Origin of the sequence: Burkholderia sp. BDU5, from assembly GCF_001522845.1 — a bacterium.
Lineage (GTDB): Bacteria > Pseudomonadota > Gammaproteobacteria > Burkholderiales > Burkholderiaceae > Burkholderia > Burkholderia mayonis.
The window spans coordinates 57,672-114,354 of sequence record NZ_LOWC01000157.1 but is presented as its reverse complement, the minus strand read 5'-3'; the positions used below and the strand labels follow the sequence as shown (position 1 = coordinate 114,354).

Annotated in this window: 53 protein-coding genes, 3 pseudogenes and 1 riboswitch (2 of these 57 only partly in view); of the genes and pseudogenes, 26 read left to right on the top strand and 30 right to left on the bottom strand. The window is 68.3% G+C overall.

Annotated elements, in window-relative coordinates:
* Positions 1-125, bottom strand: partial view of a transglycosylase SLT domain-containing protein gene (locus WS69_RS24640; RefSeq protein ID WP_059473342.1) — the 5' end (the start) only. 1,465 nt of this gene lie to the left of the window's left edge; only the first 125 of its 1,590 coding nucleotides appear in the window; it begins with the start codon at positions 123-125; its stop codon lies off the left edge, out of view.
* A gap of 151 nt (positions 126-276) precedes the next feature.
* Positions 277-1,098: a hydroxyacylglutathione hydrolase gene (gene gloB, locus WS69_RS24635; protein ID WP_059473268.1), complete on the bottom strand. Its 822-nt coding sequence runs from the start codon at positions 1,096-1,098 to the stop codon at positions 277-279.
* 20 nt (positions 1,099-1,118) lie between these two features.
* Here gloB and WS69_RS24630 point away from each other — a divergent pair, with 20 nt between their 5' ends.
* The 3 genes from WS69_RS24630 to dnaQ are packed head-to-tail and all read left to right on the top strand — an operon-like array spanning position 1,119 to position 3,153.
* The gene (locus WS69_RS24630) at positions 1,119-1,931 is read left to right on the top strand and encodes a class I SAM-dependent methyltransferase (protein WP_059473267.1); all 813 of its coding nucleotides are present in this window, start codon (positions 1,119-1,121) and stop codon (positions 1,929-1,931) included.
* Complete coding sequence (gene rnhA / locus WS69_RS24625) at positions 1,928-2,374, top strand: ribonuclease HI (RefSeq protein ID WP_010102811.1); 447 nt, start codon at positions 1,928-1,930, stop codon at positions 2,372-2,374. Before WS69_RS24630 ends, rnhA begins: the two co-directional genes overlap by 4 nt.
* Before the next feature lie 56 nt (positions 2,375-2,430).
* A complete protein-coding gene (gene dnaQ, locus WS69_RS24620; RefSeq protein WP_059473266.1) occupies positions 2,431-3,153 on the top strand; it encodes a DNA polymerase III subunit epsilon in 723 nt (240 codons plus the stop codon).
* A 126-nt stretch (positions 3,154-3,279) separates the two neighbouring features.
* Here the strand turns inward: dnaQ and WS69_RS24615 are convergent, their stop codons facing one another.
* Positions 3,280-3,612 carry a YnfA family protein gene (locus WS69_RS24615; RefSeq protein ID WP_010121404.1) on the bottom strand — a complete coding sequence of 111 codons (333 nt, stop codon included), beginning with the start codon at positions 3,610-3,612 and terminating at the stop codon, positions 3,280-3,282.
* Positions 3,613-4,143: 531 nt separating this feature from the next.
* Between WS69_RS24615 and proP the strand changes: the two genes are divergently transcribed.
* Complete coding sequence (gene proP / locus WS69_RS24610; protein WP_059473265.1) at positions 4,144-5,625, top strand: glycine betaine/L-proline transporter ProP; 1,482 nt, start codon at positions 4,144-4,146, stop codon at positions 5,623-5,625.
* A gap of 236 nt (positions 5,626-5,861) precedes the next feature.
* Here proP and WS69_RS24605 read toward each other — a convergent pair whose 3' ends face one another.
* The 12 genes from WS69_RS24605 to madL all read right to left on the bottom strand — a co-directional run bounded on the left by WS69_RS24605 (position 5,862) and on the right by madL (position 16,481).
* Positions 5,862-6,491 (bottom strand): glutathione S-transferase family protein, encoded by a 630-nt coding sequence (locus WS69_RS24605; protein WP_059473264.1) that lies wholly within the window; start codon positions 6,489-6,491, stop codon positions 5,862-5,864.
* Positions 6,492-6,634: 143 nt separating this feature from the next.
* Positions 6,635-7,516 carry an alpha/beta hydrolase family protein gene (locus WS69_RS24600; protein WP_059473341.1) on the bottom strand — a complete coding sequence of 294 codons (882 nt, stop codon included), beginning with the start codon at positions 7,514-7,516 and terminating at the stop codon, positions 6,635-6,637.
* A 274-nt stretch (positions 7,517-7,790) separates the two neighbouring features.
* A complete protein-coding gene (locus WS69_RS24595) occupies positions 7,791-8,339 on the bottom strand; it encodes a phospholipase D-like domain-containing protein (RefSeq protein WP_059473263.1) in 549 nt (182 codons plus the stop codon).
* A gap of 93 nt (positions 8,340-8,432) precedes the next feature.
* The gene (gene mdcH, locus WS69_RS24590; RefSeq protein ID WP_059473262.1) at positions 8,433-9,371 is read right to left on the bottom strand and encodes a malonate decarboxylase subunit epsilon; all 939 of its coding nucleotides are present in this window, start codon (positions 9,369-9,371) and stop codon (positions 8,433-8,435) included.
* A complete protein-coding gene (mdcB, locus tag WS69_RS24585) occupies positions 9,368-10,465 on the bottom strand; it encodes a triphosphoribosyl-dephospho-CoA synthase MdcB (protein WP_156438379.1) in 1,098 nt (365 codons plus the stop codon). The genes mdcH and mdcB overlap by 4 nt, the downstream gene beginning before the upstream one ends.
* A complete protein-coding gene (gene mdcG / locus WS69_RS24580; protein ID WP_059473261.1) occupies positions 10,462-11,268 on the bottom strand; it encodes a malonate decarboxylase holo-[acyl-carrier-protein] synthase in 807 nt (268 codons plus the stop codon). The genes mdcB and mdcG overlap by 4 nt, the downstream gene beginning before the upstream one ends.
* Positions 11,243-11,968 (bottom strand): biotin-independent malonate decarboxylase subunit gamma, encoded by a 726-nt coding sequence (gene mdcE, locus WS69_RS24575; protein ID WP_059473260.1) that lies wholly within the window; start codon positions 11,966-11,968, stop codon positions 11,243-11,245. The genes mdcG and mdcE overlap by 26 nt, the downstream gene beginning before the upstream one ends.
* A complete protein-coding gene (locus WS69_RS24570; protein ID WP_059473259.1) occupies positions 11,955-12,902 on the bottom strand; it encodes a biotin-independent malonate decarboxylase subunit beta in 948 nt (315 codons plus the stop codon). Before WS69_RS24570 ends, mdcE begins: the two co-directional genes overlap by 14 nt.
* Entirely contained in the window at positions 12,899-13,216 is a 318-nt protein-coding gene (mdcC, locus tag WS69_RS24565) for a malonate decarboxylase acyl carrier protein (protein WP_059473258.1), read from the bottom strand. Before mdcC ends, WS69_RS24570 begins: the two co-directional genes overlap by 4 nt.
* A gap of 23 nt (positions 13,217-13,239) precedes the next feature.
* Entirely contained in the window at positions 13,240-14,886 is a 1,647-nt protein-coding gene (mdcA, locus tag WS69_RS24560) for a malonate decarboxylase subunit alpha (protein ID WP_059473257.1), read from the bottom strand.
* Between the two features lie 418 nt (positions 14,887-15,304).
* On the bottom strand, positions 15,305-16,072 hold the full coding sequence (madM, locus tag WS69_RS24555) for a malonate transporter subunit MadM (RefSeq protein ID WP_059473256.1): 768 nt from the start codon (positions 16,070-16,072) through the stop codon (positions 15,305-15,307).
* Between the two features lie 13 nt (positions 16,073-16,085).
* Entirely contained in the window at positions 16,086-16,481 is a 396-nt protein-coding gene (gene madL, locus WS69_RS24550) for a malonate transporter subunit MadL (protein ID WP_059473255.1), read from the bottom strand.
* A 255-nt stretch (positions 16,482-16,736) separates the two neighbouring features.
* Here madL and WS69_RS24545 point away from each other — a divergent pair, with 255 nt between their 5' ends.
* A complete protein-coding gene (locus WS69_RS24545) occupies positions 16,737-17,597 on the top strand; it encodes a LysR family transcriptional regulator (RefSeq protein ID WP_197419304.1) in 861 nt (286 codons plus the stop codon).
* Between the two features lie 534 nt (positions 17,598-18,131).
* Complete coding sequence (locus tag WS69_RS24540; RefSeq protein WP_059473253.1) at positions 18,132-18,389, top strand: DUF4148 domain-containing protein; 258 nt, start codon at positions 18,132-18,134, stop codon at positions 18,387-18,389.
* 84 nt (positions 18,390-18,473) lie between these two features.
* On the opposite strand, the gene WS69_RS24535 is transcribed toward WS69_RS24540, so the two are convergent.
* The gene (locus WS69_RS24535) at positions 18,474-19,391 is read right to left on the bottom strand and encodes a 3-hydroxyacyl-CoA dehydrogenase NAD-binding domain-containing protein (protein ID WP_059473252.1); all 918 of its coding nucleotides are present in this window, start codon (positions 19,389-19,391) and stop codon (positions 18,474-18,476) included.
* A gap of 585 nt (positions 19,392-19,976) precedes the next feature.
* Positions 19,977-21,842 carry a phosphoenolpyruvate carboxykinase (GTP) gene (locus WS69_RS24530; protein ID WP_059473251.1) on the bottom strand — a complete coding sequence of 622 codons (1,866 nt, stop codon included), beginning with the start codon at positions 21,840-21,842 and terminating at the stop codon, positions 19,977-19,979.
* Positions 21,843-21,854: 12 nt separating this feature from the next.
* On the opposite strand from WS69_RS24530, the gene WS69_RS34325 reads away from it, so the two are divergent.
* The 3 genes and pseudogenes from WS69_RS34325 (at position 21,855) to WS69_RS24510 (ending at position 24,521) form a co-directional block, all read left to right on the top strand.
* Positions 21,855-22,394, top strand: a complete 540-nt coding sequence (locus WS69_RS34325; protein WP_162498963.1) for a hypothetical protein — start codon at positions 21,855-21,857, stop codon at positions 22,392-22,394.
* Between the two features lie 209 nt (positions 22,395-22,603).
* Positions 22,604-23,124: pseudogene (locus tag WS69_RS24515) on the top strand (nitrite/sulfite reductase); the annotation flags it as partial.
* A gap of 272 nt (positions 23,125-23,396) precedes the next feature.
* The gene (locus WS69_RS24510; protein WP_059473247.1) at positions 23,397-24,521 is read left to right on the top strand and encodes a DUF2242 domain-containing protein; all 1,125 of its coding nucleotides are present in this window, start codon (positions 23,397-23,399) and stop codon (positions 24,519-24,521) included.
* An 83-nt stretch (positions 24,522-24,604) separates the two neighbouring features.
* Here WS69_RS24510 and WS69_RS24505 read toward each other — a convergent pair whose 3' ends face one another.
* Positions 24,605-25,378: an SDR family oxidoreductase gene (locus tag WS69_RS24505; protein WP_059473246.1), complete on the bottom strand. Its 774-nt coding sequence runs from the start codon at positions 25,376-25,378 to the stop codon at positions 24,605-24,607.
* Positions 25,379-25,623: 245 nt separating this feature from the next.
* Between WS69_RS24505 and WS69_RS24500 the strand changes: the two genes are divergently transcribed.
* From WS69_RS24500 to WS69_RS24490, 3 genes are all read left to right on the top strand, one after another.
* The gene (locus WS69_RS24500) at positions 25,624-26,523 is read left to right on the top strand and encodes a LysR family transcriptional regulator (protein ID WP_059473245.1); all 900 of its coding nucleotides are present in this window, start codon (positions 25,624-25,626) and stop codon (positions 26,521-26,523) included.
* Positions 26,524-26,757: 234 nt separating this feature from the next.
* On the top strand, positions 26,758-27,441 hold the full coding sequence (locus WS69_RS24495; RefSeq protein WP_059473244.1) for a DUF2239 family protein: 684 nt from the start codon (positions 26,758-26,760) through the stop codon (positions 27,439-27,441).
* A 16-nt stretch (positions 27,442-27,457) separates the two neighbouring features.
* On the top strand, positions 27,458-28,789 hold the full coding sequence (locus tag WS69_RS24490; protein WP_059473243.1) for a carotenoid oxygenase family protein: 1,332 nt from the start codon (positions 27,458-27,460) through the stop codon (positions 28,787-28,789).
* 378 nt (positions 28,790-29,167) lie between these two features.
* Here WS69_RS24490 and pdxR read toward each other — a convergent pair whose 3' ends face one another.
* On the bottom strand, positions 29,168-30,736 hold the full coding sequence (gene pdxR, locus WS69_RS24485; RefSeq protein WP_059473242.1) for a MocR-like pyridoxine biosynthesis transcription factor PdxR: 1,569 nt from the start codon (positions 30,734-30,736) through the stop codon (positions 29,168-29,170).
* A 120-nt stretch (positions 30,737-30,856) separates the two neighbouring features.
* Between pdxR and WS69_RS24480 the strand changes: the two genes are divergently transcribed.
* Complete coding sequence (locus WS69_RS24480) at positions 30,857-31,495, top strand: FMN-binding negative transcriptional regulator (RefSeq protein ID WP_059473241.1); 639 nt, start codon at positions 30,857-30,859, stop codon at positions 31,493-31,495.
* A 109-nt stretch (positions 31,496-31,604) separates the two neighbouring features.
* Here the strand turns inward: WS69_RS24480 and WS69_RS33750 are convergent.
* From WS69_RS33750 to WS69_RS24460, 3 genes and pseudogenes are all read right to left on the bottom strand, one after another.
* Positions 31,605-31,982 (bottom strand): annotated as a pseudogene (locus WS69_RS33750) (putative sulfate exporter family transporter); the annotation flags it as partial.
* A 3-nt stretch (positions 31,983-31,985) separates the two neighbouring features.
* Entirely contained in the window at positions 31,986-32,780 is a 795-nt protein-coding gene (locus WS69_RS24465; protein ID WP_059473238.1) for a DUF2182 domain-containing protein, read from the bottom strand.
* Positions 32,781-32,828: 48 nt separating this feature from the next.
* The gene (locus WS69_RS24460; protein ID WP_059473339.1) at positions 32,829-33,431 is read right to left on the bottom strand and encodes a DUF1326 domain-containing protein; all 603 of its coding nucleotides are present in this window, start codon (positions 33,429-33,431) and stop codon (positions 32,829-32,831) included.
* A 689-nt stretch (positions 33,432-34,120) separates the two neighbouring features.
* On the opposite strand from WS69_RS24460, the gene WS69_RS24455 reads away from it, so the two are divergent.
* The 4 genes from WS69_RS24455 (at position 34,121) to WS69_RS24440 (ending at position 39,659) form a co-directional block, all read left to right on the top strand.
* Positions 34,121-35,521: a sensor domain-containing diguanylate cyclase gene (locus WS69_RS24455; protein ID WP_059473237.1), complete on the top strand. Its 1,401-nt coding sequence runs from the start codon at positions 34,121-34,123 to the stop codon at positions 35,519-35,521.
* A 1,119-nt stretch (positions 35,522-36,640) separates the two neighbouring features.
* Entirely contained in the window at positions 36,641-37,666 is a 1,026-nt protein-coding gene (locus WS69_RS24450) for a LacI family DNA-binding transcriptional regulator (protein ID WP_059473236.1), read from the top strand.
* 47 nt (positions 37,667-37,713) lie between these two features.
* Positions 37,714-38,775, top strand: a complete 1,062-nt coding sequence (locus WS69_RS24445; RefSeq protein ID WP_059473235.1) for an ABC transporter substrate-binding protein — start codon at positions 37,714-37,716, stop codon at positions 38,773-38,775.
* Positions 38,776-38,834: 59 nt separating this feature from the next.
* Positions 38,835-39,659: an ABC transporter permease gene (locus WS69_RS24440; RefSeq protein WP_059473234.1), complete on the top strand. Its 825-nt coding sequence runs from the start codon at positions 38,835-38,837 to the stop codon at positions 39,657-39,659.
* 163 nt (positions 39,660-39,822) lie between these two features.
* Here WS69_RS24440 and WS69_RS34320 read toward each other — a convergent pair whose 3' ends face one another.
* Positions 39,823-40,026 (bottom strand): hypothetical protein, encoded by a 204-nt coding sequence (locus WS69_RS34320; protein ID WP_059473233.1) that lies wholly within the window; start codon positions 40,024-40,026, stop codon positions 39,823-39,825.
* Between the two features lie 462 nt (positions 40,027-40,488).
* On the opposite strand from WS69_RS34320, the pseudogene WS69_RS24430 reads away from it, so the two are divergent.
* From WS69_RS24430 to WS69_RS24420, 3 genes and pseudogenes are all read left to right on the top strand, one after another.
* Positions 40,489-41,459, top strand: a pseudogene (locus WS69_RS24430) (ABC transporter permease).
* A 74-nt stretch (positions 41,460-41,533) separates the two neighbouring features.
* Positions 41,534-42,562, top strand: coding sequence for an ABC transporter ATP-binding protein (locus WS69_RS24425; RefSeq protein WP_059473231.1), 1,029 nt, complete (start codon positions 41,534-41,536; stop codon positions 42,560-42,562).
* A 41-nt stretch (positions 42,563-42,603) separates the two neighbouring features.
* Complete coding sequence (locus WS69_RS24420; protein ID WP_059473230.1) at positions 42,604-43,428, top strand: phosphodiesterase; 825 nt, start codon at positions 42,604-42,606, stop codon at positions 43,426-43,428.
* Between the two features lie 347 nt (positions 43,429-43,775).
* On the opposite strand, the gene WS69_RS24415 is transcribed toward WS69_RS24420, so the two are convergent.
* Positions 43,776-44,186: a hypothetical protein gene (locus WS69_RS24415; protein WP_059473229.1), complete on the bottom strand. Its 411-nt coding sequence runs from the start codon at positions 44,184-44,186 to the stop codon at positions 43,776-43,778.
* A 64-nt stretch (positions 44,187-44,250) separates the two neighbouring features.
* Positions 44,251-45,009, bottom strand: a complete 759-nt coding sequence (locus WS69_RS24410) for a COG4705 family protein (RefSeq protein WP_059473228.1) — start codon at positions 45,007-45,009, stop codon at positions 44,251-44,253.
* A gap of 318 nt (positions 45,010-45,327) precedes the next feature.
* Here WS69_RS24410 and WS69_RS24405 point away from each other — a divergent pair, with 318 nt between their 5' ends.
* Positions 45,328-46,524, top strand: coding sequence for an MFS transporter (locus WS69_RS24405; protein WP_059473227.1), 1,197 nt, complete (start codon positions 45,328-45,330; stop codon positions 46,522-46,524).
* 404 nt (positions 46,525-46,928) lie between these two features.
* On the opposite strand, the gene WS69_RS24395 is transcribed toward WS69_RS24405, so the two are convergent.
* The 5 genes from WS69_RS24395 to WS69_RS24370 form a co-directional block, all read right to left on the bottom strand.
* Entirely contained in the window at positions 46,929-47,864 is a 936-nt protein-coding gene (locus WS69_RS24395) for an EamA family transporter (protein ID WP_059473225.1), read from the bottom strand.
* 399 nt (positions 47,865-48,263) lie between these two features.
* Positions 48,264-49,055: a molybdopterin-dependent oxidoreductase gene (locus WS69_RS24385; RefSeq protein WP_059473223.1), complete on the bottom strand. Its 792-nt coding sequence runs from the start codon at positions 49,053-49,055 to the stop codon at positions 48,264-48,266.
* Positions 49,056-49,070: 15 nt separating this feature from the next.
* Entirely contained in the window at positions 49,071-49,913 is an 843-nt protein-coding gene (locus tag WS69_RS24380) for a cytochrome b/b6 domain-containing protein (RefSeq protein WP_442854922.1), read from the bottom strand.
* Entirely contained in the window at positions 49,894-50,706 is an 813-nt protein-coding gene (locus tag WS69_RS24375) for a DUF1223 domain-containing protein (protein WP_059473222.1), read from the bottom strand. Before WS69_RS24375 ends, WS69_RS24380 begins: the two co-directional genes overlap by 20 nt.
* 166 nt (positions 50,707-50,872) lie before the next feature.
* The gene (locus WS69_RS24370; protein ID WP_059473221.1) at positions 50,873-51,148 is read right to left on the bottom strand and encodes a pentapeptide MXKDX repeat protein; all 276 of its coding nucleotides are present in this window, start codon (positions 51,146-51,148) and stop codon (positions 50,873-50,875) included.
* A gap of 322 nt (positions 51,149-51,470) precedes the next feature.
* Positions 51,471-51,588: riboswitch (TPP riboswitch) on the top strand.
* Between the two features lie 71 nt (positions 51,589-51,659).
* On the opposite strand from WS69_RS24370, the gene thiC reads away from it, so the two are divergent.
* The 5 genes from thiC to WS69_RS24345 form a co-directional block, all read left to right on the top strand.
* Complete coding sequence (gene thiC / locus WS69_RS24365) at positions 51,660-53,591, top strand: phosphomethylpyrimidine synthase ThiC (RefSeq protein WP_059473220.1); 1,932 nt, start codon at positions 51,660-51,662, stop codon at positions 53,589-53,591.
* A 214-nt stretch (positions 53,592-53,805) separates the two neighbouring features.
* Positions 53,806-54,018 carry a glycine zipper 2TM domain-containing protein gene (locus WS69_RS24360; protein WP_025989747.1) on the top strand — a complete coding sequence of 71 codons (213 nt, stop codon included), beginning with the start codon at positions 53,806-53,808 and terminating at the stop codon, positions 54,016-54,018.
* Between the two features lie 247 nt (positions 54,019-54,265).
* Entirely contained in the window at positions 54,266-54,505 is a 240-nt protein-coding gene (locus WS69_RS24355) for a hypothetical protein (protein WP_059473219.1), read from the top strand.
* Positions 54,506-54,707: 202 nt separating this feature from the next.
* Positions 54,708-55,640, top strand: coding sequence for a DMT family transporter (locus WS69_RS24350; RefSeq protein ID WP_059473218.1), 933 nt, complete (start codon positions 54,708-54,710; stop codon positions 55,638-55,640).
* A gap of 699 nt (positions 55,641-56,339) precedes the next feature.
* Positions 56,340-56,683, top strand: partial view of a sensor domain-containing phosphodiesterase gene (locus WS69_RS24345; protein WP_059473217.1) — the 5' end (the start) only. The gene runs 943 nt beyond the window's last position; the window shows 344 of its 1,287 coding nt (coding positions 1-344); its start codon is at positions 56,340-56,342; the stop codon falls past the right edge of the window.

Below are 56,683 nucleotides of genomic sequence, written 5' to 3'. Positions count from 1 at the left end.
GCGGACTTGCGCAGGAAGGTCGAAGCGGCTTGCGGGTCGGAGGCCGCGGGATTTTGGGCAGTCGGTCCCGCGCCCGCGCACGCGGCGAGCGTCAGGACCAATAGCGCACTGAGGAGGAATCGCATGAAAATCTCGGCTTCCAACGGCTGGAAATTGCAGGCGATAGTACGAAAGTGCGTGGTTCGCGTCAATAAAAACACCGAAAAACCTGCTAAATCGGGTATTTGGGGCCGATTCTCCAGATTCTGGTTGAGCTTGACCCGACAACCCTACGGGTTAACGAAAACGATTTTTCCACTCGCGCATCAGCGTGAACGCGGCGAGCCGGTCGGGCGCCGCCTCGTGCAGTTGCGTTTCGAGCGTCGCGCGGATCGACGGGCTGTCCGCGCGCAGGAACGGGTTCACCGCTCGCTCGTGCGCGATCGTCGTCGGCAGCGTCGGCTCGTTGCGCGCGCGACGCGCGCTCGCTTCGTCGCGCCATGCGGCGAGCGCCGCGTTGCCCGGCTCGCAAGCGAGCGCAAACTGGATGTTCGACAGCGTGTACTCGTGCGCGCAGTGCACGCGCGTGTCGCCCGGCAGCGCCGCGAGCGCGTCGAGCGACGCGAGCATTTGCGCGGGCGTGCCTTCGAAGAGGCGGCCGCAGCCGCACGAGAACAGCGTGTCGCCGCAAAAGAGATGCGGCGCGGCATGCGCCGGCCCCGCCGGGCCTGCGCCGGCCGCCTGGAAATACGCAATGTGGCCGCGCGTATGGCCGGGCACGTCGATCACGTCGAATTCGAGCGCGGGCGATCCGATGCGCACGCGCTCGCCGCCCGAGAGGCGGCGCGTCACGTGCTCGATCGCCTCGTGTGCTGGGCCGAACACCGCGAAGGAATCGCTGCCGCGCGAGGTCGCGAGCAGCTCGGCCACTCCACCGACATGGTCGCCATGATGGTGCGTGAGTAAAATAGCGGTCAGCCGCCAACCTCGCGCGTCGAGATAGCGGCGCACCGGGGCGGCCTCGCCCGGATCGACGGCAACCGCATCGCTGCCGTCCGACACGAGCCAGATGTAGTTGTCGTCGAATGCCGGCACCGGCACGTATTCCAGCTCGTTCATGGGCGCGCAACCACCGAGATATGTCTGACCGTTCGATTATAGACTGGCCCGCCTGGACCGACTCCCCGCCCGGGCGCTACGTGCTCGACTGGGAGCAGACGCAGCTCGACCGCACCGTGTCCGACGTGTTCGGCTTCCACGCGCTGCAGCTCGGGCTGCCGCAGCTCGATACGCTGCGCGAGAACCGCATGCCGTGCCGCGGCCTCGTGCTCGATCCGGCGAGCGGCGCGAGCGCGCCCTATCACTATCCGTGGGCGCGCGAGGCGCACAGCGCCGAGCATGCGCCCGCCGGACGCAGCACCGTCTGGTGCGACCTGCTCGATCTGCCGTTCGAGTCGCAGAGCGTCGACCTGATCGTGATGCCGCACACGCTCGAATTCACGTCCGATCCGCACCGGCTGCTGCGCGAAGCCGAGCGCGTGCTGATGCCGGAAGGCCAGCTCGTGATCACGGGCTTCAACTCGCTGAGCCTCTGGGGCGCGCGGCAGTCGGTCGGCAAGATGGCGAACCGGCCGTTCGTGCCCGCGACGCGCGACCAGATCACGTTCATCCGGCTGAAGGACTGGATCAAGCTGCTCGGCTTCGATCTCGAGCGCGGCCGCTTCGGCTGCTACCGGCCGCCCCTCGCCACCGACAAGTGGCTGTCCCGCTACGCGTTCATGGAGGCCGCCGGCGACCGCTGGTGGCCGATCTTCGGCGCCGTCTACATGGTGACGGCGATCAAGCGCGTGCGCGGAATGCGGCTCGTCGGCCCGATCAGGATGAAAAAGCCGGTGCTCGCGCCGGGCCTCACGCCTGCGGCCACCCCGACCACCCACCAAGAACACTCATGACGTTGCAAACCATCGACATCTATACCGACGGCGCCTGCAAGGGCAATCCGGGCCCCGGCGGCTGGGGCGCATTGCTGCGCTACGGCGCGCAGGAGAAGGAACTCTTCGGCGGCGAAGCCGGCACGACCAACAACCGGATGGAGCTCACCGCCGTGATCGCCGCGCTCGAGGTGCTGAAGCGCCCGTGCAAGGTGGTCGTCCACACCGATTCGCAATACGTGCAGAAAGGCATCAGCGAGTGGATCCACGGCTGGAAGAAGAAAGGCTGGGTCACCGCCGCGAAGACGCCCGTGAAGAACGCGGACCTCTGGCAGCGGCTCGACGCGCTCGTCGCGCAGCACGACATCGAATGGCGCTGGGTGAAGGGGCACGCCGGCCACCCGGAGAACGAGCGCGCGGACGCGCTCGCGAACCGTGGCGTCGAATCGCTCGATCGGGCATGAGCCCGCTTGCGCATCCCTTTTCGCTTCACGACTGACCCGAATCCTGTTTTTCAGACATGCGCCAGATCATTCTCGATACCGAAACCACCGGCCTCAACGCACGCGCGGGCGACCGCGTCATCGAAATCGGCTGCGTCGAGCTGCTGAACCGGCGGCTCACCGGCAGCAACCTGCACTTTTACGTGAACCCCGGGCGCGACAGCGATCCGGGCGCACTCGCGGTGCATGGGCTCACGACCGAGTTCCTGAGCGACAAGCCGAAGTTCGCCGAAATCGTCGACGAGCTGCGCGATTTCGTCCGCGACGCGGAGCTCATCATCCACAACGCGCCGTTCGACCTTGGATTTCTCGACGCCGAGTTCTCGCTGCTCGGCCTGCCGGCCTTCACCGACCACTGCGCGGGCGTGATCGACACGCTCGTGCAGGCGAAGCAGATGTTCCCCGGCAAGCGCAACTCGCTCGACGCGCTGTGCGACCGCTTCGACATCAGCAACGCGCACCGCACGCTGCACGGCGCGCTGCTCGACTCCGAGCTGCTCGCCGAGGTGTATCTCGCGATGACGCGCGGGCAGGAAAGCCTCGTCATCGACATGCTCGACGAAGGCGGCGACGCGCACCGCAACGGCGACGCGCCGCGGATGGCGTTCAGCGGGCTCGACCTGCCGGTGCTCGCCGCGACCGACGACGAGCTCGCCGCGCACGAGGCGCAGCTCGACGCGCTCGACAAGTCGGTCAAGGGCGCGTGCGTGTGGCGCAAGGAAGCGGGTAGCGAGGCTTGACGAGGTCGATGCCGCCGGAGGATCGGGAGCGAGCGCACGCATGCGAATGAGCGAATGAGCGAGTTCGCCCCGCCGCACGCGACGCATCGACACCACCCGGCACGCGCCGCGGCGTCGCTCTCGGCATCACCCGCGCGGCTGCAGCGCGATCACCGACATCCCGGCGAGCGCGAGCGCCGCGCCCGCCGCGTCCCAGCGCGACAGCGGCACGCCATCGACGACCCGCAGCCACGCGAGCGCGACCGCGATATAGACGCCGCCGTACGCCGCATAGGTGCGCGCGGCGGCGGCAGGATGCAGCGTCAAGAGCCACGCGAACAGCGCGAGCGACAGCGCCGCGGGCGCGAGCAGCCAGGCGGGCTTCCCCGCCTTCAGCACGAGCCACGGCAAATAGCAGCCGACGATTTCGGCGACGGCGGTCAATACGAAAAGCGCCGCAATCTTCGCGAGTGAAAGCATGTTCGGGGCGCGCGAAACGCACGTCGAAAACGCCGCGCAATCCCGCGGCAACGAGCGCGATCATACCCGAGCCGATGCCCGGAAAAGCGGCGCTCCCGCAGCAATTTGCGCGATCCTCCGCCATCGTGCTATCATGTCGCTTCTTTAAACAGCTTACGTCTGTCATTTATTTCGGTCACGAGATCGTTCGGCATTGCGCCGCAACGGGTCGCCCGAAATTTCGCTCACAAGAAAGCGCGCCTTCAGGCAGCTTTTTTCGTTTCAACGCCCTTGAAGGGCATCCAGCCGGCCGCGAACGCCACGCGATGCGCCGGTTCGTCGACCGCCCCGGTGCGGCGGCCTTTTCTCATGAGTGCGAGTGCGCGACGACCATCGGGTCCGCGCCGGATCGGCTTCCTTTTGGATTAAGCGTTTCATGCGCCCTTTCACGCTCGCGACCCTCGCTCGATCGCGAACCGCACTCTCCGGCAACCCGTGGCGAACCGCGCGTCCCCTCGCGCGATTCGGCCGCCGTCACAGGAGTTTTCGACCTTGACTGCAACACCCGCCCCTTCTACTTCGTCAATCGCGACCGCCGACGGCGCGTCTGCCGCCGCCCCGCACGACATCACCGTCGTCGACCAGGGCCTTCTGAAGCGCGCCGTCGGTGCGATGGCCCTCGGCAACGCAATGGAATGGTTCGACTTCGGCGTCTACAGCTACATCGCCGTCACGCTCGGCCAAGTGTTCTTCCCGTCGAGCAACCCGTCCGCGCAACTGCTCGCGACGTTCGGCACGTTCGCCGCCGCGTTCCTCGTGCGCCCCCTCGGTGGGATCGTGTTCGGCCCGCTCGGCGACCGCATCGGCCGCCAGCGCGTGCTCGCGATGACGATGATCATGATGGCGGCCGGCACGTTCGCGATCGGCCTCATCCCGAGCTACGGCTCGATCGGCATCCTGGCGCCCGTGCTGCTCCTCGTCGCGCGCCTCGTGCAGGGCTTCTCGACGGGCGGCGAATACGGCGGCGCGGCGACCTTCATCGCCGAGTTCTCGACGGACAAGCGCCGCGGCTTCATGGGCAGCTTCCTCGAGTTCGGCACGCTGATCGGCTATGTGATGGGCGCGGGCGTCGTCGCGCTGCTGACGGCGTCGCTGTCGCACGAGGCGCTCTTGTCGTGGGGCTGGCGCGTGCCGTTCCTCATCGCCGGCCCGCTCGGCCTGATCGGCCTCTACATCCGGATGAAGCTCGAAGAAACGCCCGCATTCAAGCGTCAGGCCGAAGCGCGCGAAGCACAGGACAAGGCGGTGCCGAAGACGCATTTCCGCCGGCAGCTCATGCGTCACTGGCGCGCGCTGCTGTTGTGCATCGGTCTCGTGCTGATCTTCAACGTCGCCGACTACATGGCGCTGTCGTACCTGCCGAGCTACCTGTCGTCGACGCTGCACTTCGACGAGGCGCACGGCCTCATGCTGATCCTGATCGTGATGGTGCTGATGATGCCGATGACGCTCGCGACGGGCCGCCTGTCGGACGCGGTCGGCCGCAAGCCGGTTATGCTCGCCGGCTGCATCGGGCTCTTCACGCTCGCGATCCCCGCGCTGCTCCTCATCCGCACGGGCGAAACGTCGCTCGTGTTCGGCGGCCTATTGATCCTCGGCGCGCTGCTGTCGTGCTTCACGGGCGTGATGCCGTCGGCGCTGCCCGCTCTCTTCCCGACCGAGATCCGCTACGGCGCGCTCGCGATCGGCTTCAACGTGTCGGTGTCGCTGTTCGGCGGCACGACGCCGCTCGCGGCCGCCTGGCTCGTCGACGCGACGGGCAACCTGATGATGCCCGCGTACTACCTGATGGGCGCTGCCGTGATCGGCGCGATCTCGGTGCTCGCGCTGCCGGAGAGCGCGCGCCAGCCGCTGAAGGGCTCGCCGCCTGCCGTCGCGTCGCATCGCGAGGCGCACGCGCTCGAGATCAAGCGCCGCGAGGCGGACGAGCGCGACGACAGCGGCTACGCGCCCGCTGCCGCGCTGCGTGCATGAAGTCGAATACGCGAGAGCTTAGACACGCCATTCGATGATGGACCGCGGAGGCGGTTTCGCGACGCTCGATCGGCGTGGCGAGGCCGCCTCCGCGTTTTCGCGCTCGGCAATGGTCGGTCGGAACAGAGGTTCGCGGCGCTTCGTGCGGCGCCCGGCGCCGAATATCGAGCGTCGAGCAGCGGGCGGGGCGGATCATGCCCGCGCGCTGCCGCGGCGCCCTGCCCGCGCCGCTCGATTCAATCGAGCGGCGTGCTCTCGAACTCCGGCAGCGCCTCAGCACGCGCGGACAGCGCGGCGAGCGCCGGATAGCGCGCCGGCTCGATGTGCGCGAGATCCGGGTAGTCGTCCTTCATGAATTGCGTGAAGCGCCACGCCACGGCGACCGTGACGTCCGCCTGCGTGATCCGCTCGCCAACGAGCCAGCCGCTCGCGCCCGCGATGCGCGCCTCGAGCGCGCCGTACGCGCCGTCGAGCTGGCCGAGCACGCGGTCGAGCCACGGCTGGTGCTGCTTGTCGCCCGGCCGCAGCCCATGCTCGTAGACGACCTGCACCGTCTTTTCCGCCGCCGCGAGCGCGAGGCCCGTCAGCTCGAGCGCGCGCACGCGCGCGGCCGGATCTTCCGGCATCAGCCGCCGCCCGGGCGCGACAAGCCGATCGAGGTAATCGACGATCAGCGACGAATCGACGAGCATCGTGCCGTCGTCGATGAAGAACGTCGGCGCCTTCACGACCGGATTGAGCGACTTGAACGCGTCGAACTGGCGAAACACCGACAACGAGCTGTGCTCGAACGGTAGACCGAGCAGCTTCGCCGAAATGGCGACGCGCCGCACGAACGGGGAATCCAACATGCCAATCAGCTTCATCGGGAATGCTCCGCTTGACGGGGGGCTGTCGACTGTAGCGCGTCGCGCGCGCTTCGCCTAGCGGGAGCCGAAAAATGCGGGAACCGCGGACACACGCGGCGCGCCGTCGGTGCAACCCGACGTGACGCGAACGCCCGCGCCGCTCATTGTTCGCGCAGCCACGCCGCGCCGAGCGGCCACAATGCGCGGTTGTCGTCGCGGAAATAGCCGAAATGGCCGATCGCGTGCCGACTGCGATCCGGCGAGATCTCGCGGTGCTCGATCTGCGCGCTCGAATAGAAACGGTGCAGCGCCTGCACCGCGGCGGGGGGCGCCATCCAGTCGTCGCTGACCGTGTACGCGAGAATCCGGCCTCGGTAGCCGCGGAAATGCTCGCGCAGCGGGCGGCCCGCGCCGTCGACCAGATAGTCCGGATGGCGGCACCAGCGCGCCCATTCGCGCATCACGCCGGACGGCAGATCGGCGCCGCCGCCCAATCCGAGACGACGCGTCGGCAGATGCGACAGCACGCCGCCCAGCGCCGGCACGACGCCGAACCGCAGCGGCGCGAGCATCAGCCGGCGCGGCCATGGCCAGAGCCGCCAGTAGCCGCTCGGACAGCAGATCGACAGCAGCGCCGCCGCGCGGCCGTTGTTGTGCGCAAGGCCGAACATCTGTCCGCCGACGCTGTGGCCGATTGCGAGCAGCCGCTGCGACGGCGCGCGCGCCGCGAGATGGTCGAGCGCGCCTGGCAGATCGGCTTCGCCCCAGTCGCGCAGCGTCGCCATGTCGGCTTCGGACGGCGCCTTGCGCGAATCGCCGACGCCGCGGTAGTCGTAGGTCAGCACGGTGAAGCCGTCGCCCGCCAGGAAACGCGCGTAGCGCTCGTAGAAGCCGCGCGGCACGCCGAGCGCGCCGTTCACGAGCACGCCGCGGCCGTTGCTCGCCGCAGGCGTGCCCGGCGCATGGAAAGTCCCCGTCAGCAGTCGGCCGTCCAGCGCGGCAAACCGTGTCGTCTCGGCCGTGATCGGCGGTCGTTCGTGCATCGACATCCTCGCTATCGAGCGGCTATTGTGCAAGCGAACGCGATCGCCCGCCAGCCGCCCCCCCCCCGCATCGGCGATGACGCAGCGGCGAAAATCGGAACCGGTTGCGGCGGTCTTGCCGGCCTCGTCGGTCTGACCGCGCTCGGCGGGGTCGGCGGGGTCGGCGGGGTCGGCGGGGTCGGCGGGGTCGGCGGGGTCGGCGGGGTCGGCGGGGTCACGCCGAGCAGAGCCGACAGGTCGCCCGCGCTCCGCGCGAGCGTGCGGAGGACGCCGCTCAATACCGTCGCGACAGGCCGTAAAGCCGCCAGAATTCCGCCGCATACGACTGCGCGAGCTGCGGCGCGCGATAGAAGACGTTGAAATTGCCCGCCGCGCGCTCGTCGCTCGCCTGCACGAAGCTCGCTGTGCCGAGCACGATCGCGTCGTCGACGACGACGAACGGATCATGCGCATTCGGCACGCGATCGCTGAGCGCGACGTCGACGCCCGCGTTCGCGAGAAACCCCGCTCCGCCGTACTTCGTCGCGCGTCCCGTCCGGTCGAGCACGACCCGCACGTCGACGCCGCGTCCGCGCGCCACGCGCAGCGCCGCCGCGACGGCAGCCGGCACCGACGCGCCGCCCGCGACCAGCACGCGCGTATGGGCGCGGTGGATCAGCTCGACTTCGATGTCGATCGAGCCGGCGTCTGCATCGAAGTATGCGTCGCGCGCGGGATCGCGCGATGGAATCTGTGCGGCGCGCGCGAATTCGGACACCGAAGCCGCGCAAAGAAGTGCGCAAACCGAGGAAAAGACGGAAGCGAAACGAACGCGGGATGTCATGGGGCGGCAATTGTAGCCACGTCCAATACCGTTGCAAGCCGTTTCGTCGACGAGGCGCGCGCGACGCGTCGCCGCGCGTGCACGCGATGCGCGCTAGACGTCGAGACCGACGCGGGAAAGCCATGTGCGCACGCCGTCCCACGAGCGGAAATCGGCCAGACTGCGCGCCGGCTGCGCGGGATACGCGGCGGCCGCCATTTCCGCGAGCGCGCGGCCCGGGCCGAGCTCGACGAACGCGCGCGCGCCCGCCTCGACGCAGCCCGCGAGGCACCCGGCCCAGTCGATCGGCTCGGCGATCTGGCGCGCGAGCTTGTCGACGCCGGCATCGACGTCGAGCACCGGCGCGCCGTCGATGCCGGACAGGAGCCGCGTGCCGGCGACGGGTGCGCGCGCAATCCGCGCGCCGGCGAGCGCGGCGCGAAACCGCGGCACCGCCGCGCCGAGCCAACGCGTATGCGACGCGACGTGGACGGCGACCAGTGCGACGCGCGCCGCGCCTCGCGAGCGCGCGTCCGCGTCGAGCGCGTCGAGCGCCGCGCGCGGCCCGGCGAGCACGTATGCGTCGCCCGGATTGACGATCGCGACCGCGGCGCCGTGCGTCGCGCACGATGCGTCGATCACGTCGCGCGACAGGCCGCGCACGAACAGCATCCCCGCATCGCCGTCGCTCGCCGCGTCCATCGCATGCGCGCGGGCCGCGACGAGATCAAGCGCGGCTCGCGCGTCGACGAGCCCCGCGACGCTCCACGCGGCGACCTCGCCGACGCTGTATCCCGCGACGCAGCGCCGGCGCGGCAGCAGCGCGTCGAGCCGCGTCATCGCGCTCACCGCCTGCAGCGTGCAGACGAGCTGCGCGGCGAAGTTCTCGCGCAACGCGTCGTCGCCGGCGTCGCGCACCCAGTCGCGCGGATCGGCGCCGAGCAGCGTGGCCGCGTGCGCGAAGAGCGGCGCGGCTTCCGGCAAGTCGGCCGTCAGCTCGAACATGCCGGCGCGCTGGCAGCCTTGACCCGAACAGAGAATCGCGATCGTCACGGCAGGCGCTCCGCTTCGAGCGCCGCGACGAACAAGCTCATCGCGAGCAAATCCGCCGCACCGCCTGGACTCAGCCGACGCGCAACGAACGCACGGTGCGCGGCGGCCGCGCGCGCGCGCCAGTCGGCTGCGCCCACTCCGCCCCGCTCGAGAAATTCGCACGCGGTCCGCTGCGCGAAACCGAGGCCGCCGCGACCGCCGCGATGCAGCAGATTCGTGTCGTCGACCGCGGCAATCAGCGCGAAGCACGCGTGCACGCGCGCCGCCTCGGCGTCGCCCGGCGCGAGCCGCGCGGCATCGCGCAGCGCCGGCACGCCGACCGCGTAGACGCTCGCGAAACCGCCCGCCGCCTCCGCGCGCGCGCCGCCGACGCCGTAGCAGCGACCCGCACGTTCACCGTGGCTGTCGGCAAGGCGCGGGCCGCCGACGATCTCGCCGCCCCAGCGCGCGGCGACGAGTGCGCCGAGCGTCGCACGGGCGTCTCGCCCGCGTCCGGCCGACGCGCGCAGGCCCGCGGCCGCGCACAGCAGACCGAGCCCGAAGATCGCGCCGCGATGCGTGTTCACGCCGTCCGTCGCCGCGAGCATCGCGCGCTCCGCGCGCAGGCCGATCTTGCGCAGCGCCGGCATGTCGGCATCGCGCGCGCCCGCTGCGGCGAGTTCGGCGAAGAATGGTTCGAGCGCCGCCGCGCTGTTGTAGAACGTCCCGGCTGTCATGTCGTCGTGACTGCCCGCGTCGACGTGGCTCACGAGGCCCGGCTTCGGCCATGTGTCGATTTCGAGGCGCAGGCAGTGCGTCGCGTAGGCGGCGATGGCATCCGCTGTCGGCGATGCTCGTCGATGCGGCTCGCGTATCGAAGGCTCGGAATGGTCCGACGCGGACAGCGCGTGCGATGGATCGGGCGCGCCCGGCTGATCCGAAGGATCCAGTGCGCTCGGCGTATTCCGCATGATCGCCACATTCGACGCATTCGACGCATTCGACGCATTCAGCAGCGTATCTACCCCGTCCGCTTCGTCAAGCGCGTACGCCGAATCGCCGCGCGTCGCTTCACGTCGGGCCGCCATCCGCGCCACGCATGCGCTCTGCTTCATCGCCACGTCTCCAGAAATGCCTCCGGCACGCACAGCTCGACGCCCGTCGCGGTTTTCATCGCGACCTCATGCTCGTCTGCATGCAGCTCGCGCCAGTTCACGCCTGCGCCGTCGGCGCGCAGCAACTCGCCGTCGATGCGCATCGGCGCGTGAGCGTCGAGCTCGGCGAGCGCCGTGAGGAACGACGCGAGCGCCTCGCGCCGCGACGGAACCGGAGACGAAAGCAACGCCGATGCCGATGCCGACACCAACGCCGAAGCCGAAGCCGAAGCCGAAGCCGTCAGCGACGATATCGGCAAAGGCAAAGGCAACGACGAAGTCGAAGTCGAAGACGAACGCGACGGCATCAGCAAAATATCGAGATCCGAGCTGCCGCTCAGATAACGCAACCCCGTCAGCGTCTGCCACGCGAGGCCGCCGAACACGCGGCAATCGACGCGATGCGCGTCCGCAAGCGCACGCAGCCCTGCGAGCGTCGGCCGCCACGCGGGCGGCGCTTCATGCTCGACGTCGGCGAGCATCGGCAGCGCGCAGACCGCGTCGATATGCTCGCGCGCGGCCGCGAACGCGACGCGCCGCTTGCCCGCCGACGGCGGCAGCGGCAACCCGAGCGGCACGCCCGCATCGCACGGCGAACGCCGCCGGACGATCAGCGGCCAGCCGCGCGCCGCCCAGTCGCGCACGAACGGCAGCGCGTCGACGCCGTGGCGCGCGCCGAGCAGCGCACGCCACGCGTCGGCGTGCACGCGCACGAGCGTGTGCCGCACGAGCGGCGTATCAGCGGCCGGCGCGCGCGAGCTCATACACGCGTTGCGCGACATCGGCCGCCACCGGCCGGCCGCCGCGCTCGTGGCCGAGCCGATCGCGCCGGTCGGCGCGATCCGTCGGCCGCGCGACGATCGCGGCCACTTGCTCGGCGAGCGAGCGCGCCGGATCGAGCACGGCGTCGACCGCGCCCGTCTTCGCGAAGTTGTCGAGCCCCGGCGCGAACACCGCGGTCGACTGCGCCTTCTCGCGCAGCACGTCGATGGGCAGCTTCGTCACGCGCGACATCGCCTGCAGATCCATCACCTCCGGCTGAGCGCCCGGCAGGGCGGCCAGCGTGCGCGTCGCGAGCGCCGTCGCGATGAACGCGCCCGCCGCCGCATGCCCGTACAGCAGCCCGATCGTCGGATGGCCGAGCGCGTGCGCGTGCAGCAGGCATTTCGCGAGATGCGCGAGGCACTCGTTCAGGCCGAGCAGTTCGTCTCGCTTGCTCATCCGCTGGCTGTCGCCGTCAACGAGCACGAGGATCGGCGTCGCGTCGCCGCGCCCGATCGTCGCGAGCACGCGGGCGGCGAGCGTGAGCGCGCCGTCGACGCCGAGCGCCGCGCCGCGCGCGACGCCGATCACGTCGACCGCGCGGCCCGCGAGCATGCCGCGCCCTTCGAGCAGACCGTCGGCATCGATCGCGACATCGTGGCCCGACGGAAACAGCGAAGCCAATACGTCATCGAGCGTCATGGCGCACCTCCGTCAGTCGGTCGGCCAACGATGCAAACGCGGCGCCATCGAGCGACGGAATCGCGTCCGCGTCGGGCGCGCCGAGCGCGCGCCACACGTCGAGCGCGTCGCCGCACTCGCCGAAGCGCGCGATGCGCTCGACGAGCCGCGCATGCTCGGCCGCAAGCGTCGCCGCGCCGAACGCCGTGCCCGCCCGCACGCGCGCGACGAGCGCGATCGCGGCGTCGCGGAACGCGTCGATCGTATCGTCGACGAAGCGCTCGGCGCCGCCGACGAGCCGACGATGCTTGCCGCCCATCGTCCGCCAGATCAGCGCGCGATCGCGCGCGTCGAACTCGTCGACGCCGCGCCGGCTCTCGATCACCTCCGGCCCGGATACGCCGATGCGCCCCTGTTCGGACACCGCGAGCGCCGAGCAGCACGCGGCGATGATCCCGCCGCCGCCGTAGCAGCCGGCGCGCCCGCCGACGAGCCCGACGACGGGCACGCCCGCCGCGCGCGCGTCGATCACCGCGCGAATGATCTCGGATACCGCGATCTCGCCCGCGTTCGCTTCCTGCAGCCGCACGCCGCCCGTGTCGAACAGGATCAGCACGGGCATCGAGCGCCGCTCGCGCGCCGCGCGCAGGAGGCCCGTCAGCTTCGCGCCGTGCACCTCGCCGAACGCGCCGCCCATGAAGCGCCCTTCCTGCGCGGCGACGAGCACGGGCTCGCCGTCGAGCGCCGCGCGGCCGACGATCATCCCGTCGTCGAACTGCTGCGGCAGGTCGAAGATCGGCAGATGCGGGCTCGTCAGCCGGTCCTGCGGGCCAATGAATTCCTCGAACGAGCCCGCGTCGACGAGGCCCGCGAGCCGCTGCCGCGCCGACGCCTCGAACCAGCTCGCGCCCGCCGGCGCGAATTCCGGATGTGCTGTCGTGGCCGCCGCATTCATCGCGCGTCTCCTTCGATCGCGCGCACCGCCTGCGCGAGCCGCAGCGACACCATGTCGGGCCGTGCGCCGCCGTCGTTGACGGACAGGCGCAGCCCGCCCGGCGAACGGCGCTCGACGAAATCGGCGACGACCGCCTGCCAGACGTCGCCGAATCCCACGGCGGCCGTTCGGATGTCGACTTCGCATTCGGTGTCGGGCAGCACGCGCTCGACGAGCACTTCGAGATTGCCCGACGCGACGACGCCGACGAGCGCCCACGCCGCATCGCCCTTCGCGCGCTCGCGCGCGGTGTGGCGGTAGTTCAACTGTTCCATTGCGAAACGCTCCTCCCCCATTCTCACCAATTGCGGAATCGCGACGGCGGCGCGTACAGGCCGTCCGACCAATGCACGAGATCCTTGATCGAGCGCGCGGCGAGCAGCCGCCGGTCGGCGTCGAGCGGATCGATGCCGAGATCTTCCGGGCGCCGGATCACGCCGCGCTCGCGCAGCCGCTCGACGAGCCTGCGGTCGCGCCCGCGGCCGATCTCCGTGTAGCCGGCCACGCCGCGGATCGCGTGCTCGCGCTCGTCGGCGTCGCGGCACAGCAGCAGGTTCGCGATCCCTTCTTCGGTCACGACGTGCGTGACGTCGTCGCCGTACACCATCACCGGCGCGAGATCGAGCGACAGCTTGTCGGCGAGCCGCAGCGCGTCGAGCTTCTCGACGAACATCGGCGCATTCCGTTCGCCGAACGTCTCGCCGATCTGGACGACGAGCTTGCGCCCGCGCCGCAGCGCCGCGGGCGTCGCCGGATCGGCCTCCTCGCCCGCCTTGATCCACGGCTCGCTCGAATGACGCCGCCCGCGCGCGTCGCTGCCCATGTTCGGCGCGCCGCCGAAGCCCGCGATCCGCTCGGCCGTGACCGTCGACGAGTGGCCCGCGAGATCGATCTGCAGTGTCGAGCCGATGAACATGTCGCACGCGTAGAGGCCCGCCGTCTGGCAGAACGCGCGGTTCGAGCGCAGCGAGCCGTCGACGCCGGTGAAGAAGATGTCGGAGCGCGCGCGAATGTAATCGTCCATCCCGACTTCGGAGCCGAAGCAATGGATCTGCTCGACCCAGCCGGATTCGATCGCGGGAATGAGCGTCGGATGCGGGTTCAGCGCCCAGTGCGTGCAGACCTTGCCCTTCAGCCCGAGCCGCTCGCCGTAGGTCGGCAGCAAGAGTTCGATCGCCGCCGTGTTGAAGCCGATCCCGTGATTGAGACGCTTCACGCCGTAGCGCGCGTAGATGCCCTTGAGCGCGAGCATCGCGGTGAGGATCTGCGTCTCGGTGATGCCGGCCGGATCGCGCGTGAAGAGCGGCTCGACGTAGAACGGCCGCCCCGCTTCGACGACGAAGTGCACACGGTCGCCCGGAATGTCGACGCGCGGCACGCGATCGACGATCTGCTCGACCTGCGCGATCACGACGCCGTCCTTGAACGCGGTCGCCTCGACGACGGTCGGCGTGTCCTCGGTGTTCGGTCCGGTGTACAGGTTGCCGTCGGCGTCCGCGCTCACCGCGGCGACGAGCGCGACGTGCGGCGTCAGGTCGATGAAGTAGCGCGCGAAGAGCTCGAGATACGTGTGCACCGCGCCGAGCTCGATCTTGCCGCCGAACAGAAGCTTCGCGATCCGCTGCGACTGCGGGCCCGAGTATGCATAGTCGAGCCGCTTCGCGACGCCGCGCTCGAACACGTCGAGATGCTCGGGCAGCACGACGCCCGACTGCACCATGTGAAGACCGTGCACCCTCGCGCTGTCGACGGCGGCGAGCGCCGCGGCGAGGAGGTCCGCCTGCTTCTGGTTGTCGCCTTCGATGCAGACGCGGTCGCCCGGTCGCAGCACCGCTTCGAGCAGCGCGGTCGCGTCGCGCGCGGCCACCCGCTTGTGCCGCGCGAGCGGCGCGGCCGCCGCGAGGCGCGCGGCGCGCGCGGCGCGGGCGTCGTTCCATCCCGTCATCGAGTCGTCTCCTGCGAAGTCTGTCCGGTGGGTTCTGCGGCATTGTAAGCCGCGCCGCCGCCGCGATTGATGAAGTTGCGCGATGCGACTCAGTGGCGCGGGCGATGGATCGGCGAGCGCGGGGGCGCATGCGCGCGGCCGCGCTTGCGCCATGCGCGGCGAACGATCCCGCGGCGTGCTTGCATCGAACGGTCGCTACGTTGCGCATGTCGTGTTTGCCGTGTTTGTCGTGTTTGCCGTGTTTGTCGTGTTTGTCGTGTTTGCCGTGTTTGTCGTGTTTGTCGTGCTTGCCGTGCGCGTCGAACGCTCACGCAACGTTCCGCGTCCGCGCTGTCTTTCGCCTTCACGCCGCGAAACCGCACGCGCCGCGAACGCGCTTGCCATTCCGCGGCATCGCCGCAAGCGATTTCGCACAGCGTCACGCGCCCACCGCCGCCTTCGTCGCGAAGAACAGCAGCGACGGCCCGAGCAGGCAGCCGACGCCCGTATGGAACGTCGCGATCAGCGCGCCGTAAGGCACGAGCCGCCGGTCGGTCGCCGCGAGCCCCGCGCTCACGCCGCTCACGGTGCCCGCGAGCCCGCCGAAGATCATCGCCGCGCGCGGCGTGCGCAGCCCCATGAAGCCCGCCGCGAACGGCGTGCCGACCATCACGATGATCGCCTTCACGAGCCCCGTCGCAATGCTGAGCGCGATCACGTCGGAGCTCGCGCCGATCGCCGCGCCCGTCACAGGCCCGACGATGTACGTGACGGCGCCCGCGCCGATCGTCGTCATGCTGACGGCGTCCGAATAGCCGAACGCGTGCGCGACGCTCGCGCCGACGACGAACGGCAGCACGGTGCCGAGCAGCAGCGACGCGACGCCGATGAGCCCCGCCTTGCGCGCCTCGGCGGGCTGCACTTCGAACGCCGTCGCGACGATCGCGAAGTCGCGCAGCATCGCGCCGCCCATCAGGCCGACGCCCGCGAAGAACGGCACGTCGGCGATCCCCTTCTCGCCGCCCGTGTACGCGCCGCCGACGTACGCGAGCGCGAGGCCGATCAGGATCGCGATCGCCGAGCCGTGCACGCGGCCGAACGTGAGCCGCTTCGACAACGCCGCCGACGCGAACATGATGCAGCCAACGAGCGCGAACGACGCGACGAGTCCGTTGTGCGCGACGATTTTTCCGAGCATGTCGATCATGGCCGCCTCCCGCTCAGTTCTCTTCGGGTTGCGGCAGCGCCGACAGCGCGGTCGCGTCGTGGCCGACGCGCGCGAGCGCCGCGATGCAGATCGCGCACACGGCGACCGCGCCCGCCGCCGACAACAGCGCGACGGGTCCGCCCTTCAACGCGGCGACGACGTTCTGATTGGCCGCCATCGCGACGACGACCGGGATGTACATCGCGCCCCAGAACGCGATGCCGGACTCGGTCTCCTTCGGCAGCCAGCCGCGCCGATGCAGGAATAGCCGCAGACCGATGAGGAGCAGCATCGCGATGCCGACCCCGCCGACGTTGGTCTTCGCGCCGATCGCGGCGCCCAACAGATCGCCGAGGAAGAGCCCGGCCAGATGGCAGAACGCGAGCAGCGCGGTTCCGTAGATGATCATGCTTGTCTCCTGATTCCTGATGATGGATCGTCGCGGCGTGGGCGCCGCGGCCCGGCGGCTCGTCGTGCGAAGCGCGTTCTCGGGCGGCGATGGCGATAGCGTGAAAGACCTGACGGCCCGCCGCGCCGGGTTGCCGTAGACTGGCGGCGGCAGGCCGTCGCCGGCGCGCCCGCGAACGGGCGGCGCGACGGCTCGGCCAGGCACATCGTAGTCCCGCCGCTTGCGGCCATTTATGAAGTTGTCGAATTCGATTCAGTGGGTTTAGCAATGCGTCCGTTACCGCCTGAACTGCTGCGCAGTTTCGTCGCCGTCGCGCAGACGGGCAGCTTCACCGCCGCGTCCGAGCGCGTGAACCTGTCGCAATCGACGGTGAGCCAGCACATCCGCCGCCTCGAAGAGCAGCTCGACCGGCCGCTCTTCGAGCGCGACACCCGCAACGTACGGCTCGCGCCGAACGGCGAGGCCCTGTTCCGCTATGCGTTGCGCATCCTCGAACTGATGGACGAGGCTGTCGCGTCGGTCTGCGGGCCGCCGTTGTCGGGCAAGGTGCGGCTCGGCTTGTCGGAGGATTTCGCGTTGACGCACCTGACGGCCGCGCTCGTGAGCTTCGTGCAGCGCAATCCGGAAGTCGAGCTCGAGATCGCGACGGGCTTGTCCGGCGATCTGTTCGTCGCGCTCGACGCCGGCCGGCACGATCTCGTGTTCGCGAAACGGATTGCGGGCAGCCGTCGCGGGCGCGTGATCCGCACCGAGCCGCTCTTCTGGTGCACGGGCCCCGATTCGCTGCTCACGGGACGCGAGCCCGTGCTGCCGCTCGCGCTGCATCCGGAACCGAGCGTGTCGCGCCGGCGCGTGCTCGACACGCTCGAAGCCATCGGACGGCCGCACCGGATCGCCGTCGCGAGCAGCAGCATCGCGGTGCTGCGCGCGGCGGCGAGCGCGGGGCTCGGCATCAGCGCGTTCGCCGGATACGTGATCCCGCACGGGCTCGCGAAGCTCGAAGCCGATCTGCCGCCGCTCGGCGATCTCGAATACGTGATCGACCGGCCCTCGAACGCGTCGCGCCCGGCGCTCGCGCTCGAGGCGACGCTCGTCGCGGCCGCGCACGAGCTCTAATGGGAAAGAGTGGGCCGCGTGTCGATTCGCCGGTCGGCCGCGCGTGAAACGACTCGACGTGTGCTGGCGATGTCGCGATCGCGTCGATGTTTCGATCGCACCGGCCGCGACAGCCTGCAAGCGAGCCAGCAAGCAGGCCGCCGACAATCAGGGAACCTAACGGCCGGAAACTCTGCAATCTGCAATCTGCAATCTGCAATCTGCAATCTGCAATCTGCAATCTGCAATCTGCAATCTGCAATCTGCAATCTGCAATCGACGTCCCGGCAGAACGATAACCGAGCCGATTGCGGACCGCTCGTTCACGCATCCGCGTCACGTGATCCGTCCCAATCGTCGGCGGCGCCGCACGTCGAATATCCGGTCCGACCCGCGTCACAAGCCGCCTGCACGGCCCTCGCACGCTGCCTGACCAAATCGTCATGATGCGGTCATCGTCCGCTCAGGCGCCCCTCTTCAGAATGCGACTCACCGGAAGACGAAGTCACGACGCACTTCGCTTCCCCCGATCCCGTCACTTTTCTGGAGCTTTCGATGAATACGCTACGCTTTCTCGTCACGGCAGCCGCCATCGCTACGTCCGTGCTGACCGCGACGTCGGCGCTCGCATCGGCGTCCGATGCGTCGCAAGGCAAGACGCGCGCACAGGTGCGCGCGGAGTTGATCCAGGCGTACCGCGACGGCGTGATCCCGGCGTCGGACGGCGACTATCCGCCGAGCCAGGCGACGATCGACGCGAACCGCACGCGCCTCGCGGCGGCCAATCCCGCGTGGGCGCGGGAACAGCAGTAAGCGCACGCCGGGCCGCCCGCGCGCGAACGCGACGCGATACGGCCCGGCGTCGCCGGCGCGCGTCCGGCCGCCGATCGGCGGCGCTCAGGGCAGGAAGCTGTCGCGCCGCACGTCGATCAATTCGACGAGCAGACGATCGCGCTCCGCGCCGAGTTCGGCCATCGAGCGCGCGCCCTGGATCTCGCGCAGCGCGTCGATCAGCTTGCGGTCGACGTCGGGCGAAAACGACGGCGCGCCGAGATCGTTCCACCACGTCGTCATCGGGCCCGACAGGTGCTCGAGAAAATGTGCGATGCCGCCTTCGCCGCCGCCGAGATGGTAGACGAGGTTCTGCCCCATCAGCCCCCAGCGCAGGCCCGGCCCCCACGACACTGCCTTGTCCGCATCCTCGACGCTCACGACGCCCTCACCGACCAAGTGATATACCTCGCGAAAGAGCGCCGCCGCAAGCCGGTTCGCGACGTGGCCCGCCATCTCCTTGTTGAGCACGATCGTCACTTTGCCGAGGCCGTCGTAGAAGCGCTTCGCTTGCGCGATCGCGTCGGCCGACGTCGCCGCGCCGCCGACCAGCTCGACGAGCGGAATCAGATGCGGCGGATTGAACGGATGCGCGACGAGACAGCGCGCCGGATGCGCGTCGCATGCGCTCTGGATGTCCGACATCCGGAGCCCCGACGAACTCGACGCGACGAGCACGTGCGCGGGCAGCAGCGCGTCGATCCGGTGATACAGGTCGCGTTTGAGGTCGAGACGCTCGGGGCCGTTCTCCTGCACGAAGTCCGCGCCGTCCAGCGCGGCGTCGAGCGTCGGTTCGAACGCGAGCCGTGAAGCGAGCGTCGCGGCGCGCTCGCCGAGAAAATTCGCGAGCGCGGCGTCGAGCCGCGTGCGGGCGTCGGGCGCAGGATCGGTGACGGCGACGTCGAAGCCCTTCGACAGATAAAACGCGGTCCAGCTCGCGCCGATCACGCCGGCGCCGACGACGGCGATCCGTTGAATCTTCATGGGCGATGTCTCCTTGGTTTTCGAATGCGCGGACGATTGTCGCATCGAACGGCGACGGCTGCGCGCGGGGCGCGGCGCGCGGGCGCAAGGGCCAACGCGCGCGCCGGGAGGAGAGCGGCGCGTGCGCGCGTGCGTGCGTCGGATCGGAGAGCGAGCATGCCGTCGCGCGGCGCTCGCGTAGGTCGATGCGTCTTCGGCTCTTCGACGCGCGGGCGGTGCGACTTCGGTGCGTCGGTTGTGCGAGCCGGCCGTCGCGCGATGGGCGCGAGCGCTGCAATTGCATAACGCCGGTTCGCAGTGTCGAACACGATGCCGCTGTCGCGCGCGGGCCATCGGCCGGCAACGACGCGCGGACGGCACTTGCGCATCACCATCTGCCGAATGCGTACAGGTCACACATGCGCTTCCGTCGAACGAAAAAAAGCCGCATGAACGCCGAAGCGTCATGCGGCTTTTCGTTCCATTCACGCGTTCGGTGCGTTCGGTGCGTTCGGTGCGTTCGGTGCGTTCGGTGCGATCGACACGTTCGTCACGCACCGCATCCGTCGCGGCTCGCGCCGAACGCAGCGTGCCCCGCCGTGTCGATCACGCTGCGAGCCGCGCCTCGATCTTCGCCTTCGTCTCGGCGAGCGCGCTCGGCAGCCGCGCGCTCAGCTTGTCGAACAGCTCCGCGTGCAGCGCGAGCTCGTCGCGCCATTCGGCCGAGTCCATCGACGTCACCTGCTCGAACTGCGCGGGCGAAAACGCAAGGCCCGCCCAATGCAGATCCTCATAGCGCGGCGTGACGCCGAACGCATGCTCGACGCCCGCGCCCTGGCCGTCGATCCGGTCGAGCATCCACTTCAGCACGCGCATGTTCTCGCCGAAGCCCGGCCACACGAAGCGACCGTCCGCATCCTTGCGGAACCAGTTCACGCAGTAGATCTTCGGCAGCGCTGCGCCCGCCGCCGCGAGCTTCCCGCCGAACGACAGCCAGTGCGCGAAGTAGTCGCTCATGTTGTAGCCGCAAAACGGCAGCATCGCGAACGGATCGCGCCGCACGACGCCCTGCTGCCCCGCCGCCGCCGCAGTCGTCTCCGAGCCCATCGTCGCCGCCATGTAGACGCCCTCGACCCAGTCGCGCGCCTCGGTGACGAGCGGCACCGTCGTCGAGCGGCGGCCGCCGAAGATGAACGCGTCGATCGGCACGCCGGCCGGGTTCTCCCAGTCGTCGTCGATCGACGGACACTGCGACGCGGGCGCCGTGAAGCGCGAGTTCGGATGCGCGGCCTTCCTGCCGGTTTCGCGGCCGATCTCGGGCGTCCACGCGTTGCCCTGCCAGTCGGTGAGCCGCGCGGGCGGCGTGTCGGTGAGCCCTTCCCACCAGACGTCGCCGTCTTCCGTCAGCGCGACGTTCGTGAAGATCACGTTCTCGGTGAGCGTCGCGAGCGCGTTCGGATTCGTCTTCGCGCCCGTGCCCGGCGCGACGCCGAAGTAGCCCGCCTCCGGATTGATCGCGTAGAGGCGTCCGTCCTTGCCCGGCTTGAGCCACGCGATGTCGTCGCCGATCGTCGTCACGCGCCAGCCTTCGAAGCCCTTCGGCGGGATCAGCATCGCGAAGTTGGTCTTGCCGCACGCGGACGGGAACGCCGCGGCGATGTGATATTTCCGGCCCTCGGGCGACGTCACGCCGAGGATCAGCATGTGCTCGGCGAGCCAGCCTTCGTCGCGGCCCATCGTCGACGCGATGCGAAGCGCAAAGCACTTCTTGCCGAGCAGCGCATTGCCGCCGTAGCCGGAGCCGAAGCTCCAGATCTCGCGGGATTCGGGGAAATGCACGATGTACTTGGTCGGATTGCACGGCCACGCGACGTCTTGCTCGTCCGCGGCGAGCGGCCGCCCGACGCTGTGCACGCACGGCACGTATTGGCCGGCTTCGCCGAGCGCGTCGAGCACGTCGCGTCCCATGCGCGTCATGATCCGCATGTTGACGACGACGTACGGGCTGTCCGACAGCTCGACGCCGATATGCGCGATCGACGAGCCGAGCGGCCCCATCGAGAACGGCACGACGTACAGCGTGCGGCCGCGCATCGCGCCTCGAAACAGGCCGTTCAGCGTCGCGCGCATTTCGGCGGGCGCGATCCAGTGATTGGTCGGGCCGGCGTCGTCGCGCTGCTCGCTGCAGATGAACGTGCGGTCCTCGACGCGCGCGACGTCGGACGGATCGGACAGCGCGAGAAACGAGTTCGGCCGCTTCGCCGGATCGAGGCGCACCATCGTGCCCTGCTCGACCATCGCGTCGCAGAGGCGGTCGTATTCCGCTTGCGAACCGTCGCACCAGACGACGCGATCCGGCTCGGCCAGTTCCGCGATCCGCGTGACCCAGTCGATCAGGCCGCGGTGCTTCACGTATTCGGGAACGTCGATCGGAATGGTGCGCGTCGCCGCGACCACGTTGCTTCGGGTCATGAAAGTGTCTCCGTGTTGTGGAACCAGAATGCTGCGCGTGCGCGGCGCGACGACGCGCGCGACGGCTGGCGTAGCGACGCTACGCGATGGCTGGGGGCGACGCCTGCGCGAACGCGCATTGCGGGCGTCACACTCAACGTTCCGACTCCCAAAATCGTGGAGCGTTCGTTTTTTTTAGGGTTGGGAACGACTGTATCGCCAAGCTTGCTCATGCACCTGCCATACGATCAAGGTGATAGGCAGCATACCATCGCGATGCGCGCCGCGGCGCTGCGCCGCAGCAAGACGCGACTGCCGCGCGCGGGCGCGCGATTCCGCCTCGACGAACGCGCGCCGGGCCGCTCGGCGAACGCAATCGGAATAATCCAGCATGCGGCGAACACGGGTTTTTACCGACGCGAGCGCGCGGTTCGGCAAGCATGTCGACGGCAGCGGCAGCGCGGTTCTGCCATGTGGAACCGCTGTGTGCGGTGGGCGGCACATGCGAGGATTCGCGATTCGGTGCGCGCAATCGCCTTCGATGCCGATGCAAGTAATCGTTTCGCCGCGTGAAGCATCACGTCGCTCGAAGATCGAGCGGTGATGCTTGCGTATTCGGAATACAGGCATCTCCACGAACGTCTACCTCGCCGACCGTGATCCCGATGCGAGCGGCAAGCGGCACAACGATCGCAATGCACGCCCCTTCCAGTCTTCAACACCGCGATAGGTTCGCTCGAGCATTCGTCGCGGTCTCATCGCGTTTGCGATGAATTCGATTCGAGCGCAACGTCGCGCAGCACAAGGATCCTGCGCTGCGGATCGTCACGCTGTCGTTCAAGCGCCGGCTCCAGGCGCCCGGCGACGCCTCGCACGAGCAGCTCGACGCGCTCGCCCACCTCGTCGAGCGCTTCTCCGCCGGCGAGGCGCGTGTCACGCACGCGCAAAACGCCGTGCAGCCGTGGGTGCACGTCGACGATCTGCATCCGCTGTGGGAAGCGCGCGCGACGCGGGCCTCGCGAGCGCGAACGTGCGCCTCCTGACCGATATGGTCGCGTGCCCCGGCGGCGACTTCTGCGCGCTCACGAGCACGCGCTCGATCCCGATCGCCAACGCGATCGCCGAGCGCTTCGACGCTCTCGACGGGCTGAACGACATCGGCGACGTCGACCTGCACATCAGCGGCTGCATCAGCTCGTGCGGACACCATCACAGCGGCCACATCGGCATTCTCGGCGTCGACAAGGACGGCGACGAGCGGTACCAGGTGACGCTCGGCGGCTCCGGTGAACCGGCGTCGCACCAAACGCGCTGCGGCGCGACCATGGCTTCGAAAGGCATACGAAAGAACGGCGCGTGCCGGTTACGATCGCGGCTTCATGCTGCCGCGCACCAAGAAAAACTATAATAGTCGGCTCGCCATGCCACATCGCGTCGGCTGACGCGGCGTGCGGAAGGCCGCGCGGATCGCCGCTGTGATTCGCTCGCGCGCCCGCGCCGATCGGCAGCGTCGAGCCCGGGCGTCATGCCCGGGCCGAGTTGCACGGCACGTGGCCGGCCCCTTTGAATTACACCATGCACAACCGATTCCGACCGTTCCTCGTCCCGTCCGCCGTTGCGATCGCGACCGTGCTGTCCGCCTGCTCGTCCGCGCCCAAGCCCTTGTATCAACAGGAACAGTTCGACGCGACCGCGAGCCCGTACGCGCGCACGTTCCACGAGAAATCGGCCTTGACGTGCGAAGCCGCGCGCCGCGCGCTGCTGAGCCAGGGCTACATGGCGAGCGCGACGCGCCCGGATGCGGTCGAAGGCAGCAAGAACTTCCAGCCGAGCAACGACTCGCACGTCGTCATCGAATTCCACGTCGTCTGCGCGGACGCCGACATCGACGGCGCGTCGAGCATCGCCTACGTGAACGCCGTGCAGGACCGCTACTCGTTGAAGAAGAGCAACACGTCGGCGAGCGTCGGTCTGAGCGTGTTCGGCTCGCTGTCGCTGCCGATCGGCTCGAGCGACGACGCAATGGTCAAGATCGCGAGCGAAACCATTCCCGCCGGCGTGTTCTACGAGCGCTTCTTCAATCTCGTCGACCACTTCCTGAAGATCGATCCGACGCGACGCGACAAGGCCGCGGTCAAGGCGGCCGAAAAGGAACGCGTCGCGCCGCTGCCGGAGCCGGCGGAGACGGCCGAAGGCGCGCCGATGAAGCTGAAAACGCCGGCCGTGCCGACACCGCCGGCGGAGCCCGTGCATCCCGCTTCCGAGGCAGCGTCGATGCCAGTTGCGGCGTCGGCTCCGGCGTCCGCGCCGACCGCGGCTTCGGCTTCGACGTCCGCGTTCGCGCCTGCCGCGGCCTCGGCTCCGGCGTCCGCGCCCGCGCCGGCATCGGCTCCCGTGCCGATGTCCGCACCGGCGCCGACATCCACGCCTGCCCCCGCGCCTACCGCGCCCCCTTCGTCGTCGATCATGCGATCGGTGACGCCCGTGGTGTCGTCGTCTCAATCGGCGAAGCCGTGGGCATCGGCGTCGCCGATCGCGCCGTCGACCAACGCGCCCGTCCCGGCGGAGTCGGCGCAGACCGAGGCCGCCACGCCGACAGCGGAAGGTGCGGGCGCGCCTGCGCCAACACCCGCCACGACGGCCCCGGTAACGACGGAAAACGCAACGCAATCCGCCGCCAACGACGTCAACGCGAACTGATCGCCCCTCCCCGTCAGCTCTCCCGCCAATCGCCACGCATGGGACGCAAGCTTCTCCGCGTACCGCGCCGTCTACTTCGCTGCTTACTTCGTCGTGTAACCGCCGTTGATCAGGATCGTCTGGCCGGTGACCCACCACCCGTCGCTGACGAGATGGCGAATGAACGGCACGACGTCCTCGATGTCGGTCAGCCCCGTCTTCGAAAACGGTGACAACGCAGCGGCCGTCTTGTGATACGCGACCGCGTCCGCGCCTTCGGCCGGATAGAAGAACGGCGTGTCCATCGGGCCCGGGCCGACCGCCGTCACGGAAATGCCGCGCGCGCCAAATTCCTTCGCCGCCGCGCGCGTGAAGTGCTCGACGGGCGCCTTCAGCCCCGCGTAGGCCGCGTAGAACGGCGTGAACGCGCCGAGCAGCGACGTCACGAGCGTGAGGATCTTGCCGTTGTCGTTGACTTGCTTGCCCGCTTCCTTCAGGAAGAAGAACGCCGACTTCGAGTTGACGGCAGCCATCTCGTCGTATTCGGCTTCGGTGATCTCGGCGAACGGCTTCTTCAGCACCTTGCCGACCGTGTTGATCGCGATGTCCGGACGGCCGACCGCGGCCACCGCATCGGCGAACAGCTTCTCGACGGCGCCCGCCGTCGTCAGGTCCGCCTGCAGCGCGACCGCCTGCGCGCCCGCCGCCTTCATCGCCGCGACGGTCGCCTCGGCATCGGCCTGCGTGCCCGGGCTGTTGTAATGGATGACGACCGCCTTCGCGCCATGCTCGGCGAGATCGCGCGCGATCAGCCCGCCGAGATTCTTCGCACCGCCCGCGACGATGACGGTTTTGCCCTTGATGCTATGGTCTGCCATGGTGGCTCTCCGTTTCCGAGGCGCGAGGCCGCCGGATGCCGCCTCGCATGCGTTCGAATGATATATTCCAGAAAATCCCTATAAAGCCATCACTTCTGACATCACCCGTCAGAGAAATCGAATAATTGTTGGTTGCCGCACGCTCGATCCCACGACGATGACCCAGTTCGCCCCCGTACCCGCGCCGCCCGCCGCGCCCGACACACATCGCGTGACGCCGCCCGCGCTTCGCCACCGAGACGCCGATGGATCGCATTGACCTCTTTCGCGTGTTCGCGCGCGTCGTCGAATGCGCGAACTTCACACGCGCGGCCGACACGCTCGGGATGCCGCGCTCGTCCGTGTCGGCGGCGATCCAGGAACTGGAGGGCCGGGTCGGCGCGCGGCTGCTCAACCGGACGACGCGCAAGGTGACGCCGACGCAGGACGGCGCCGCGCTCTACGAGCGCTGTCTGCGCGTCATCGCCGACGTCGAGGAAACCGAGAACCTGTTCCGCCATTCGACCGTCGGGCCGAGCGGCACGTTGCGCGTCGACATGCCGTGCCGCATCGGACGCCTGATCGTCGCGCCCGCGCTGCCCGCGTTTCTCGACCAATACCCGCAGATCAGCATCGACCTCGGCGTCACCGATCGCGCGGTGAATCTGATCGAGGAGCGCGTCGACTGCGTGCTGCGCGTCGGCACGCTGAGCGACTCGGGCCTCGTTGCACGCGCGATCGGCAACCTGCCGCTCATCAACGTCGCAAGCCCCGCGTATCTCGCGCGCCACGGCGTGCCGCGCACGCCCGCCGATCTCTCGCGCCATCGGCCGATCCACTACGCCTCGCCGTCGAGCGGACGCATCGCGCCGTGGGAATGGGTCGAAGGCGATGCGGTCAGACGGCTCTCGCTGCAGGGGCGCGTGACCGTCAACAACGCGGAGGCCTATATCGCGTGCTGCCTGTCGGGACTCGGGCTCATCCAGATTCCCGCGTACGACGTCGACGCGCATCTGCGCGCGGGCGAGCTCGTCGAAGTGCTGCCGGACCATCGCGCGGCGCCGATGCCGATGACGCTGCTCTATCCGCATCGGCAGCATCTGTCCCGGCGGCTTCAGGTGTTCGCGGATTGGCTGGAGACACGGCTGAAGGAGACGGTTCTGTAGAGGGCGACGCTCGCCGCGCCTGATTTCGGCAGGCATGTCGGGCGCTGCGTCGGCTGTCAGGCTGCGTGCTTGTTCGGCGGTTCGGCGGTTCGGCGGTTCGGCGGTTCGGCGGTTCGGCGGTTCGGCGGTTCGGCGGTTCGGCGGTTCGGCGGCAAATATTATCCGGGTATTATTGACACCCTATTTATATCCGGGTATAAATGCGCATTGTTCGGATTTTTCGAGGTCAATGCCATGACGAGCGCCCCTCTCCCTTCCCACATTGCCTTCGACGGCTATCGGCGGCTTGCGGCCGGCCCGCTGTCGACGGTTGCAATCGCAGTCAAGCGGGCCGTCGAAAACGACGCCGTCGGCGGCGCGGTCCTGATCTTCGACAACGCGACCGGTCGCTCGATCGACATCGACACGCGAGGCTCGGACGACGACATCGCAACCCGCTACGCGCAGACCGCGTCGGCCGAAGACGGCAACGCGCAACGCGACGGCATGGCTCGCGAGTCCGCCCCAGACTCAGCCGGCGCACCCGACGCAAATGGCGGCGCGAGCGAGCCGCGCGGCCGCGGCCGTCCGAAGCTCGGCGTCGTCGCCCGCGAAGTCACGCTGCTGCCGCGCCATTGGGAATGGCTCGCGACGCAGCCGGGCGGCGCGTCCGTCGTGCTGCGCCGCCTCGTCGACGAAGCCCGCCGCACGCACGCGCACGAGGACCGACGCCGCCGGACGCAGGAGCGCGCATACCACTTCATGTCGGCGATCGCGGGCGACATGCCCGGCTTCGAGGAGGCGACGCGCGCGCTCTTCGCGAACGACGGTGCGCGCCTGCGCGAACTGGTCGCCGCGTGGCCCGCCGACGTGCGCGACCACGCGCTCGCGCTTGCGTTCACGAACGACGACGCCGCGCCGCCGCCCGCCACGCTCTGAATCCACTCCCGAGAACATGACAGCCATAGACTTGAATGCAGGCGCGTTGGCGCCCGTCGCCGACGAAGTCGACCTCGTCGACCTTCCCGTGACCGGCTCGATTCCGCGCGACCTGAACGGCGTGCTCGTGCGAAACGGACCCAATCCGCTGCGCGGCCGCTTCGAAGGCGACGACGTGCTGTCGTGGTGGCCGGAAGACGCGATGCTGCACGCGGTAGCGCTCCAGGACGGCCGCGCGGCGCGCTACCGGAATCGCTGGGCGCGCACGCAGCGCTGGGCGCGTGTGCACGACCCGGATCGTGCGCCGTCGCTCGTCGACACGAATCCGAACGTGAACGTGCTCGTTCACGCAGGCGAAATCCTCGCGCTTGCCGAAGGCGGCGCGCCGCTCGCGATCACCGCGGGCCTCGACAGCCTCGGCGCGTCGCGCCGCCATCCGGGTCTCGCGCCCGGCATGGCGGCGCATCCGAAAGTCGATCCGCATACCGGCGAGCTGATCGTGTTTCGCGCCGACTGGAACCGGCCGTGGCTGCGCTACGGCGTCGCGGATGCGGCGGGCGTGCAGACCGTCGACATCGAAGTCGATTGGCCGGCGCCGTCGATGATGCACGACATCGCGATCACCGCGACGCACAGCATCGTGTTCGACTTGAACGTCGCATACGACTTCTCGATGCTGTCGCGCGGCCACCGGATGCCGCTGCGCTGGCACGACGAGCGCCGCGCGCGCATCGGCGTCCTGCCGCGCCACGGCGGCGACACGCGCTGGTTCGATGTCGCGCCGTGCTTCATCCAGCACGTCGTCAACGCGTACGACAGGCATCGTTCGGCGATCGTGCTCGACGTCGTCCGCTATCCGTGGTTCCTGCGCCTCGCCGGCGACGGCCGCACGTTCGACGACAACCCGGTCGGCGTGCTGTGGCGCTACGTGATCGATCTCGAGACGGGGATCGTCGCCGGGCAGCCGCTCGACGACGCCGGCATCGAGCTGCCCCGCATCAACGAAAACCGGACCGGCCGCCGCCATCGCTTCTTGTACGCGACGGAGCAGCCGACCAATGCGGAACTGCGCGGCGTCGTGCGTTACGACGTCGATGCCGGATCGACGCAGCGCTACCGGGTGCCGCCGGGCGACCAGAACAGCGAGCCGGTGTTCGTCCCGCGTCCGGGCGCCGTCGACGAAGACGACGGCTGGCTGCTCGTCTGCGTGTATCGCCGCAAAACGGATACGAGCGATCTCGTGATCCTCGACGGCCGCCGCATCGACGACGAGCCGATCGCGACCGTGCATCTGCCACGGCGAATCCCGGCGGGATTCCACGGCGCGTGGCTGCCGGGCGACCGCTAAGCAGGATCGACGCGGCCGCCGCGCGAACGCGTGCTCGCCGTCCCGTGCGTCATTCGGACGATTTCGGATCGCATGGGACGACTCGGGACGGCGAGCGCTGCGCGAATGACGGATCGAGCGTCCAGCGCTTTCGTCACATCACATATATTTTTGAAATTATGGAACCACACATCATCGATGTGAAATTCAATTTCACATCGACATCAAAGGAGAGCCGCGTGGCTGGCGTATACCTCGACGAACCAGACCTTCGCATTCTCGCCGCCTTGAAGGCGGACGCATCGCTTTCGAACGTAGAGTTGGCCAGCGAGCGATTCACCCGACGATCCGATTCGATCGCGCCTCGCGTCGCCCCCATGACAACGGCGTCGACCCTGCTCATTTCCGTCGCTCAGCCGCATCGACGTCATCGGCGACGCCCGCCCGCTTCGATCGATCGCGCGACGCCGCTCCGCCGACGGACGCGATCACCTCGGCAAGACGCTGCGCGGCCGCATCCATTTGCTCCCGGCTGAATCCGCCGAATCCGAGGACGAGCCCGGATCGCGCCGTCCCCGGCGCGAACATCGGCGACACCGCGCGGACCGCGACACCGGCTCGCGCGGCGATCGCCGTGACCTGCAAGTCGTCGATGCCCGCCGCGAGCCAAAGCACCGCGTGCATGCCCTGGTCGCCCGGCTGCAGCCAGGCCAGGTCGCCCGGAAGCAGCCTGCCGAGCGTGTCGATCAGTTGCGCGCGATGATCCGCATACACGCCCCGCACGCGGCGGATGTGGCGATCGAAATGCCCTTCAGCCATGAGCGCGGCCAGCACGTACTGGTCCGCGGTCGGCGCATGGCGATCCATCAGCACGCGCGCGCCGCAGAAAGCGGCGACCAGATCGTCCGGCACGATCAGATAACCGAGCCGCAGCGACGGAAACAGCATCTTGCTGAAGGTGCCGAGATAGACGACGCGCTCCGGGTCCAAGCCCTGCAGCGACGGAAACGGATAGCCCTCGTAGCGCAGCTCGCTGTCGTAATCGTCCTCGATCACCCATGCATCGCCCGCGCGCGCCCACGCGAGCAGCGCGCTGCGCCGCGCCATGCTCATCGGCATGCCGAGCGGATACTGATGCGACGGCGTGACGAACGCGGCGCGCGCGTCGTGCGCGAGCCGGATGCCCGCGTCGACGTCGATGCCGTCCGCATCGACCGGCACGCGCACCATCGCATCGCCCCGCCCCGTGCATTCGAGAATCGCCGTGATGCCGCGGTACGCGGGGTTCTCGACCCACGCCCGATCGTGCGCGCCCAGCAGCACCTGGCACGCGAGATACAGCCCCTGCTGCGTGCCGCTCGTGACGATGACCTGATCCGGCTTGCAACGCACCGAGCGCGACTTGCGCACGTAGTCGGCGATCGCTTCGCGAAGCGGCTGCGCGCCTTGCGGATCGGCGTAGCTGGTCGGCGCGGCGGCGCCCTTCGCCCGCAGACGGTTGCCGAGGCGACGCCACACGTCATCGGGCGCCGTCGCGCCGACCGGCACCGAAATCGCGAACGGCACCGGCGGCACCGGCGCGAATTCCCGTGCGATCCGCGCATACGCCGCAGCCGGCTGCGGCAGGCTCGATCGAGCCGCCGAAGTCTCGCGCCGCCGCGCCGCGCGCGGCGGCTCGCTGCCCGGTCGCGGCTCGGCGAGCGCGTGCGCGACGCGCGTATCCGCGCCGCCCCGCGACTCCAGAAACCCCTCCGCGATCAGTTGCTCGTACGCATCGACCACCGTGCCGCGCGCGATCCGCAGCGAAGCCGCGAGCAGCCGCGTGGACGGCAGCGCGTCGCCGGGTTTGACATCGCCTTTGCGGACGGCGTCCCGCAGCGCCTGCGCCAACTGCCGACTCAGGTTTCCGGTCGAGCGGTCGAGTGCGCCGATCGACGGAATCTCAATGATCCGGGCGATTCTTGCCATAATTCCGGTTCACCAGAAGCTTTCCAAACTGGTTCTACAGAATAAACCAGTTTCGCACGACAATGCCCGCATCACTCAACCCCGCGCACTGCGCAAACGCAGCCCGACTGTGGAGCCGCCATGTACGTCCCCACCCATTTCGACGAACGTCGCACCGACGTCCTGCACGCGCTGATCGCGCAACACCCGTTCGGGATCCTGATCACGCACGGAACGGGCGGACTCGACGCGAACCACATTCCGTTCGAGCTCGCCGCCTCCGAAGGGCCGCTCGGCGTGCTGAGCGCGCACGTCGCTCGCGCGAATCCGATATGGCAGGACGTGTCGAGCGGCGACGAGGTGCTCGTCGTGTTCCGTGCGGGCGACGCGTACATTTCGCCGACCTGGTATCCGAGCAAGCACGCGTTCCACCGGCAGGTGCCGACGTGGAACTATGTCGTCGTCCATGCGCACGGACGCATCACCGTTCGCGACGACGAGAAATTCGTGCGCGGCGTGGTCGCCCGGCTGACGCGCACGCACGAAGCGGCGCTGCCCGAGCCGTGGAAGATGACCGACGCCCCGAAGGACTACATCGACACGATGCTCCAGTCGATCGTCGGCCTGCAGATCGACATCACGCGGCTCGTCGGCAAATACAAGCTCGGGCAGAACAAGGAGGCGCGCGACATCCGCGGGGCCGCCGAAATGCTGAAGGCGCGCGGAAATGATCTGATCGGCGATGCGATGCTCGCGCGGGCGGTGGAGAAACCGGAATAAACGAGCCGGCATCGCTGCCGGGCTCATTTCGTTTCGAATCCTGAATGTCGTCATCTCGAACGCCGTCTCGAACGCCGCCGCAGCGATGCCGGCGTTGCGCGCAGCGCCCCGTTACGCACGCCGATGCGACGACGAAGCCGATCACGAACTTCGGAAAGCGCGCCCAGATCTCGCTTGCGCGCGGCTGCGCGGCGATGCCGTCGGCGCGTTCCCAGCGCGTCGTCGCGACGATCGCGAGCACGAACGAACGCCCAGATGCCGATCCAGATGTCGCGGCCGACCACCTTCATCAGCGTAAACGCCTGCAGCGACGCCTCCGGCGCGCCGGCAATCGCGCTCGCGCCGTGTGTTTCGCGAAATCGTAGTATGCCTGCGCAGTCGCGAGCCCCGCGGCGTCGGCGAATTCCGACATGCCGATCCACGCGCCCGCGATGCCCGTCGGCATGCCGAGTGCGCGCGACGCGAACGGCAGCGCGAAGATCACCACGAATCAAACCAGGCGAAGTCCCGTCACGACGATCGACGCCGCCCATCCGAGCAACGCGACGCCCAGCGGCGCGCTCAATCGCCGGCCGTGCGGCAGATTCTTCTCGACCGCCATCACGGCTCCGAGCGCCAGCATCCAGCCGACGTTCCCCGCTCCCACCGCGAACATCAGACACATCAGCAGCCAGCAGCATCCGACACAAAAGAGGCCATGCCGCATGCCGAGCAGGAGACTGTCCCGCCGCGCGTTTCCGCCCCGCCACTGCTCGCTGACGAACATCAGCGGCGACCGGCACTTGTCGAGGCATCGATACTTGAGCGAACTGAATTGATAAGCGCCGGCAAGCGCCAGCACGATCGCGCCGACGAGCCATCCGTGCCATGCAAGCCACGGCGTGCGCCGCACAAGCGCGTGCAGGCCGGCGTCGCCTGCATCGACGGCCAGCCCGAACACGCTCCACACCGCGAGATAACCGAGCACCACCATCAGCAGCAGACGGTTCCGGTCCGCGCGCGCGGCCGTCAGGCGCTCGAACGTTCGCAGCAGCGGGAGCACGGTGGGCAACATCATCGCGACGATCGTCAGCAGCCACGCGGCGGCATGCAGCATCGCGGGCACGATCGTGTCGCCCGCCGGAATCAGCCGGCACAGTTCGGCGAGACTCGCCTCGGACCAGTCGACGTGATGGAGAAAGCGCGCGTAAGGACTGCTGTCCCACATCCACAGCGTGATCCATGCCGCGGCGATCATCGCGATCGCCAGCGGCACGAACACGCGGGACGACGACGTCGCGTTCATGGCGAAGCACGGCTCACCTGCGCAAGACCGCGCCGGCGTGGATACGTATCACGAACGGAACATGAAAAAACCCTGGATCGCGTTCTGCCCGCTCAGATCGAGATCGATGCCGAGCTTCTGTTCATGCATGCGGAACGTGCCGGCCTTGCCGACGTAGGCCGGCGATCCGGGAATCGTCGAGAAGATGCTCTCGACGAGCCTCGTCGGCTCGCCGGTCGGCCCCCGATAGGGTTCGAGCTCCGCGTACGTGGTGTTGCCCACTTTGAGCGTGCCCTTGCCGTCGCGCACGTCGAAATCGATCGCCGCGCGCTCGATCGCGACGATGTCGCCGAAGAGCTGCGAGAAGTCGGCAAGCGGCCCACCGCGTTCGCCGCGATAGACGCTCGCGAGCACGTCGAACTGCGCGTCGGTCGCGCGATCGTCGATGAAGATGATCACCCGCCAATTGCCCTGCAGAATATTGCCCGGAACGAACGCGGCGAATGCGACCGTCAGCCCCGACACGTCCACCTCGTCGACCATTCCCTTGTCGTAGTGGTAGGCGACCGTCGCCCGACACGTGCCGTTGTCCGGATCCTCGCCGATCCAGCACGGGCAAAGCACCTTGCAATCGCACACTTCCAGTATGCGCCCCTCCAGGCTATAGCTCATGATGACCTCCACCGCGACGAAACCACCGGATTCGAGCCGGTCCATCACCTAACTATATTCACGTTGATTCGACACGGCAGGCCGTTCGCCACATATGAAAACCCTAGGCGGACGGCACGACGATTCGTCTTGTTTTTGCCGCCTTTTGCCAACGACATTTTCCATTTACCGAGCGCCGCATCGACGCGACGCGACGCGATGCGACCGGCTTGCAATCGGCATCCGTGTTTCGGGGTGTCGAGCGCGCGTCGAAGCGGGTTGCTGCGACGAATCGCAGCGCACCGGATAGGCTCGACCTCCGCGTGCAACAGGGTACCGACCCGCAAGACATCCTACGCACCGATCAATCCCGCGTCGCTCGCTTCGATTACCCGCGACACACATCCGCATACGCTTCACGGCCTGCCGGCACCACACGTCTGCCGCACGTGAATGTTTCATCACCAATTTCGCGGCTCGCGTCTGTTGCGCGAAGTCGAACAATCGGCCGTTTCGTCCGTCCGTCCGAGTGCAGGAAACCGGTACGACCGTATTGTCAAACGATTGACGCCGCCTATACTCTCGTCAGAAAAGCAATCAACGAATAACGATACGAGGCAGCGCGAAACCAGACGTGACGGCGGTTCGCCGCAAGACGTTCCGCGCTGGCTTCCCACTTCGAAATACGGAACAGCGTTGCGGAGGCCACCGTGAGCACTGTCTTCACCGCCCATGAATCGTCGCGTGCGATCGGCACGATCGCCCGAATCTATACCGCTTGCCTGCTGATCGGCTTCGCGCTCGCGCCCGCGTTCCTGATCGCGTATCTGCGGTTCTTCATCGATCCCCGCCTGACTTTCGAGGATCATCAATTCCACGAACTGGCGATCGCCGCCGCGACGCTTGAAGGTCTCTTCGTCACCTACGTGACCTGGCGCTGCTACCTGTCGTCGGGTGAGCCGCTGCTTCGCTGGCTCACACTCGGATTTCTCGGCTTCGCACTCATCTATTCGCTGCACGGCGCATTCACCGGGATGGCTCATCGGAACATCTGGCTGTTCCTGCTGTACGGGCCGGCGTCGCGCCTCGTGATGTCGTTCCTGCTGCTCGTCGGGCAGTTGTCTTATTTCAAAGACCCCGATCCGCGCGAGCGACGCACGCAGCGCTCGACCTGGCTGCCGTGGATCGCCGGCTACGCCGTCATCTGCGTCATCGTCGCCGCGATCGCGTATTCGCCGATTGCGGGCGATCGCTGGACACGCGTGTCGATGGAGGGCGGCGCGATGATCGTGTCGCTCGCCAACGTCGCACTGTTGCTCGTGCGCCGCATTCGCACGCCGCTGATGCTCGTCTACGGAATTTCGGTGATGTGGTTCGCGCTGTCGTCGATCGCATTCATTCTCGGCAAGCCTTGGAATCACATGTGGTGGCTTGCCCATGCGATCTTCGCAAGCGGTTTCTTCCTGCTGAGCTTCGGTGTCGTTCAGGCGCTGATGACGTCCCGCTCGTTCGCGACCGTCTACAGCCAGCAGGATCTGATGGCGCGGCTCGCCGAATCGATGGCGCGCACCGAAGGCGCATTGCAGGAACTCACGCGCACCAATCAGAAACTCGAGCATCTCGCGACCACCGATCCGCTGACGGGCGCATCGAACCGGCGCAAGTTCATCGAGCAGATACAGGCGGAAATCGCACGCGCGAAGCGGGACGGCACCACGTTTTCGCTGCTTGCGCTCGACCTCGACAACTTCAAGAAGATCAACGACGACTACGGCCACCAGGTCGGCGACGTCGTGCTGTGCAATTTCGTGCAGCAATGCCTCGCCGCGATCCGTCCATACGATCACATCGCGCGTGTCGGCGGTGAGGAGTTCATGGTGCTGCTGCCGAAGATGCTTGCCGACGCCGCGAGCGGCATCGCCGAGCGCGTACGCACCTCGATCGCGAACGCATCGTTCGGCATCGACGGCAAGCACACGCCCGTGACCGTGAGCATCGGCGTGTCGCAGTACGGTCGCGACGGCGACACCGTCGACGAAATCCTCAGCGCCGCGGACAAGCTGCTCTATCGCGCGAAACATGAAGGCCGCAATCGCGTCGTCGCTTCGTAAACCGGAGAATGCGCGCATCGAGCCATGCCGCACGATCGAGTCGTCGATGCGGAAAGCACGTTGTTCGAATCAACCACATCCGGATCGTCGTCGCGGCGGCATTCGGTCGAGTTTATACGCGACCTGCTGGAAGGCGAAATTTCAGGGGAAGCTCACTTTTGATGCTCCGGCCCTGGGGTATCTCCGTTGCGTTGGAGCCTCGAAGTGAGGACATACCCCTAAAAGTACCCCGATGTACCCCCGGCTTTCAACGAACCGAGCCGGACTCTTTAGGAACGAAACTCCCTTCCGCGCCTTGATTTATCAAGGTTTTTGCGACCGGTCGGGAATTTCGAGGAATAGTTGATGGTGCCGGGGACCGGACTCGAACCGGCAAGCCAATCAAGGCGGCGGATTTTCGTCACACTGCTTCTTTCGAAGCCGGCGCGGTGCGGCGCCGTTCGTGCGCTGGACTATGCCTTCACCGTCGTCCGAACGCGGCTTCAGCCGCGTGGACCTTAGGCGCCCCCCGTCTAGTCTCTACACCTTCCCCGCCGCCGCTTTCGCTGCCGCTTCGGGGCTTGGCTCGGCGTTGCCTCGACGCGTCGCGCGCCAGGGGTTTCGCCGAATTTGAAGGGTTCTGCACCAGCCGTTTCCGACCGGGCACTCAATCGTTTAAGTCCGCTATGTTTACCAATTTCATCACCCCGGCAAGGGCGGACGCGATTCTACCACTGCTCGCGCCGATCCTCGCGATTTGACCCTGCCGAGCGCCGCTCGATCGCATTCACTCGCCGATCGCTACCGCCTGAGCCAGTCGTGCGGCCTCAACCAGAGGATCGACGAACGCCCTCATCCTGCACACGCGACGACCGGACACGAATCGGCATGCCGACTGACACGAGAGATTTCCACCGGACGGCATCGTTCGAGGCCGGCGTCACGCGTCGCCGCTCATGCGCCGGACGACGATTTCATCCGCGGTGTGCCCCCTCGCCTCCATACGTCGGCCTGACGCCCCCATTCATCAGACATCATCCCTTCCGATCATCGGCCAACCATCGTCATCAGTTCTTCATCGACGGTCCCGATAATCCCGTCGACGAAAACGTTTACACGCATCCACCGCACGCACGCTTCATGACGCCGACCATCAAAGACGTCGCCGCGCTCGCCGGCTGTTCTATCGCCACGGTGTCGCGCGCAATCAACGCGCCGCACACGGTCAGTCCCGTGGCGCTCGAAAAGGTCCGCGCCGCAATCGACACGCTGCGCTTCCGCCCGAACCCGCTCGGCCGGCAGCTGCGAAGCGACCGCACGCAACTGATCGGCGTCGTGCTGCCGACGCTCGCGAATCCGGTATTCGCCGAATGCCTGCAAGGCGTCGACGAGCTCGCGGCGCAAGCCGGCTTCAAGCTGATCGTGATGTCGACCGAATACGACGTCGCGCGTGAGCGTCATGCGATCGAGACGCTGCGCGCGCAGCGCGTCGAAGGGCTGATGCTCACCGTCGCGGACGCCGACGCGCATCCGCTCCTCGACGAGCTCGACCGCGACGGCCCGCTCTACGTGCTGATGCACAACGACACGCCGCATCGTCCGTCGGTCGCGGTCGACAATCGCCGCGCCGCGTACGACGGCGTGCGGATGCTGATCGAGCGCGGCCATCGCCGCGTGCTGATGCTCGCGGGCTCGCTCGACGCGTCGGACCGCGCGCGGCAGCGCGTGCGCGGCTACGCGCAGGCGCTCGACGAGCGCGGTCTCGACCCGCTGCCCGCGCTCGAAATCGACTTCAACGCGCCGACGCTGCCGAGCGCGATGCTCGCGCATCTGACCGCGCGCGCGACGCGGCCGACCGCGCTCTTCTGCAGCAACGACTGGCTCGCGATGGTCGTGATGCGCGGATTGCGCGACGCGCGCCTCGCGGTGCCCGACGACATCTCGGTGCTCGGCTTCGACGGCCTCGCGGTCGGCGAGCTGCTCGCGCCGCCGCTTTCGAGCGTCGCGACGCCGAATCGAGAGATCGGTCGCGCCGCGTGGCGGCGTCTCGCCGAGCGCATCGCCGGCGAGCATCATCCGCGGCCCGCGCTGACGCTGCCGCACACGGTGCGCGAAGGCGCGACCGTCGCGCCGCCGCGCGAGACGCGCACCTCGCGCATCGCATGAATCCCGCTCTCGCCCTCGTTCGTTTTGCCCCTGCAAGGAGACCTGTCGTGACCGTCCGCCGTTCGCCGTTCCCCCGCTCGCCGCTCGCCGCCGTGCGCCGCGCGTGCGCCGCCGCGCTCATCCCGCTTGCCTCGCTCGCGCTGTCGCTCGGCGCGTCCGCCGCGCACGCGGAAGAAACCGCGATCTGCTACAACTGCCCGCCCGAATGGGCCGACTGGGCCGCACAAATCGCGGCGATCAAGCAGAAGACCGGCATTCGCGTGCCGTTCGACAACAAGAACTCGGGCCAGGCGATCGCACAACTGCTCGCGGAAGCGAAGAGCCCGGTCGCGGACGTCGTCTATCTCGGCGTGTCGTCGGCGTTCCAGGCGAAGGACAAGGACGTGATCGCGCCGTACAAGCCCGCGCACTGGAACGACATCCCCGCGAACATGAAGGACCCGCAAGGTTACTGGTTCGCGATCCATTCGGGCACGCTCGGCTTCTTCGTCAACAAGGACGCGCTCGACGGCAAGCCCGTGCCGCGTTCGTGGGCCGATTTGCTGAAGCCCGAGTACAAGGGCATGGTCGGCTATCTCGATCCGTCGAGTGCATTCGTCGGCTACGCGGGCGCCGTCGCGGTAAACCAGGCGCTCGGCGGCAGCTTCGACAACTTCCAGCCCGCGCTCGACTGGTTCCGCAAGCTGAAGGCGAACCGGCCGATCGTGCCGAAGCAGACTGCGTACGCACGCGTGCTGTCCGGCGAGATTCCGATCCTGCTCGACTACGACTTCGACGCGTATCGCGCGAAGTACAAGGACCACGCGAACGTCGAATTCGTGATTCCGAGGGAAGGCACGATTTCGGTGCCGTACGTGATGAGCCTCGTCAAGGGCGCGCCGCACGATGCGAACGGCAAGAAGGTGCTCGACTTCGTGCTGTCCGACGAAGGCCAGAAGCTGTGGGCGAACGCATATCTGCGGCCGGTGCGCGCGCAGGCGCTCACCGCCGACGCCGCCGCGAAGTTCCTGCCCGCGAGCGAGTACGCGCGGGCGAAGAGCGTCGACTTCGGCAAGCTCGCGGCCGGCCAGCAGGCGTTCGGCAAGCAGTATCTGCAGGTGATGCAATAACCGGCCGATACCCGTCGCCCGCTATCCGCTATCCGCTATCCGCACGAGTCGATATCACGATGTCCGATCTCACGTTCCCGCCGCGCTGGCGCATCGCGCTGCTCGCGCCCGCACTCGCCGTGTTCGTCGCGTTCTGGCTGCTGCCGATGGCCTCGCTCGTGCGGGTGTCGGGCGACGGCGCGTTCGTCGACGCGTATGTCGCGCTGCTGTCGAATGCGCGCTACATGAAGAGCCTCGTGTCGACGGTCGCGCTGTCCGCAGCCGTCACGCTCGCGACGCTCGCGCTGTCGACGATCGCAGGCCTCCTGCTCGCGCGCCGCGCGTTCGCGGGCAAGCGCACGCTGATCGCGCTGCTCACGTTTCCGCTCGCGTTTCCGGGTGTCGTCGTCGGCTTCATGGTGATCATGCTCGCCGGGCGGCAGGGGCTGATCGGCATGCTGTCGCAAAAGCTCGTCGGCGATCGCTGGGTGTTCGCTTACTCGGTCGCGGGCCTCTTCGTCGGCTATCTGTACTTCTCGATTCCGCGCGTGATCGTCACCGTGATCGCCGCGGCGTCGAAGCTCGATCCGTCGCTCGAAGAGGCTGCGCGCTCGCTCGGTGCGTCGCCGTGGCACGTGCTGCGCGACATCGTGCTGCCCGCGCTCGCGCCGGGACTCGTCGCCGCGGGCGCGATCTGCTTCGCGACCGCGATGGGCGCGTTCGGCACCGCGTTCACGCTCGCGACCGATCTCGACGTGCTGCCGATGACGATCTACACCGAGTTCACGCTGAACGCGAACATCGCGACGGCTGCCGGTTTGTCGATCGTGCTCGGGATCGTCACGTGGGCGGTGCTTGCGCTCGCGCGCAATCTGACGGGCCAGGCGACGGCCGCGTCCGCTTGACGAAGACGCAACGACGAACGGATCGTCGTCGTTGCAAAGAAAGGGAAATCTGAAGCCGGGCCGGACGATGCGCCCGGACAGCGCGCCTCGTCCGGCTGCGTCGGACCGACGCGTCGCAGCCGCGAGCCCGGAGACGGGCGTCGGCTGCGCGTCGCGCCGGCGGTTACTGCTTCGTCGACGACAACTGCCCCTTGGGATTGCTCAGCCAGTTGTTCGCATTGACGACGAGCGAATTGGCGTTGCTGATCAACGTGCCCAACGCGCTGCTGTTGATCGTGAACGTGCCGCCCAACAGGTTGAACGTGCCGTCGATCAGGTTAGCCCCGCCATGAATGCGCTTGCACTGCTCCATCGTTATCGTTTGCATCGATCACTCCCTCCTCGTAGACAACAAAAAAGAGCGGTTTCCCCACTCTCGCTCCTGCTCATCAACAATTGCCTCGCGATGTGACCGCATGGCGCTGGTCAGTGTGTGTCGCCGAACGGCGCACGCGATGCTCGGCCGGATTGCCCGGACTCCTCAACACCATTCGGCGATTCAATATAACGTAACGGCATGCGCGGCGACATCGGGGGAATCGGCAATTAGACTGATTGCTCGGCGACGCGCGCGGCTGCCGCCACAAGAGCGCCCCTTGCTCTTCGCACGTTCGTCGGCGCGGCCTGCATCCGTTTCGCTCCGCGCTTCGGCGCTGCGGCGGCGCATCGAGCGTCGAGCGGCTCGCCACGCGCGACGAACCGTTTTCCGCTCGTCGCTCAAACGTTTAAAACTGATGCGCACAGCCATCCATCGCGCGGGCGCGCGCCGCCATCCGCCCGGCGCGCCGTCATCAGTTCTTCATCGACGCGCCCGATAATCCTGTCGACGAAAACGTTTACATCGCTTCCGCACGCCCCATGACGCTCACCATCAAGGACGCCGCCGCGCTCGTCCGCCCCGCTGCCGCGACCGATTCCGACGAGCCGCCGACGGCCCGCCGCCCGCGCCGCGCCTCGTTCGACTGGCTCGCTGCCGCGCAATGGGCGGTCACGCTCGCGCTGTGCGCGTTTCTGATCGTTCCCGTCGCGATGTCGGTGCTCGCCGGGCTCACGGTCAACTATTTCCGCGGGCCGTCGAGCGGGCTCACGCTGCGCTGGCTCGGCGAAGTATGGACGCAGTACCACAGCTCGATATTCCTGTCGCTCGAAGTCGCGCTCGCGACGCTCGCCGTCACGCTCGTGACGGGCGTGCCCGCCGGCTATGCGCTCGCGCGCAGCCGCAGCCGCGTCTCGCGGCTGATCGAGGAAGCGCTCGTGCTGCCCGTCGCGCTGCCGGGCCTCGCGTCCGCGCTCGCGCTCCTCGCCGTCTACGGCGGCTTCGCCGCGTTCCGCACGAGCGTGTGGTTCATCGTCGTCGGGCACGTCGTGTTCACGCTGCCGTTCATGGTCCGCGCGGTCGCGGCCGTCGCCGCGCGCGCCGATCTGCGCACGCTCGAAGAAGGCGCGGCGAGCCTCGGCGCATCGTTCGTCACGCGCTTCACGACGATCGTGCTGCCGAACCTGCGCCCCGGCATCGTCGCGGGCGCGCTCGCGGTGCTCACGCTGTCGATCGGCGAATTCAATCTCACGTGGATGCTGCACACGCCCGACACGAAGACGCTGCCCGTCGGCCTCGCCGACACGTACGCGTCGCTGCGCATCGAGATCGGCAGCGCGTACACGATCCTGTTCCTGCTGATGACGCTGCCGCTCCTCGTCGCGATGCAGCGGCTCGGCGTCGATCCGTCCGGCACGCGCCACGACGCGCGCAAACCTTGCTGATTTCCCGCTGCCGCTCCGCCGCCTTCGCGGCCCCCCTTTCGCTGTCTTTCCGCTGTCTTTCCGCCGCCTCGCCGATGAAACTCGAATCCGTACCGATCACCCTGACCCGTTGCGCGAAGACCTTCCACGGCACGCGCGTGCTGGAGCCGCTCGATCTCGCGATCGGCGCGGGCGAGACGCTCGTGCTGCTCGGCCCGTCCGGCTGCGGCAAGACGACGACGCTGCGCCTCATTGCCGGGCTCGACGTGCCCGACGCGGGCGGCGCGATCGCCTTCGGCGCCGACGACGTAACCGCGCGGCCGATCGAAAAGCGCGGCGTCGGCATGGTGTTCCAGAGCTACGCGCTGTTTCCGAACCTGTCGGTGCGCGGCAACGTCGGCTACGGGCTGCGAATCCGCGGGACGGATCCGCGCGCGCTGCGCGAGCGCGTCGACGAACTGCTCGCGATGATGCGGCTTACCGCGCACGCGGACAAGCCGATCGACGCGCTGTCGGGCGGCCAGCGCCAGCGCGTCGCGCTGGCCCGCGCGCTCGCGGTGCGCCCGCGCGTGCTGCTGCTCGACGAGCCGCTGACCGCGCTCGATGCACAACTGCGCGACGCGCTGCGCCGCGAGATGAACGCGCTCTTGCGCGAGCTCGGCGTGACGACGGTCTACGTGACGCACGACCAGGCCGAGGCGATGGCGCTCGGCGACCGGATCGTCGTGATGAGCGCGGGGAAGATCGAGCAGATCGGCACGCCGCGCGACGTCTACTATCGTCCGGCGAGCCGCGCCGTCGCGCGCTTCATCGGCACGCTGAACCGGCTCGAAGGCGTGTGGCGCGACGGCGCGCTCGTGACGACGGGCGGCGCCGTCGCCGCCGCGTCGCCGGCAAACGAGCTATTCTTTCGACCGGAGGATGCGCGTCTCGTCGACCCGTCGGATGCGCCGCTGCGCGGCGCGGTCGCGAACTGCGCGTTTCTCGGCGAGCGCACGCGCGTGACGGTCGAACACGCGGCGCCCGACGCGCTCGTCATCGACGTGCCGGGCCGCGTCGATCTCGCGCGCGGCACCGCGGTCGGCGTCGCGATCGCGGCCGACGACCTGCTCGCGCTCGCGTGACGCGCCCCACCCTCACGACACGGACACAACGAGGAACGACGATGCTGCTTGCCCACATCAGCGATCTGCATATCAAGCGGCCCGGCATGCTCGCGTACCGGCGCGTCGACACGGCCGCGCATTTCGCGCGCTGCGTCGCGCGCCTGAACGCGCTCGAGCCGCGCCCGGACGCGGTGCTCGTCACGGGCGACCTGACCGACTTCGGCGACGACGAAGAATACGCGCACCTGAAATCGCTGCTCGCGCCGCTTGAGATTCCGTACTACCTGCTCGTCGGCAACCACGACGACCGCGCGGCGTTGCGACGCGCGTTCCCCGCGCGCGCGGAGCTGCAGATGGGCGAATTCGTCCAGTACGCGCTCGATCTCGGGCCGCTGCGCGTGATCGCGCTCGACTCGCAGATTCCGGGCACGAGCGGCGGCACCCTGTGCGACGCGCGGCTCGCGTGGCTCGCCAACCAGCTCGACGCCGCGCGCGACCGTCCGGTCATCGTCGCGCTCCATCATCCGCCGTTCGCATGCGGCATCGGCCACATGGACGCGATGCGGCTCGATCCGGACGCGTCGAGCCGGCTCGACGCGCTGCTGCGCCGCTTTCCGAACGTCGAGCGCGTGCTGTGCGGACACGTGCACCGGACGATGTTCGCGCGCTTCGGCGGCACCATCGCGTCGGCCGTGCCCGCGCCGGCGCATCAGGTCACGTTCGATCTGCGCGACGACGGGCCGTCGTCGTTTTCGATGGAGCCGCCCGCGTTCGCCGTGCATCGCTATGCGCCGGACAGCGGGCTCGCGTCGCATCATGTGTACGTCGATGCGAGCGACGGGCCGCATCCGTTCTTCGAACCGACGGGCGTGCTGATCGATTGAACGTGACGCTGCCGCGCGCGGCAGGCGACGGACGCAGGGGGCGCATGAGCATGCGTATGCTCAAGCTTCGCCGGGCGAGCCGCCGCCGGGGCGCTGAACGACGCGGGCCGACATGGATCGGCTTCGGCGTCGCATGAATCGCATGAATCGCATGAGTCGCACGAATCGCACGAGTCGCACGAGTCGCGCGAGCTGTGTTTACTCGTGCAGGCCGCGTTTGCCCGTGCGGCCGGCGCCGCTCCGCGCCGAAGCGCCCCGGCCTTTCACTATCGGCACGCGCCGCGCGCCGTCCGGGCGTACCGACGGACGCCGCGCGCGACCCGCACGCACGACCGCGGACGCCGCGCTCAGCGCGCGGCGCTCGTCCGGTCCATGATCACGAGCAGATCGGCCAGCGCCTGCTTGCACGCGACAGCCTGCGGCCGATCGGCGCGCAGCGCCGCGAGCGCGCGATCGATCGACTTGTCGACCGCGTGCCAATCCGCCGCCGCGCGCGGCTTCAGCGACGGCTCGGCATCGTCCCAAGACGTCTCCAGATCCTTGATGCGCGCCTTCGCACCGGCGAGATCGCCCTTGTCGACGCGCTTCGCGGTGTCGACGGCGATCGCGCGGAACGGCGACAGGTCGCCGAGCTTCGAGACGGTCGCGGCTTCGGCCACGTTCGGCGCGACGCCCGCCGGCGACACGACGCCGATGCCGAACGCGGCCGCCGCCAATGCCGGCGCGACGGCGAATGCAATGAATTTGCGCTTGATCATGCTGCTTCTCCTTGTGAAAAACGCGAACGAAACGGTTGAAAACGATGCTCGCATCGACTGAAGCTCAGCGTCCGCGCGCCGGCGCGACGAGCCGATCCGCGCGCGCGGCCGCGACGCTCAGCCCCGCGACCAGCACGACGATCACCGCGAGAAACACGGCGCTCGTCTTGATCGTGCCGAGCCCGAGGCCGCCGTACGCTTGCGCCTGCGACAGGAAATCGCCGAGCGACGCGCCGAGCGGACGCGTGAGGATGTACGCGAGCCAGAACGCGAGCACGCGGTTCATCCCGAAGAGCGCAGCTGCCGCGACGAGCGCGATCGCGCCGCCGAACGCGACGATCCCGAGCCGGAATCCGAGACCGAGCGCCTCGGTCGCGAGATCGCCCGCCGCCGTGCCGAGCGCGAACGTCAGCAGGATCGCGGCCCAATAGAACCACTCGCGGCGCGCGGTGACGATCGTGTGAATCGACAGCGTCCGCTCGCTGCGATACCAGAGCGCGAACGTCGCCGCGAGCGCGGCGGCGAAAAGCGGCGTGCTGACGTAGAGGCTGACGCCGAGGCCGTCGGTCAGCGCATCGGTGATCTGCGTGCCGACGATGCTGACGAGGACGATGTTCAGCCAGTAGATCCACGGCACGTAAGCGCGCGCGCGCAATTGCAGCGCGAGCGCGCAGAGCAGCAGACCGGACATCAGCGCGCCGGTGACGGCGGCGCCGAGTCCGACGTGAACCGCGAGATAGTCGGCGCCGGTCTCCCCGACCGTCGTCGACATGATCTTGACGATCCAGAAGGCCAGCGTGACTTCCGGAACTTTGTTGAGCATGCCGGCGGCGGCATGCGGACGGGCGGGCTGGTTCAATTGGGCTCTCCTTGTCGCACCGGTTGCGCAAAGCGAGCCGGATTCCGGCAACGGCGGTGCAGCGAAATACGAACGCTCCCACGACTCGCTCGGACGCCACTATGCAAGCCGACCGCTTAAGGCGACATTAACGGCATGCGCGCGCACTGCGATCGCGCCGCCGCCAGCAGACTTCGGGGACGTCCGGTATGATCGGCGCTCCCGGCGTTTCGCCTCTGCCGTCTCGATCGAAGATCCGGACGGCGCGCACGACGCGCGCGCCGCACTTCGTCCACACGCACCATGCCCCCGTCGCCTTCCGTTTCCGCCGACGCGCCCCGCCGTGACTCGCACAGCCTGTTGCTGCTGCTCGCGACGATCGCGGGCGTGTCCGTCGCCAACATCTATTACAACCAGCCGCTCCTCGACGCGTTCCGTGCGTCGTTTCCGGACAGCGCGTCGTGGATCGGCATCGTGCCGACCGCGACGCAGCTCGGCTACGCGGCCGGCATGTTCGCGCTCGCGCCGCTCGGCGACCGCTTCGACCGGCGCAAGCTGATCCTGCTGCAGATCGCCGGGCTGTCGGCCGCGCTCGTGATCGCCGCAGCGGCGCCGACGCTCGCCGTGCTCGCCGCGGCGAGCCTCGCGATCGGCATCCTCGCGACAATCGCGCAGCAGGCCGTGCCGTTCGCCGCCGAGATCGCGCCGCCCGCCGCGCGCGGGCAGGCGGTCGGCACCGTGATGAGCGGGCTCTTGCTCGGCATCCTGCTCGCGCGCACGGCGGCGGGTTTCGTCGCCGAATACTTCGGCTGGCGCACGGTGTTCGGCGCGTCGGTCGCGGCGCTCGCCGCGCTCGCGGCCGTGATCGTCGCGCGCCTGCCGCGCAGCTCGCCGACGTCGGCGCTGTCGTACGGCAAGCTGCTCGCATCGATGTGGCGGCTCGCGCGCGAGCTGCCGGGGCTGCGCGAGGCGTCGATGACGGGCGCCGCGATCTTCGCGGCGTTCAGCGCGTTCTGGCCGGTGCTCACGCTGCTGCTCGCGGGCGAGCCGTTCCATCTCGGTCCGCAGGCGGCGGGCCTCTTCGGGATCGTCGGCGCGGCGGGCGCGCTCGCCGCGCCGTACGCGGGCCGCGTCGCCGACAAGCGCGGCCCGCGCACGATCATCACGCTCGCGATCGCGCTGATCGCCGCGTCGTTCGTGATCTTCGCGGTGTCGGGCCACAGCCTCGCCGGACTCGTGATCGGCGTGATCGTCCTCGACGTCGGCGTGCAGGCCGCGCAGATCTCGAACCAGTCGCGCATCTATGCGCTCAAGCCCGACGCGCGCAGCCGCGTGAACACGGTCTACATGGTCTGCTATTTCATCGGCGGCGCGATCGGCTCGTCGGCGGGCGTCGCCGCGTGGCGCGCGATGGGCTGGATGGGAATGTGCGCGGTCGGCCTGCTGTTCTCGGTCGTCGCGACGCTCGTGCATCATCGCGGCCGCGCGGGCGCGCGATAAGCGCTCGACGCGGCGGCGGCGCACGGTGCGGCGCCGCAGGTCGGGGCGACGTCAGGCCGACGCGCGCACGCGGAAAACCGCGATCGGATACGCGAAAAACCGGATGCGGTGCGCATGATGCCGGCCGGGCCGCACCGCTCCGCTCCGTGGACGAGCCGCAGACGAGCCGCGCGGACGCGCATCGCGCATGTCCGCGCGTCGCGAACATGCCACCGCCCGGCGAGATCGATACGCGGGGCTCCACGATCGCCCCGCGCGATGCAAACCGCTCGGTTGCATCGCCAGCGCCGCCGGATTGCGCGGCGGCGTATCGGCTCGCAAGATCGTGCGCGAAACCGCCGAGCGCGGAAACAGGCGGACGTCGCGCGAGCCGCGCGCGCCATCGTCCTCCACGTCGCGTGCTGTTATTGCATCCGCTTGCGCGCCGGATCGAACACGAACGACAGCCCGACGCTGCCGAGAATCGCGACGGTCGCGATCACGGTCGCGAGCGTGACGGGCTCGCCGAGCAAGAGCGCGCCGAGCGCGACGGCGACGATGGGATTCACGTACATGCAGCTGCTCGCGATGATCGGGCTCGTGTGGCGAATCAGATAGCCGTACGCGACGTACGCGGCCATCGTGCCCGCGAGCATCAGATAGACGAACGCGACGCCGGGCAGAAACGCGACGTGCTCGATGCGCTCGCCGAGCACCCATGCGATGCAGGTCGACGCCGCGCCGCCGAGGCCGATTTGCAGCGAGGTCGACAGGAACAGGTCGTGCGGCAGCGCGAGCCGCGCGGCGAGATGCGCGCCGCCCGCCCAGAAGAGCGCGCCCACGAGCACGGTGATGCTGCCGAGCGTCGAGCCGGGCGACGACGGCCCGCCCGAATTCAGCACGACGATCCCGACCATCCCGAGCGCGACGGCCGCCCATTCGCCCGCCGTGACGCGCCGCCCCGCGACCGACGCGATCACCGTCGCGAAGAGCGGCACCGTCGCGACCGTCACCGCAGCCGAGCCGCTGCCGACGGTGCGCATCCCGAGCGCGATAAAACCGGACGACAGCGTGACGAGCATCGTGCCGACGAGCGCCGCGTTGCGGATCTCGACGAGCGTCGGCCGCACCGGACGGCGCCGCATCGCGAAGATGAAGAGCCCGATCCCCGCGAGCAGGTTGCGCAGCCCGGACAGCAGCAGCGGCGGAAACGATTCGAGCGCGACGTGCAGCGCGAGATACGTCGAGCCCCACGCGAAATAGATGAACGCGAGCGCGAGCACGACGCGGCCGCTGCGGCTTTGCGGCAGGCGGGGCGGATGGCGCTCGAGGAAGGCGAGGAAGCGGTCGAACGGCGTCATCGGTCAGCGTGCCCGCACGAGGTGTCGCACGTTCGACGGCGACGCGGCGCGACTGCCGGCGAGCGGCCTCGATGAATCCGGAATGGGGAGAGACGGCGGCGTGCGAAACGACAGGTCGGAGCGTGCGGCGGCGAACATGACCGAAAGAGGCGAACGGACTCGAATGAAGACGTGCGCGGCCGGACGGCCGCACACCGCCAGCATTATGCATTAAGGAATGGAAAACGAATGCCGGCTTGAATCGAACGCGCGCTCGGTGACGTTTCGGCGCGACATTTCATTCGCGGCAAAACAGTATTTTCGTTTTCGGACATTCGGGATAAAAGCGCGAAACCGCATGCGCCGCGTCCAGGCAAGCGGGAACGCGCCGCCCCGCCCGCGCGGCTTCGCGCGATTCCGTCACGATCCGCCGAACCAGTTGTATCCCTGGTCGACCCAATATCCGCCCGGATACGTATTGGTCACGAATATCTCCATGATGTGCTTCGGATTCTTGTAGCCGAGCTTCGTCGGCATCCGCAGCTTCATCGGAAAACCGTATTCGGGCGGCAAGCGCTTGCCGTCGTATTCGAACGTCAGCAGCGTTTGCGGATGCAGCGCGGTCGGCATGTCGATGCTCTCGTAATAGTCGTCCGCGCATTTGAAGCCGACGTATTTCGCGGTCGTGTCCGCGCCGACGCGACGCAGGAATTCGCGAAACGGCGTGCCGCCCCAGCGCCCGATCGCGCTCCAGCCTTCGACGCAGATGTGCCGCGTGATCTGCTCCGCGTGCGGCAGCGCGTACAGCTCCGGCAGCGTCCAGCTGCGCTTGCCGGTGACGAGGCCCGACACGACGAGCCGGTAGTCGTCGGCGTCGACATGCGGCACGTCGTCGATGCCATAGAACGCGTTGAACGGGAACGGGCGCGTGAGGTCGGCTTCCGTATACGTCGGCGCGAGCCGCGTCGGGCCGAACAGCCACGCCTGCACGCGATCGTTCGCGCGCGACACCTTCTCGAGGAAGTCGTCGACCGACGCGTCGTCGCGCAGCGTGCAGCCCGTCAGCATCGCGAGGCCGCCGAGCGTCAGCACGCGCTTGCCGAACAGACGCCGCGACGGCAGCGCGAGCGCCTTGCGCACGTCGATCAGCAGCGATGCGCGGTCGATCCTCGCATTGTCGCCCATAGGCTTTTTCTCGTCGTTTTCGGACATGATGAAAGACTCCTTTTAGTGTCCGCGCAGCATCGCGAGCAGCGAGCGCGGAACGAGCGCCGCCATCGCGACATGCACGACGAAGAACGCGACGAGAAACGCCATCGCCCAGAAATGCACGACGCGCGCGTTGTCGTAGCCGCCGAGCAGTTCGCGCAACAGCGGGAACTGCACCGATTTCCAGATCACGAGCCCGGACAGCGCGAGCAGCACGAGATCGGCGATCGCCGCGACGTACGCCGCGCGCTGGACCGCGTTGTAGACGGACAGATCGTCGTGCGACAGCCGGCCGCGCAGCGCGTCGCACAGATCGCGCGCAATGCCCTTCGCGCTCAGCGGCAGGAACTTGCGCCCGAAGCGTCCGGTCGCGACGCTCATCGTCAAATAGAACACGCCATTGAAGAACAGCAGCCACATCGCGGCGAAATGCCATTGCAGCGCGCCGCCGAGCCAGCCGCCCAGCGTGATGCCGCGCGGGAACGTGAAGCCCGCGTAGATCGGCGACGCGTCGTAGATCCGCCAGCCCGACAGCGCCATCGTCACGGCGGCGATCGCGTTGAGCCAGTGGCTCGCGCGCACCCATGACGGATGGATCGGCCTGCGCGGCCGGATCGCGGTCGTCGTTGAGTCGGTCGTTGAGTCGGTCGTTGCGTCGGTCGTTGCGTCGGTCGTTGCGTCGGTCGTTGCGTTGGTCGCCACGCTGATCGTTCCGTCGATCGGCACGTTCATCGGCGTATTCGTCGACGCGCTGGCCGCGACCTTCGTCGCCGCGTTTATCGTCGTCGTTGCATTCATGGGCGATGCCCTCCTTCCTTGATCGAATGCGAGCGCAAGCCGCTCAACTGCACAGCGGCAGATCGAGCGCCTGCAGCACGTCGCCCGTCGCGGGGTCCTCGACGAACGCCGCGATGCCGTAGCGCGCCGCGTCCTGTGCGCGCAGGTCCGCCGGCAACGGCAGCCGGCGCTGCACGTCGAGCGACGCGGCCGCGCGCCCCTCGGACGCGAGCGGCCCGATCCACTGGCGCACGACGCGCTCGTGATGCAGCGTCGCGCCGCGATTCTCGCCCGCGCGCACCTGCGACTCGATGCCGTTCTCGTAAAGCGCGAGATACGCATTGACCGCACGCGGCGCACCGGCGCGCGGCGTCACGGACAGTTCGACATCGAGCACGTCCGCGCGCCGCGCGGCGGACAGCGCGATGCCGACGCGCGCGGGCTCGGCGGCCGTCGCGACGACGCGCCGCTCGAACGCGTCCGCATCGCGCCAGCCGCGCAGCTCGCGCCCGGCGACGGCGACCTCCGGCGTATAGACGAAGCTGCCGCCGCCGCGCGACGCGAGCGCGCGCTGCCGTTCGGTGAAGCGATGCTGCGCGAAGCGATCGGTCCAGCCGAGGCCGTCCCAATAATCGACGTGCAGCGCGAGCGGCACGACGCGCACCGCGGCGCGACGCGCGGCGAGCCGGGCGAGCCAGTCGTCGGCGGGCGGACAGCTGCTGCAGCCTTCGCTCGTGTAGAGCTCGACGAGCGCCTGCCGACCGTCGGGACTGCGCGCGGCGCACGCGCCGAGCGCGGCCGCCTGCGCGACGCACGCCGCGCCGAGCGCGAGCATCGCCGCGACGGCGCGCATCGAAGCGGAAAATGAAATCGACATATCGAAACTCGTCGGTCAGTGCCGGACGCGGACGCTGCGCACACCGGCATGCGTGTCGTGATCCGGCTTTTCTCGACGCCCGGCATCGCGAGAAAAAAGACCGCCCGAACAGCAAATGGACGGCCGAGCCGGATCATGCCGTGAAATCCGCCGGGAACGGCGCCGCTCAGTTCGACATCGGGCCCGTCTTGTCGGACGACATCGGCTTTTTCATCGCGTCCTTCGACATAGGGTCCTTCTTCATGCCGCCCTTCGCCATGTGATCTTGCTTCTTGCCCATCTGGTCCTTCGACATCGCATCCTTCGACATCGCGTCCTTCGACATCGCCATGCCGTCCTTCGACATCGCGTCCTTCGACATCGCATCGTTCTGCGCATGCGCGAACGGCACGGCGAACGCGAAACCGGCGACACACGCGACAACAATCAGATTCCTTTTCATGGGATAGCTCCATCGTTATTGGTTGAGGAGCCGAATAGTCGGGACGCGGCGGCGGATATGACAGCGGCGCGCAAAAATTTCTCCGGGACCGACGATTGAGCCGGCGCGCGGTCGATCGCGCGGCGCACAAACGCGCCGCCGCGCCCTGCAGCGCCGGCTCGACGCGCAAGACGACGCGCCGCCCGCGCGCCTCGAACGCGTACGCGGCGGCGCCGCCCGAGCCGCCCCAGCCGCGGCGCAGCATGCGCTGCCAAACGCGCGTTCGCACGCCATCGATCTGTCCCCTGTTGAAACCGCAGCCGACCCGGTGTATCTTTTGCGCTTGCTAACGCGGGGGTCCTGCAATGCGCTCGATCAAGCGATCGTGCGGCGCGGGTGAGAAATACCCTTTGAACCTGATCTGGATAATGCCAGCGCAGGGAAGCGTCAGGATTTCGCCGCTGTTCCACGTCTGAATCCCGTCGCGTCGCGAATCTCGTCTCCTGCTTAGCGCCCCACCACAGGAGATCGCATGAACGCCAATCCCAAGTTCCTGTCGGCCGACGCCCGCGTCGACGCCGCCGCCGTCGCCCCGCTGCCGAACTCGCGCAAGGTCTACGTGACGGGCTCGCAACCTGACATTCGCGTGCCGATGCGCGAAATCACGCAATCCGACACGCCGACGAGCTTCGGCGGCGAAATGAATCCGCCGATCTACGTCTACGACACGTCGGGCCCGTACACGGACCCGGACGTCAAGATCGACATCCGCTCGGGCCTGCCCGCGCTGCGCCAGCGCTGGATCGACGCGCGCGGCGACACCGAAACGCTGACGGGCCTCACGAGCGAGTACGGCCGCGAGCGCGCGGCGGACCCGGCGACGGCCGAGCTGCGCTTCCCCGACCTGCACCGCCACCCGCGCCGCGCGCGAGCGGGCAAGAACGTCACGCAGATGCACTACGCACGCGCGGGGCTCATCACGCCCGAGATGGAATACATCGCGATCCGCGAGAACCAGCGCCGCGCCGAATATCTGGAAAGCCTGAAGGCGAGCGGCCCGAACGGCGCGAAGCTCGCCGCGATGATGGGCCGCCAGCACGTCGGCCAGGCGTTCGGCGCCGCCGCGTTCGGGGCGAACGCACTCGCGGAGATCACGCCCGAGTTCGTTCGCGAAGAAGTCGCGCGCGGCCGCGCGATCATCCCGGCGAACATCAACCACCCGGAAACCGAGCCGATGATCATCGGCCGCAACTTTCTCGTGAAGATCAACGCGAACATCGGCAACTCGGCCGTCACGTCGTCGATCGGCGAGGAAGTCGACAAGATGACGTGGGCGATCCGCTGGGGCGGCGACACGGTGATGGACCTGTCGACGGGCAAGCACATCCATGAAACGCGCGAGTGGATCATCCGCAACAGCCCGGTGCCGATCGGCACGGTGCCGATCTACCAGGCGCTCGAAAAGGTCAACGGCCGCGCCGAGGACCTGACCTGGGAAATCTTCCGCGACACGCTGATCGAACAGGCCGAGCAAGGCGTCGACTACTTCACGATCCACGCGGGCGTGCGTCTGCAATACGTGCCGCTCACCGCGAACCGGATGACGGGCATCGTGTCGCGCGGCGGCTCGATCATGGCGAAGTGGTGTCTCGCGCATCACAAGGAAAGCTTCCTGTACGAACACTTCGAGGACATCTGCGAGATCATGAAGGCGTACGACGTGAGCTTCTCGCTCGGCGACGGCCTGCGCCCCGGCTCGATCTACGACGCGAACGACGAAGCGCAGTTGGGCGAGCTGAAGACGCTCGGCGAGCTCACGCAGATCGCGTGGAAGCACGACGTGCAGGTGATGATCGAAGGTCCGGGCCACGTGCCGATGCAGTTGATCAAGGAGAACATGGACCTGCAGCTCGACTGGTGCAAGGAAGCGCCGTTCTACACGCTCGGGCCGCTCACGACCGACATCGCGCCGGGCTACGACCACATCACGTCGGGCATCGGCGCGGCGATGATCGGCTGGTTCGGCACCGCGATGCTGTGCTACGTGACGCCGAAGGAGCACCTCGGCCTGCCGAACAAGGACGACGTGAAGGAAGGCATCATCACGTACAAGCTCGCCGCGCACGCCGCCGACCTCGCGAAAGGCCACCCGGGCGCGCAGGTGCGCGACAACGCGCTGTCGAAGGCGCGCTTCGAGTTCCGCTGGGAAGACCAGTTCAACCTCGGCCTCGATCCGGACAAGGCGCGCGAATTCCACGACGAGACGCTGCCGAAGGATTCGGCGAAGGTCGCGCATTTCTGCTCGATGTGCGGCCCGCACTTCTGCTCGATGAAGATCACGCAGGACGTGCGCGAGTTTGCGGCGCAGCAGGGCATGTCGGAAACCGATGCGCTGAGGAAAGGCATGGAAGTGAAGGCGGTCGAGTTCGTGAAGAGCGGCTCGGAGATCTACCATCGCCAGTAATGCGGCGCGCGCCGCGGCAGTGCCCCGAAAGCCCGCCTCGCGCGGGCTTTTTCACGTATGCGCCACGGCGCGCCGGGCGCGAAACAAATGATTACGAAAGCGATAGGGCTCTAACAAGTCCTTACAGCGCAAAACGTATCGCCCGCGTAGATTTTTGAGTGTGGGCTGCGTTCCAGAACGCGCCTACGCATCTCTTTCATCCGAGGATTGAACAATGAAATCGATTCGGCGTATTGGGGTATGCGCAATGCTCATCGCAACGGTAGCGAGTCTGTCGGCATGCGATACGATGACTCGCCAGCAACGGAACGCAGCAATCGGCGCGGGCATCGGCGGTGTCGCCGGCGCGGCGATCGGCGGCAACGCCCTGTCGACGATCGGCGGCGCCGCCGCAGGCGGCCTCGTAGGCAGCCAAGTCGGCAAGTAAGCCCGCGAATCGGGCGCGCCGCTCAAGCGGCCGCGTCCTTGCATGCGGGCGATGCCCGCCGCGTTCGTCGTGGCGGGCATCGCCCGGCCGTTTCGCGAAACCGTGCGAGCATGGCGATTCGTGCGACGATTGCGCCGCGGCCAGCGGCGGAAATGATCCGTTACCGTTTCACACAGCGTTTCACACGAGAGCGGTCTAAGCTCGCAAGCATCGAACCCTGCCCCGCACGCACGACTGCGGAACCATCATGAACAAGACGCTTGTCGCCGCAGCACTCGCGAGCATCGCGCTTGCCGGCTGCTATTACCCGTACGGCTATTACCCTGCCGGCGGCTACTACCCTGCCGGCGGCTATTACGCGGCGCCGGTGGAAACCGCGCCCGTCTACGTCGCGCCCGCGTATCCGTCGTACTACTATCCGGCGCCCTCGCTGTCGCTCAACTTCGGCTACTGGGGCGGCGGCGGCCGCGGCTGGCGCCATCACTGAGCCTTCGCCGCGCGACGTCGGCATGCCGACGTCGGCGCGCGGCGCGCCGGTTTCATCTTCGCGCCGGCCGGTCGCCGACGATGCGCGGCTCTCGCTCTCGTTGCCGAACATTGCTGTTTCATCGCAGCCTGAAACATCGCGCGACAGCGCGGTGTAAGATGCTTGGCCGATCTCCCCTCGACAGCCAAGTGTCCGATCCTCGATGAACATCAAGAACGCCTTTCTGCTGATCATCCTCGCCGCGCTATGGGGCGCGTCGTTCCTCTTCATTCGCATCGGCGTCACCGAATTCGGCGTCGCGCCGCTGATGGCGCTGCGCGTCGGCATCGGCGCCCTCTTCCTCGTCACGCTCATGCTCACGCGCTACTCGCCGCGCGAACTCGCCGCGCTGCTGCGCAAGCACGCCTGGCCGCTCTTCGTCGTCGGCCTGCTCAATTCCGCCGCGCCGTTCTGCCTGTTCGCGTTCGCCGAGCTCACGCTGTCGGCGGGCGTCACGTCGGTCATCAACGCGACGACGCCGCTCTGGGGCGCGCTCGTCGCGTATCTGTGGCTCAAGGATTCGCTGTCGCTGCCGCGCGCGCTCGGCCTCGTGGTCGGCTTCGCCGGCGTGCTGACGCTCGTCTGGGATCAGGTGTTCTCGCCGCACGGCGCGAATCCGGCCTCGCCCGCGACGGCCGCGCTCGCCGCCGCCGCGGCGCTCGGCGCGACGCTGCTGTACGGAATTGCCGCGAACTTCACGAAGCGCAAGCTCACGGGCGTCGATCCGCTCGTCAACGCGACGGGCAGCATGGTCGGCGCGACGGTCCTGCTGCTGCCGTTCGCGCTCGCGACCTGGCCCGCCGCGCCCGTCTCCGCGCACGCGTGGGGCTCGGTGCTTGCGCTCGGCATCGCGTGCACGGGCATCGCCTATTTCATCTTCTTCTACCTGATCACGCACGTCGGGCCGGCGCGCGCGATTACCGTCACGTTCGTGATCCCGGTGTTCGGCATCCTGTGGGGCGCGCTCTTCCTCGGCGAACGCGTATCGTTCGCGATGCTCGAAGGCTGCGCGATCGTGCTGCTCGGTACCGCGCTCGCGACCGGCGTGATCAAGCGGATTCCCGGCATCCGGTCGCAGCGGAACGAGGCTGCGTGACGGCGGACGACGGATGCGAGCGCCGCGCGGCGCCGCTGGCATGCGACGGTGCAGCGCGGCGTGGCGCCGTGCTGCGGCGGGATCGCGCGACGCGGTGCGTCCCACGAGCCGCGTGTATCGGCTGGTGAGTCGGAAACGTCGAGCCTCACGGAGTTCATCTCGAATATCCCGACGCCCGATACCGTTCGGTGAGCAGATCATCGGGTGTCGAGCATCGCGGATATCGCTGCCGGCGGTGCACGCGCGATCGTTGGCATCCGGAACGACAGCGCGTACGTTGATACGACCCCACGCGGCCAGAACCTGCTTGACGCCCTCAATCTGTACCGACTGGTGAGTCGAATTCGCTTCAATCGCTTGAATCGATAGGCGACCACATCCACTGCATCGACAAGCGGGCGCCGTCCGCAGGACATCCCCGCACCATGCCGCCGACCGGCCCGCCGCCGCGTGGCGGGGCGCGCCTCGCCCGTCGTCCAGAGCCTGCTTTCGTCCGGCGCGGCGACGCGACATTGCGACACCGGGTTAAGCGTATCCCCGATGCGCAATACACGCTGACATTCGTTACACTCGATTTAATTCCCCATCGGACGCGGAAATGACGCACTTCGTCTTTCGCCGCGTGGTCCTTATGAGCGCTCGCGCACATGTCCGCCGCACGGCGCGCCCTTTACCGCTCTTGGCGGCGATGCTGACAACATGCCCAAATCGCAGAGGCTCTCGCCCGACAGCCTCATCTCGCAGTTCACCCGCGGCGACGAAGGCTGGTGCGCGCAATATCACGACATCACCCTTTCAAGCGCCTTTCAATCGGTGATTTCGATCACGCACAAGCGCGTCGTCGGCTACGAGGCGCTCGTGCGCGCGACCGACGCGAACGGCGCGCCGATCTCGCCCGACACGCTGTTCGCGCGCGCGCAGGCGCGCGGCGAGACGATCCTGCTCGATCGCATGACCCGCTGCCTGCACGTCGCGAACTTCGCCGCGCAGGACACGGGCATGTGCTGGCTGTTCCTGAACGTGCTGCCGCAGATGTTCGACGC

Coding starts and splice junctions, on each gene's coding strand:
- gloB (WP_059473268.1), bottom strand. CDS start 1,098: ATGAACGAGCTGGAATACGTGCCGGTGCCGGCATTCGACGACAACTAC.
- WS69_RS24630 (WP_059473267.1), top strand. CDS start 1,119: ATGTCTGACCGTTCGATTATAGACTGGCCCGCCTGGACCGACTCCCCG.
- rnhA (WP_010102811.1), top strand. CDS start 1,928: ATGACGTTGCAAACCATCGACATCTATACCGACGGCGCCTGCAAGGGC.
- dnaQ (WP_059473266.1), top strand. CDS start 2,431: ATGCGCCAGATCATTCTCGATACCGAAACCACCGGCCTCAACGCACGC.
- WS69_RS24615 (WP_010121404.1), bottom strand. CDS start 3,612: ATGCTTTCACTCGCGAAGATTGCGGCGCTTTTCGTATTGACCGCCGTC.
- WS69_RS24605 (WP_059473264.1), bottom strand. CDS start 6,491: ATGAAGCTGATTGGCATGTTGGATTCCCCGTTCGTGCGGCGCGTCGCC.
- WS69_RS24600 (WP_059473341.1), bottom strand. CDS start 7,516: ATGCACGAACGACCGCCGATCACGGCCGAGACGACACGGTTTGCCGCG.
- WS69_RS24595 (WP_059473263.1), bottom strand. CDS start 8,339: ATGACATCCCGCGTTCGTTTCGCTTCCGTCTTTTCCTCGGTTTGCGCA.
- mdcB (WP_156438379.1), bottom strand. CDS start 10,465: ATGAAGCAGAGCGCATGCGTGGCGCGGATGGCGGCCCGACGTGAAGCG.
- mdcG (WP_059473261.1), bottom strand. CDS start 11,268: ATGAGCTCGCGCGCGCCGGCCGCTGATACGCCGCTCGTGCGGCACACG.
- mdcE (WP_059473260.1), bottom strand. CDS start 11,968: ATGACGCTCGATGACGTATTGGCTTCGCTGTTTCCGTCGGGCCACGAT.
- WS69_RS24570 (WP_059473259.1), bottom strand. CDS start 12,902: ATGAATGCGGCGGCCACGACAGCACATCCGGAATTCGCGCCGGCGGGC.
- mdcC (WP_059473258.1), bottom strand. CDS start 13,216: ATGGAACAGTTGAACTACCGCCACACCGCGCGCGAGCGCGCGAAGGGC.
- mdcA (WP_059473257.1), bottom strand. CDS start 14,886: ATGACGGGATGGAACGACGCCCGCGCCGCGCGCGCCGCGCGCCTCGCG.
- madM (WP_059473256.1), bottom strand. CDS start 16,072: ATGATCGACATGCTCGGAAAAATCGTCGCGCACAACGGACTCGTCGCG.
- madL (WP_059473255.1), bottom strand. CDS start 16,481: ATGATCATCTACGGAACCGCGCTGCTCGCGTTCTGCCATCTGGCCGGG.
- WS69_RS24540 (WP_059473253.1), top strand. CDS start 18,132: ATGAATACGCTACGCTTTCTCGTCACGGCAGCCGCCATCGCTACGTCC.
- WS69_RS24535 (WP_059473252.1), bottom strand. CDS start 19,391: ATGAAGATTCAACGGATCGCCGTCGTCGGCGCCGGCGTGATCGGCGCG.
- WS69_RS24530 (WP_059473251.1), bottom strand. CDS start 21,842: ATGACCCGAAGCAACGTGGTCGCGGCGACGCGCACCATTCCGATCGAC.
- WS69_RS24510 (WP_059473247.1), top strand. CDS start 23,397: ATGCACAACCGATTCCGACCGTTCCTCGTCCCGTCCGCCGTTGCGATC.
- WS69_RS24505 (WP_059473246.1), bottom strand. CDS start 25,378: ATGGCAGACCATAGCATCAAGGGCAAAACCGTCATCGTCGCGGGCGGT.
- WS69_RS24500 (WP_059473245.1), top strand. CDS start 25,624: ATGGATCGCATTGACCTCTTTCGCGTGTTCGCGCGCGTCGTCGAATGC.
- WS69_RS24495 (WP_059473244.1), top strand. CDS start 26,758: ATGACGAGCGCCCCTCTCCCTTCCCACATTGCCTTCGACGGCTATCGG.
- WS69_RS24490 (WP_059473243.1), top strand. CDS start 27,458: ATGACAGCCATAGACTTGAATGCAGGCGCGTTGGCGCCCGTCGCCGAC.
- pdxR (WP_059473242.1), bottom strand. CDS start 30,736: ATGGCAAGAATCGCCCGGATCATTGAGATTCCGTCGATCGGCGCACTC.
- WS69_RS24480 (WP_059473241.1), top strand. CDS start 30,857: ATGTACGTCCCCACCCATTTCGACGAACGTCGCACCGACGTCCTGCAC.
- WS69_RS24465 (WP_059473238.1), bottom strand. CDS start 32,780: ATGAACGCGACGTCGTCGTCCCGCGTGTTCGTGCCGCTGGCGATCGCG.
- WS69_RS24460 (WP_059473339.1), bottom strand. CDS start 33,431: ATGAGCTATAGCCTGGAGGGGCGCATACTGGAAGTGTGCGATTGCAAG.
- WS69_RS24450 (WP_059473236.1), top strand. CDS start 36,641: ATGACGCCGACCATCAAAGACGTCGCCGCGCTCGCCGGCTGTTCTATC.
- WS69_RS24440 (WP_059473234.1), top strand. CDS start 38,835: ATGTCCGATCTCACGTTCCCGCCGCGCTGGCGCATCGCGCTGCTCGCG.
- WS69_RS34320 (WP_059473233.1), bottom strand. CDS start 40,026: ATGCAAACGATAACGATGGAGCAGTGCAAGCGCATTCATGGCGGGGCT.
- WS69_RS24425 (WP_059473231.1), top strand. CDS start 41,534: ATGAAACTCGAATCCGTACCGATCACCCTGACCCGTTGCGCGAAGACC.
- WS69_RS24420 (WP_059473230.1), top strand. CDS start 42,604: ATGCTGCTTGCCCACATCAGCGATCTGCATATCAAGCGGCCCGGCATG.
- WS69_RS24415 (WP_059473229.1), bottom strand. CDS start 44,186: ATGATCAAGCGCAAATTCATTGCATTCGCCGTCGCGCCGGCATTGGCG.
- WS69_RS24410 (WP_059473228.1), bottom strand. CDS start 45,009: ATGCTCAACAAAGTTCCGGAAGTCACGCTGGCCTTCTGGATCGTCAAG.
- WS69_RS24405 (WP_059473227.1), top strand. CDS start 45,328: ATGCCCCCGTCGCCTTCCGTTTCCGCCGACGCGCCCCGCCGTGACTCG.
- WS69_RS24395 (WP_059473225.1), bottom strand. CDS start 47,864: ATGACGCCGTTCGACCGCTTCCTCGCCTTCCTCGAGCGCCATCCGCCC.
- WS69_RS24385 (WP_059473223.1), bottom strand. CDS start 49,055: ATGTCCGAAAACGACGAGAAAAAGCCTATGGGCGACAATGCGAGGATC.
- WS69_RS24375 (WP_059473222.1), bottom strand. CDS start 50,706: ATGTCGATTTCATTTTCCGCTTCGATGCGCGCCGTCGCGGCGATGCTC.
- WS69_RS24370 (WP_059473221.1), bottom strand. CDS start 51,148: ATGAAAAGGAATCTGATTGTTGTCGCGTGTGTCGCCGGTTTCGCGTTC.
- thiC (WP_059473220.1), top strand. CDS start 51,660: ATGAACGCCAATCCCAAGTTCCTGTCGGCCGACGCCCGCGTCGACGCC.
- WS69_RS24360 (WP_025989747.1), top strand. CDS start 53,806: ATGAAATCGATTCGGCGTATTGGGGTATGCGCAATGCTCATCGCAACG.
- WS69_RS24355 (WP_059473219.1), top strand. CDS start 54,266: ATGAACAAGACGCTTGTCGCCGCAGCACTCGCGAGCATCGCGCTTGCC.
- WS69_RS24350 (WP_059473218.1), top strand. CDS start 54,708: ATGAACATCAAGAACGCCTTTCTGCTGATCATCCTCGCCGCGCTATGG.